Below are 57,671 nucleotides of genomic sequence, written 5' to 3' on the forward strand. Positions count from 1 at the left end.
CGCACTGATACATTGTGCGCCGGCCAAATGTCACTCTGGTTGTCTCGCGAGACCGGCACATCTTCACATAAAACTGGGGGTGTCATGGGTCGTGCGCTGGCGGACCATCGAGGGACGGTTTTCGTCGCCAGCATCGGTTTCAGGGTCTTGAGGTCATCAGGCGACAGCTGCACGAGATTGTCGTGGAGGTTCGAGATCAGCTCGGACACCGTGCGGGCGTTGTACTGAGCCGGATCGAGCGTGCGGATACCTGTCAGATTCGTCCCGATTAACAGCATGCTGGCGGCGATGCCGCCAGGCTCGGCTGCGCCGCCATCAGCGCGCCTGTCATTGCGATCGTCGTCAGTAGCTGTTTCAGCATCTCAAGACCTCCCAATCCTGTTGCTTGCGGGAATGATGTTTTGAATTAGCCGGCCGTCTTCACGTCCTGCCGGTCCGTTTGGATATCGCCCTCGGTCTCCCAGCCTCGAAGCAGCCGATGCAGCTCGTCGCGATCCTGCGCGTCGAGCCGCGGCAATCCTGGCACGCGTACCGGGCCGACATCGAGGCCGGAATAGGTGACGGCCTCTTTGACGACGGTGACGTTCGCGCCGTTGCGGAACTTGGTGCGCATCCGCTCGAAGGGTTCGAGCTTGTTGACGATTGCTCTCGCCGCGGCGAAGTCGCCTTTCTCAAGCGCTTCATGGACGGCGAGCGACAGCTTCGGCGCGACGTTGACGAGGCCCGAGGTGAAGCCGCGCGCGCCGGCCGCGGTGAATGTCGGCGCCCAGCTCTCCGCCAGGCCGCACACGAACAACGCGCCTTTGGGATCGGCGGCGGGGATCGCCCGCGCCAGCAGCATCAGATCTGTCGTGGCGAACTTGATGCCGGCAATATTGCCGTGATTGGCGAGGCGGACGATCTCGGCGACGCTGAAACCCTCGGCCCTGACGTAAGCGACGAGCGGCAGAGTGGATGCATCGGCGAGATTGCAGAAATAATCGATCTGGGCCGACGGCGCCGCGAAGGGATCGACCGGCTGATGCGACATGACCGCGGAGGCGCCGATCGCGGCCGCATCCCTGGCCATGCCGGTCGCTTCGCGCAGCGACCGGCCGATCGCCGCCGTCACCGGCGCCCGGCTATCCACACCCGATACCGCCGCCTCGTGGACGATCCGGATCTCTTGCGGCGTCAGGGCATAAAATTCTCCGGTATTGCCGGCCGCGACGATGTTGTGAATGCCGGCCGCGGCCACCCGCGCATAGACCTTCGCGGTAATCCGGGGCTCGACTTCGCCCCCGGCATCATAAGCCGTGACGGGAACGCCCGACACGCCCCTAAGCGCCTTGCGCATGATCGCGATGCTCATTTTTCTCCCCCGTTGGCTCTTCTTCCAGTGATCGTCAGCCGAACCGGAAGGGCGGCAGCCCCTCCGCATCGACATCGAAGGCAATGACCGTCCCCGCCTCGAGACGTCCGGTGCGGTCGCTCGACAGGCTCGTGACGTAGAGGGTGCTGAGATCAGGGCCTCCGAAACACGGCATTGTCGGTGCTGCGACCGGCAGAATGTAGATTTCAACGATTTCGCCGTCGGCCGATATTCTGTTCAGGCGGCCGGCGGAGACGCCGGCGCTCCAGTAGAAACCGTCGCGATCGGTGGTCGCTCCGTCCGGCCGGCCTTGTTCTTCGGTGAAACTGCGAAGGCGGCGTCCCCCGCCGAGTTCGCCCGTCTCGGGATTGAAATCGAAGGCTTGCAGAAAACACTGCCGGCTGTCGGAGTGATACATCCGCCGGCCGTCCGGCGACCAGGCAAGGCCGTTGGAACTCGTCAGCCCCGTTGCGACGGTCCGCGTGCTGCCGTCGGCGCCGACGCGGAAGAGCGCGGCGTCATTCATCTGCGGCTTGGCCTCGCTGATCGAGCCGACCCAGAAATGCCCATCGGGGCCGACCTTGCCGTCGTTGAGGCGGCCGATCATCTCTCGTCCCACGGGATCGCACAAAAATTCAAGCTGGCGGGAGACGGGATCGAAGAGGTGCACGCCCGTCTGGAGTCCGACAACGATCCTGCCGTCGCGGCATAGTCCGAGGCAACCGGTCGCGGAAGGCATGTCGAAGCGGTCGGCTTTGCCTTCGGCCGAGAGCCGGACGAGCGCCGGCGCCAGGATATCGACGAGCCAGAGCGCGCCGGTCTCCTCGTCCCATACCGGCGATTCACCGACCGTCAGCGGTTGCTGCAGGACAGGACGGATCTTCGGCTCAACGATGCGGGGTGCCGTCACGAGACTGTCTCCGGATCTTTGACGAGGCCTTCGGCATCGCGCATGCGGATGCTGCCATCGTGATTGTATTCGCAGAAGCCGCCGCCCTGGAATGCGCGGGCGACCCGTCCCTCCGCTGCGTCCTCGATATGGGCGTGATCACGCGGCCGGTCCTGCGGCTGGTAACCAAGCCGCGTCGCCAGATCGTTGTCCCACCATTTCGTGTCGGTATCGGAAACGCCATAAACGACTGTCGCGGCGATCTGCGGATGGGTGAGGCCGATCCGCACCAATTGCGCCAGATCCCGGGCGCTGATCCAGATTGCGATCGTGCGTTCGCTGTTGGGATAGGTGCCGGCATTGCCGATGCGGATGGATAGGGAGCGAATGCCCGACGTATCGTAATAGAGTCCCGCCACCAGTTCGCCCCAACATTTGGAAAGCCCGTAGGGGCTGTCCGGTCGCATGGGATCGAGCGGTGAAATGACCTCGCCGCGGGGATAAAAGCCGGTCGCATGGTTACTGGAAGCGTAGACCATCCTCTCGACCTTGTTGATCCGGGCGGCCTCATAGAGATTGTAGGTGCCGAGGACATTAGCCTGCAAAATAGCGTTCATATCGACGCCGCTGGCGATGCCGGCGAGATGAACGACGCCGTCGACGCCGCGCAAAGCGGCCGTTACCTCTTCGAGCTTCGACAGATCGGCGCGGACGAAGCTTTCATTTCCGGCCAGGTCCACAGGCTCGCGAATATCGATCAAGCGGACATGCTCCGCATGCTGCCGGAGGAACGGGCGCAACAGCGTCCCGACACGTCCGGCGGCACCCGTTATGGCGATCCGTCTCATCGTCCTTCCTCCCATTGTCGCTCAAACCCCCTGGAACATGCGGGCGCGCGCATTCAGTATGTGTCTCTTCATCGCGTCGTGCGCTTCGATTTCCCGACGTGCGAAGATCGCCTCTACGATGACCGCATGCTCGTCCTGAACGCTGCGGATCTGCTCCGGAGTCCGTTTCAGGCTCAGGCTTCGCGTTACGGAATGGCCGATGGCGAAATGCGGCTTGAACCATTCACGCACGGTGATGTGAAACTGATTTCCCGTCGCCATCGCGATCGCGTCGTGCAGGGCCTGGTCTTCGTCGGCGCCGAGTTCGCCGTTCCTCAAACATTGTTCGATTGCAAGAAGCGCCTCAGTGATCCGCTCCTTGTCGGCCGGCTGCCAGTTTCGCGCGGCAAGCTCCGCAGCTTCGGCCTCGAGGCCGGCGCGGAATTCGAAGAACCGCTGGACATCGGCAAGCGAGCCGACCGGGACCATTTTCAGCATCGACGAATCCGGCCGCTGCCGGACATAGGAGCCAGAGCCCTTGCGGGAAACGACGAGGCCATCGGCTCTCAGGCGTTCGAGCGCTTCGCGCACGACGGGTCTCGATGCGCCGAAATCGGCTGCAAGCCTGGTCTCCGACGGCAGCCGCTCGTTGACAGGGAAATTGCCGTCCGCGATCATCCCCACGATCTTCTCGTAGATGATGTCGCTGAAGCGCGTTGCGCCCCGGTTCGAAACGGCATCAAGTGCAAACGTCATTATCGCTCTTTTCTCCCCCGCCAAGTGGCAAATTCGCCCCGTCGGCTCTTCGCCCGGCGAGCAGAAGCCGGATATGCCTTCTCGACCATGCGCCGGGATGGCGCCGCGCCGTCACCGGCCGCGATGCGGCCTGTATACAGCTTCTGACAGATCTGTCTTCTTTCTCTATCCAACGCAGGATTGCCAACGGCTTGGCGTTGTGTCTGATACGGCATGTGCTATCGAATCTGTAATTATCTGTCAACTCTTGTAATCATTTGAGAACGTGTCTATGGTTTCGTTCCAGCGCCGAGGAGGGCGCAAAACGGCAGGTCGGGAGCCCGCCGCACCAGCCGGGACAAGCCTGTGCCGGCATAAAAGGGGAGGAATCGATGCCCAATGAAATTCTGTCTCGCGGTGTCACCCGCCGCGCCGTTCTCGGCGGCATGGCTGGTGCTGCAGCACTGTCCATCGCCGGTCGCGCCTTCGCCGCCGGCGGCGAAGCGCCTGCGCTGGCGCAACTGGTCAAGGACGGCAAATTGCCGCCGCTGGCCGAGCGCCTGCCGAAGAAGCCGATGGTGGTAACGCCGTTCGAGAAGGTCGGCACCTATGGCGGCACGTTGCGCCGCGGCCTGCGCGGTTCATCCGACCATAACGGCATCCTGCGCATGGTCGGCAACCAGAGCCTCGTGCGCTGGAATCTGGAATTCACCGCCGTGCAGCCGAACCTTGCCGAGCGCTGGGAAGTCAGCGACGACGCAACGCAATTCACCTTCCATCTGATCGAAGGCGTGCGCTGGTCAGACGGTCATCCCTTTACCGCCGACGACGTCGTTTTCGCGATCGAAGACTGCGTCAAGAACACCGAACTCTACAGTTCGACACCGGCGCAGCTTGCTGTCGCCGGCAAGCCGGTCACCGTCGAGAAGATCGACGATTATACGGTGAAGTTCACCTTTGCGGCGGCGAACGCGCTTTACCTCGAAAATCTCGCCACGCCGCTCGGCCAGCATCCGACGCTCTTCCCGAAGCATTACTGCAGCCAGTTCCTGCCGAAATACAATCCCAATATCGAGGCCGATGCGAAGAAGGCGGGCGTCACCAGCTGGACGGAGCTCTTCCGCAGCCGCTGCGGTGACATCGAGATCCCGACACGCTGGGGCAATGTCGACAAGCCGACCCTCGATCCCTGGGTCGTCAGTGAGCCTTATGTCGGCGGCGCCACGCGCGTCGTCATGGCCCGGAACCCCTATTTCTGGCAGGTCGATACGGCAGGCAACCAGCTTCCCTACATCGATGAGATCAATTTCGGCATTTCCCAGGACGTCGAATCGCTGATGCTGAACGTCATCTCGGGCAAGATCGATATTCAGGAACGTCACATCAGCGTGCTGGCCAACAAGCCGACGCTTTCCCAGAACATGCAGAAGGGCGATTATCGCCTGCTGACGCTCGTGCCTTCGGCCTCGCAGCAGTGCCAGATCTACTTCAACATCACCCACAAAGATCCTGCCATGCGCAAGATGTTTGCGGACAAGTCATTCCGGCAGGCGCTCTCGATCGGCATCAATCGCCCGGAGCTTATCGATATCGTCTATTTCGGGCAGAGCGAGCCCTACCAGGCCGGGCCGCGTCCGACCCATCCGTGGTATCATGAGAAATATGCGCGCCAATTCACCGAATATGATCCTGAAAAGGCAGGCGCGATGCTTGATCAGGCCGGTTATAAGAAGGGGCCGGACGGATTTCGCGTTCGGCCCGACGGTCAGAAGGTGTTCTTCGCGGTCGACGTCATTCCGACGCTTTATCCCGATCTCGTCGATGCCCTGGAGCTGGTCAAGACGCATTGGTCGCAGATCGGCATCGACATGAAGGTCAATACGATCGAGCGGGCCCTCTATTATACCCGCGGCGACGATAATGCCCATGATGCGCAGGTGTGGCCGGGGCCGGGTGGTCTCGATCCGATGCTTGACCCGCGCGATTTCTTCGCTTTCCATCCGCAGGGTTCGCGTTACGCCATTCCGTGGACGCTCTGGTATACGTCTAACGGCGCGCGCGGCGAGGAGCCGCCGGAAAGCCAGAAGAAGCGCATGAAGCTGTTCGACGAAGCGCGTTCGACGGCCGATCTCGACAAACGCGGCGCGATCATGAAGCAGATCTTCGACATCGCCGCGGAGGAATTCGAGACCGTCGGACTTTGCCTCGCCGTTGGCGGCTTCGGCATCATCCGCAATAATCTGCGCAATGTTCCCGAGAAGCAGCCGGATAGCTGGTCCTGGCCCAATCCGGGACCTGCGATGCCGCAGCAGTTCACCTTCACGAGCTGATTTTGATCGAGCGCCGTACCGACGGTACGGCGCTTTCTTCGGTTCGCCTTCCGATGCCTTGCCGGCGATGAGAGCCGGTTAGCCCCGAGGGCGGTACTCAATGCAAGAGGCGCCCATGCTGGTCTTTATCGCCAAACGTTTGCTGTGGATGATTCCATCGCTCTTTGCCGTCAGCTTCCTCGCTTTCGTGCTGATCCAGCTGCCGCCGGGCGATTACGTCACGACCTATATTGCGACGCTGGCGGCTTCCAACGAGATCGTCGATCAGAACACCGCGGCACAATTGCGTGAACGCTTCGGACTCGATGACCCGATGCTCATCCAATATTTCAAATGGATCTGGGGCATCCTCTCGCGCGGCGATTTCGGCATTTCCTTCGAATGGCAGCAGCCGGTGTCGGATCTGATCTGGGAGCGCATGGCGCTGACCCTGGTTCTCGCTCTTTCGACATTGATCGCCACCTGGGCGATTGCTCTTCCGATCGGCGTCTTTTCCGCGGTGCGCAAATACTCGATCGGCGACTATTTCTTCACCGCCTTCACCTTCTTCGGTCTGGCCGTTCCGTCCTTCCTCCTGGCGCTGGTGCTGATGTATATCGCAGCGGTCGAATTCGGCCAGGACGTCGGTGGATTGTTTTCGCCACAATATGAGAATGCGCCCTGGAGCTTTGCCAAGATGGGCGATCTCTTCTCGCATCTCTGGCTTCCCGTCGTCATCCTTGCCGTCTCCTCGACGGCGAGCCTCATCCGCGTCATGCGCGCAAACATGCTCGACGAGCTGCCGAAGCCTTACGTGACGACGGCACGGGCAAAGGGGCTCTCGGAATTCCGCCTGCTGATGAAATATCCGATGATGATCGCGCTCAATCCGTTCATCTCGACGATTGCCTGGCTACTGCCCAATCTCATCTCCGGCTCGGTCGTCGTCGCCATCGTCCTCAACCTGCCGACGGCCGCCCCCTTGCTGCTGCAGGCACTGATGGCCCAGGACATGTATCTGGCCGGCGCCTTCGTTCTGCTGATTTGCGCGCTGACGCTGATAGGCTCTCTGATCAGCGACATCCTGCTTGCGCTGGTCGATCCCCGCATCCGGTTGGAATAGGAGCCTGATATGGCCGACATCGCCGTTACAAACATTCAGCCGGATCGCGCCGCCGTCGCATCGCAGTGGCAGCTGATCTGGTGGGCTTTTCGCCGCCACAAACTGGCCATGGTGGCGCTCGTCGTCACCGTGATGATGTACATCGTTGCCCTGGTTCCGGGCTTCTTCACCATCAACGATCCGAACCTGCAAAATGCGCGGGCGACCTTCCACCCGCCGCAGAAATTGCATCTGATCGATACCGAGAACGGATTTTCCTTCGGTCCGCACTATTATCCGATGAAGCTGAGCCGCGATCCGGAAACGCTCGCCGCCATCTTCAAGGAAGACACGACGAAGCGCGTCGACGTCCAGTTCTTCGGGCGCGGCTATGAATATTCCGTGTTTGGCCTGTTCAAGACCAACATCCATCTGATCGCCTCGCCCGACAAGACGACGCCGTTGCTTCTCTTCGGCGCCGACCGGCTGGGGCGCGATGTTTTCAGCCGGACGGTTCAGGGTTCGCAGGTCTCGCTGTCGATCGGCCTCGTCGGCGTCTTCCTGTCATTGATGCTCGGTATCGTGATCGGCGGCATCTCGGGATATTACGGCGGCCGCATCGATTTCTTCATGCAGCGTGTAATCGACTTCGTGCTGTCGCTGCCGACGATACCGATCTGGCTCGCCATGGCTGCCGCCCTGCCGCAGGATTGGCCGGCGACGCTGCAATATATGATGATCACGATCATCCTGTCGCTGACCGGCTGGGCCCAGCTTGCCCGCGTCGTTCGCGGCCGCTTCCTATCCCTGCGAACCGAGGAATTCGTCGCGGCCGCCAGACTGGATGGCGTTCGTGAAGGCCGCATCATCTTTCGCCACATGCTGCCGAGCTTTGCGAGCCATATCATTGCTTCGATCACCCTCGCAGTGCCGGCGATGATCCTGGCTGAAACCTCTCTGTCCTTCCTCGGGCTCGGGCTGCAGCCGCCGACCATTTCCTGGGGCGTGCTGCTGCGCGAGGCCCAGAACATTCGCTCGATCGCCACGGCGCCCTGGCTCTTCCTGCCGGGCTGCGCGGTCGTGGTCGCCGTCATGGCGCTCAATCTCCTCGGCGACGGTCTGCGCGACGCGGCCGATCCCTACAACAAATGAGGCCGGCATGACCGACATCGTTCCCATTGCCGGCAGGCCGCTGCTCGAGGTGAAAAACCTCACCGTCGAGTTCCCCCTGCGCACCGGCGTCTTTCGCGCCGTCAGCGACCTGTCCTTTACAATCGAGCCGGGCAAGACGCTCTGCGTGGTGGGTGAAAGCGGATCCGGAAAGTCGGTGACGGCGCGCTCGATCCTGCAGATTGTCGACGCGCCCGGCCGGATCGCCGGCGGTTCGATCACATTGAACCACCCGAAGGGCGGCTCCATAGATCTGACCAGCCTCAATCCGCGCGGGCGCCAGATCCGGGCGATCCGCGGCCGCGATATCGCGATGATCTTCCAGGAGCCGATGTCGTCGCTGTCGCCCATCCACACCGTCGGCAACCAGATCATCGAGGCGCTTCGCCTTCACACCAGGATGAGCAAGGCCGAAGCGCGAGCGGAAGCCATATCGCTGCTCAAACAGGTTGAAATTCCTGCCCCTGAGAAAGCGCTGGATCGATATGCCTTCCAATATTCCGGCGGCATGCGCCAGCGCGCGATGATAGCCATGGCGCTCGCTTGCAAGCCGCAGCTGCTGATCGCCGACGAGCCGACCACGGCCCTCGACGTGACGACGCAGGCCGAGATTCTCGACCTGATCGCCCGGCTGCAGAAGGCCAACGGAATGGCCGTTCTGTTCATCACGCATGATATGGGCGTCGTGGCGCAGATCGCCGACGATGTGCTTGTGATGCACAATGGCGTTGCCAAGGAATATGCACCGGTCGAGCAGATCTTTCACGCCCCGAAAGACGACTATACCCGCATGTTGATCGGCTCCGTGCTGAAGCTTGAGCAGAAGGCCGAGATTCGCCTGGCGCGGGCGCCGCTCGATCGGACGGCGGCGCCGATCCTGCAATTGCGTAATCTTTCGATGGATTTCGGCGAGGTAAAAGCACTCGACGACGTCTCCATTTCGCTGCTGCCGGGCGAAACCCTTGGCATTGTCGGGGAGAGCGGATCCGGTAAGACGACCATGGGTCGCTCGATTATGCGGCTGCTCGATCCAACCGCCGGGGAAATCCTCTATCGCCGCGCCGATGGCGGCATCATCGACCTGGCAACGGCAAAAGGGCAGACGCTTGCTGCCGCGCGCCGCGAATTGCGCATGGTGTTCCAGGATCCCTTCGGCTCCCTCAATCCACGCATGACCGTCTCCCAGATCATCGGCGAACCCTTGCTCGTCAACGGCATCGCCAAGGGGAGGGCGCTCGACGAGCGCGTCTGCCACCTGATGGAGCAGGTCGGCCTCGATCCGAGGGCGCGCGAACGCTACCCGCATGCCTTCTCCGGCGGCCAGCGCCAGCGCATCGGCATCGCCCGCGCCATCACCCTCAATCCGCGGGTCATCGTTGCCGATGAGGCGACCTCGGCGCTTGACGTCTCCGTGCGCTCGCAGGTGCTCGATCTCCTGATGCGCCTGCAGGACGAACTCGGCCTCGCCTATATCTTCATCAGCCATGATATCGGCGTGATCCGCTATATGTGCGACCGCGTCGGCGTCATGTATAAGGGTCAGCTCGTCGAAATCGGTGAGGCGGAGAAGGTCTGCCGCACGCCCGAGCATGCTTACACGCAAGCGCTGATATCGGCCATTCCGCGCCCCGATCCACGTGACCGCGACCGTTCGCGGCGCTTCCGCTATATCGCTCCCGACACTCTCAAGAACGGGAGCGCTCAGCGATGAGGATCACCGGCATAAGAACATTTCTCATGCACGCCGGTCAGCCAGACCCTTCGAAATGGGCCTCGGATGAGCGGTCGGGAGACGGTGCATCCACGCAGCTGCGGGGCACGAGAAATTGGCTGTTTTTGAAGATCGACACCGATGAAGGCATCACCGGCATCGGCGAATGCTCCGGCTGGCCGAGGGTGATCGAGACGGCGATCCATGATCTGGCGCCTCTCCTGATCGGCGAAGATCCCGCCCATATCGAACGTCTGTGGCAGAAGTTGCATATCGCAATGATGGGTCACGGCATGCTCGGCACCGTCGGAGGCGGCGCGATGACCGGCATCGACATGGCGCTCTGGGACATCAAGGGCAAGGCGCTCGGCGTGCCGGTCTGGATGTTGCTCGGCGGCAAGGTGCGCGACAAGATCCCGATCTATTCGCATGCCAATACGCCCGAACGCGCGCTTGCGGTCAAACAGCGCGGCATAAAGGCGATCAAGTGCGGTGGCGTGGCCGATCCGGTTCGCAAGGTCGCAGCACTGCGCGAGGCGGTCGGCGACGATATGGACGTCGCCATCGACCTGCACGGGCCGCCATGGCTGACCCCTGCGGACGCCTGCCGCCTGGTGCGGGCGCTCGAACCCTATGAGCTGATGTGGGTGGAAGATCCGATCGCGCCCGACAATCTCGAAGGCTACCAGCGCATTCGCGACGCCGCTCATGTGCCGCTTGCCGCCGGCGAACGTTCGGCGACCATCTTTGGCGAGCGCGAGCTCATCGAAAGAGAGCTGGTCGACGTAATTCAGCCCGATACCGGCCGAGCCGGCGGCATCACCCAGATGAAGAAGATCGCGGCCATGGCCGAAGCCCATCATATCCAGATGGCACCGCATTCAGGCTCGCTCGGACCGGTGGCGGAATATGCAGCCTTGCATCTGTTGGCCGCCATTCCGAACGCGCTCATCCTCGAGCGGCTCGACGATGACTGGGACGGCCGCCGCCAGACGATCGTGCCGCATCCAAAGCAGGTGGACGGGATGATCACCGTTCCCGACGCCCCCGGGCTTGGCTGCGATATCGACGAGGAATTCGTCGCCCGCTTTCCGAGCGGCGGCAACGTCTCCGTTCCCGTGCCGGAGGCCGCCGGTTCCTACAATCCCGGAACCTACGACGAGCATCTCTACGTGCAGACGCGCGTGGCGCGCCGCAGTTATTTCAATCGCTAGAAGGACAGAATGATGAAGATCGACCGCATGCGGGTGTTCATGACCCGCGACAAGGACCGACCCCGCGTGATCGTCGCGCTCGATACCGACGACGGCCTGACGGGCTGGGGCGAATGCTACAATCACGGCCCCGATAAGGCGCTGCCGCCGCTGCTCGATTATCTCTACGGCTTTCTCTCCGGCCAGGACCCGACACGCGTCGATTATCTCGTCAACCTGCTGATCCAGCAAAGCCGCTTCCCGCCGGGTGCACTCGGCCTTGCCGCGATTTCCGCGCTCGACCATTGCCTGTGGGATTTGGCGGCCAAGGCCGCGAATGTCCCGGTCTACAAGCTGCTGGGGGGCGAGGTCCGCGACCGCATCAAGGTCTATGCCGGGGTCTATACCGCCCCCGACGCGCCCGCCGCCCGCGACGAGTTCGATCGCCTCAAGGAGGAATGGGGCTTCACCGCCTTCAAACTCAGCCCCTGGCGTATCGACATGCATGCCCATCGCTGGGGCAATGTCGTAAAAGCCTCGGCCGACTATTTCCGCTCGCTTCGCGAGACGGTCAATGACGAATACGAGATTGCCTTCGATGCTCATGCCAAGATTTTCGAACCGATCGCCGCAAGGCAACTCGGCAATGCGCTGGCGCCCTATGATCCGCTGTTCTACGAAGAGCCGCTGCGTCCAGAGAACATCGAGGCCTGGGGCGACCTGAAACAGGGGCTCAACTGCGTCCTGGCCACCGGCGAGTCGCTCTATAACAGGAACGAATTCCTGCGGCTGCTGCAGGTCAAGGGCGCCGACCTGATCCAGCCCGACATTTGCGTCGTTGGCGGCATCAGCGAAATGCGCCGCATCGCCACGCTTGCCGAAGCCTATTTCGTCGGCATTGCTCCACACAACCCGATGGGGCCGCTGGCAACGGCGGTCAATGTGCATTTTTCGGCCGCGGCCCAGAATTTCCGCATCCTCGAATACCGGCTGCCAAAAGGCCAGGCCTATGTCTATGGCGGCCTCGACATCGAGAAGCGGCAGGGGGAAACCCGCTATGTCGTCGACCCCTATCTGCCGAGGGATGGCCATCTCGAACTGCGCCCCGACCGGCCGGGCTGGGGCGTCGAAATGGACGAGAAGGCAATGCAGGAGGAAGGCTATATCCATTGGCAACGGCGCGTGCCGAAGCGGCCGGACGGCTCTTATGCCTTCGCCTGAGGGCTTCACACACTAATCGGAGCTGGCCGCCGGATGACGCGGCCGCTCCTGCGCGGCGACGTTTGCAGGCATTGCAGGAACATCGCCATCCCATTCCAAGCGCCTCTAGGCGTCTTTCGGCAACACTGAGCGAACCCTCGCGATGAAGACGTGGAAGTCCTGCATGAACGTTCGAAGGAAATCGGCGGTGCTGGCGTTCGTGACCTCGCCGTCATCAGTAATCAGCCCCGGCGTGAATTGGATGTAGGCTTCTGGAGCATTCATCTGCGGAGAGTTGCAGAAACTGAGCACGCTGCGCAAATTCTGCTGGGCGACGGCTGTGCCTATAGCGCCCGGCGACGTGCCGATCACCGCCGACGGCTTGCGTGTGAACGAGTTGGTCCCGTAAGGGCGGCTCGCCCAGTCGATTGCGTTTTTCAGCCCGCCGGGGATGGATCGATTATATTCGGGCGTCACGAACAGTACTGCGTCGACGGCCGCGATTGCCGCCTTGAATGCTCTGCCGGCCGGAGGGTAGTCGGCGTCGTAATCGTAGCTATAGAGTGGCAGGTCCTTGAAGGAGATCTCTGACATTTCAAGTTCCGGCGGGGCGACGCGCACCAACGCCTTGGCGAGCTTGCGGTTGATCGAGCCCTTGGCGAGGCTGCCGATAAGATAGCCTACTTTATGCGTGGTCATGGCGTTCTCCAGTATCCCGCATGATAAGGGACCATCATACGCGGAATTCTCGACGGGGTCTCTGTCCTTTGAGTGCAAGCAACTATTCGTCGATGAACGTGACCGTTTCGGCCAGCGGGGCGCGGCCCGTACGGGCGTAACCGCAGGGTCTTCGTAGCCGATCGACATGCCGCAGAAGAGGATCAGCCCATCGGGCGGCGACAGGACCTCGGCGACCGTCTCGCGCACCTGCGACCACGCCATCTGCGGGCAACTGTGCAGTCCTTCGGCGCGGAGCAGCAACATGACCGTCTGCAGATACATGCCGACGTCGGCCTCATTGGGGCAGACCCAGGTCACGGTCGATTTAGCAGGACAGGGCGACGGGCGCGCCGAAGCAATTCCAGTTGGCGATTGCTGCCCGCTGGCGCGCCTCCCAGTCCTCGCGCAATGCCGAGCGCGCTGTAGCGCTCCTTGCCGAAGGCGGAGCGGCGCTCGTCGTAGGGGGGCTTCAGCACCGACGGATACATCTCATACTGCCGCTTGTCCCAGGCGTCGCCATGGGCAACGCGCTCGACGGCTGACGTCTTGAGTTCGGCCAGCGGCGCACCGGTCATCACGTAGGTATTCCACGGCTGGATGTTCGATCCTGACGGCGACCAGGCAGCGGCGGCCAGCACGCGCTCAAGTATCTCCATCGCCACAGGCTGGTCCCTGAATCCGCGCACCGACCGTCGGCTTGTGACTGCCTCATATACGTCCATGATCGCCTCCGTGCGCCGGGCCGTTCGTTCCGTTTCTGATGTGGTTCATTATCTCCATTCGCAATGGAGGCGTAATCACACCGTGGTCTAGGAGGCGTACATCAAACGAACATCAAACGTACATCAGCGATCGACGGGTCGAGGCGCATGTCAGCAGAATTGAAGACCAATCATGAGCGGCAAGGTCAGCGTTCCGCCATTGGAGTTAGGCGCCGACGGCTCGAGCACGTTCTGCCGCCGTACGGCGATGCGATCCGAAGATGTCCGCGAGCGTATCGAGCATTGCCCTGACCCCTTCAGATTGAAGTGAATAGTAGATCGTCTGCGCAGCCCTTCGCGTCTGCACGAGTTCCTGGTCTCGAAGAATTGCCAGATGCTGAGACGTCGAAGATTGGCTCAATCCCACTTCGTCAGCCAGGACGGTTACGGACATTTCTCCTTCGCTCAACAGATGCAGAATGTGAAGCCGTTTGGAATTCCCGATAGCCGACAGGAAGTTTGCTTCGGTGTCGAAGGCATTGGTTTTAGGGGAAGGCGCGACTGACGATTGATTGTTCAAGGCGAGATCTCCTTTGGGGAACCAAAGCCGGGCACGATGTCATATCCCCGAACTTTAATTTAGAGATAACGCAAGCGTGCGGGGTCGGAACCCATTGCCGGCGCCGCATCGTCTTTTTTGGCGTGAATCGGATACGGCGTGCATCAAATGGACAGCCGGCGTTCTTGGCTCCTTGATTAAAAGCTAACGCGCCCCAGCCTGACGCATCTGCGCCGGCAATGTTTCCCAGGCCCGGATCAGTTCGCCGATTGAGGCGGCCTCCATCTTGTGCATGACATTGCTGCGATGCAGCTTGACCGTCACCTCGCTGATGCCGAGATCGAAGGCGATCTGCTTGTTGAGGCGTCCGCGTGCCACTTCGTGCAGAACCTCGCGCTCGCGCTGCGTCAGCGTCTCCAGCCGTTCGATATTGCGATTGGCGATCGCCGCTTCCGCCCGTCGTTCGCCGTCCATTGAAATAGCGGCGGTCACGGCATCAAGCAGCGTCTGATCCCGCGCCGGCTTGGTGAGGAAATCCACGGCGCCGGCTTTCATCGCCTGGACGGTCATCGGGATATCGCCATGGCCGGTCAGGAAGATGATCGGCTTGGCAATGCCGTTCTCAGCCAGATGGCTCTGCAGGTGGAGACCGCTTGCCCCCGGCATGCGCACATCGAGGATCAGGCAGCCGGGTCTGTCCAAAACATCCGCATCGAGCAGTTCGCGGGTAGAAGCAAAGCTAATCGGCTGAAAACCGGCCGACAGGATCAGCTCCGACAGCGCCTCGCGAATGGATGCGTCGTCGTCCACGATCATGACGAGCGGCTGATCCTCTTCACATTCACGCTGCGCTGAAAAAGGCGCCGATCTACGAACGAACGGCTGGTCAACCCTCATGTCACCCTCCATCTCTCGATTTGTGTAAGGCATGGGCGATGGCCGCGATCAGGGCCTGGGCATCGAATGGCTTGCGGAAGAATCCGCCGGCGCCTTGAGCGCGGCCCTGATCCGCGATCTCGTGGCGGCCCGTGATCAGGAAAACCGGCAGCTCCGGACGTGATTTCCTGACGAGATCACGAAGCTCGAAGCCGTCTATGCCGGGCATTCCGATGTCGGTGATGAGCAGATCCAGGTCCGACAGCCCATTGACGAGCAGCGAGCCTGCCGACGAGAAGCCGCGGGCGACATAGCCCGCCGATTCCAGAAGGTCACTCATCGATTCGAGGAGTCTTGGATCGTCATCGACAATTGCCACGACATGTCTTGTCTTGTTCATGTTCAATTCCCTCCCACCCGGCGCGAGTGGGTTATCGGTATTTCCAGTTTCTCCGCGATGCGCACGAGATCGGCGAGCGATGCAGCCGCCATCTTCTGCATCACGTTTCTTCTGTGAATCTGCAGAGTGACTTCGCTGATCCCCAGCTCTGCCGCTGCCTGCTTGTTGAGGAGGCCGCTGACGACGAGCGGCAACACCTCGCGTTCGCGCGGCGTCAGTTCGAGATAGTGTTGCCTCAGCATTCCGAGTTCTGCGCGGCCGGCTCTCTTTTCCCGATCCTCGGCGATCGCTGCCTGGATTGCCGCCATGAGGTCCTCATCGCTGAACGGCTTGGTGAGAAAATCCACCGCGCCGCGCTTGATGGCGCGCACGGAGGAGGGGATGTCCCCATGTCCGGTGATGAAGACGATCGGCGGATGATCGCCGTCGGCGATCTGCCTCTGCAGGTCGAGGCCGTTGATATCGGGCAGTTCGATATCGAGGATGAGGCAGGCGGGAACATCCGGCTTGTTCGCTTGCACATAGTCGCAGGCAGACTCGAAGGCGATGGCGCGTATGCCATGCGAGTCCAGCAGCTCGCCGAGAGCCTCCCGGATGCGTTCATCGTCATCCACGATGAAGACGATATGGTCATCGGTCGTCATGACGCTGCCTTCGTTTCGATGGGTAATGTGAAGATCAACGTCGCTCCGTGCGGTTGGTTCTTCTCCGCCCACAATCGTCCGCCATGCAGCTCGACGATCGAGCGGCAGATCGCCAGCCCCATCCCCATGCCGTTTTCCTTCGTGCTGAAAAAAGGCTCGAACATCTTTTCGGGAAACTCGATGCCCCGCCCCAGATCGCGGATCTCGGTCTGGACGGCATTGCCGACCTGGTGCGAGCGTATCTCGACCAGCCTGTCGCTTGTCGTGGCGTCCAGGGCCTCGATCCCGTTGCGGATGAGATTGATCAGAACCTGCTGGATCTGAATGCGGTCGAGCGCGATGGACGGCAAGCTGTCGTCAACATCGACGTCGATGCGGACGCGCCGCCGCCAGGCTTCGTCGGCCATCAGGCTGCGCACCTCCTCGATGACGCTGGAAAGAGTCGTCTGAACTCTCCTGTCGGCGGATTGTTTGAACAAGGCGCGAATGCGGCCGACGACCTCAGCCGCCGAATTGGCGTCGCGGATGATGCGCTCGACCGTTCTCTGCGCCCGCTCCATATTCGGCGGGTCGGCCATCAGCCAGCGCTGACAGGCGTGGGAATTCGCCACCACGGCCGCCAGGGGCTGGTTCACCTCGTGCGCGATCGAGGCGGAAAGCTCGGCGAGGCTCGCTGCCTGGCCCGCCCGGGCAAGCCCCTCTTGCGTCCGGCGCAGCTCTTCCTGCGCCTGAACCTCACCGTCGATATCGAGGCATATGACATTCCACTGCACGATCGCGCCCTCGCCGTCGCGCATCGGCGCGGCCCGCGTCTCCACCCAGCGATAATCGCCATCGAACCGCCGCAGCCGATGCCGGCGCGCATAGGGTTCGCCGGTGGCGAGCGAATGGGCATATTTCTCCTTGACATCGGCCAGGTCGTCGGGATGAACGCCGGCATCGAGTGTGCCGGCCAGCCGTGACTTGCCGGTTCCGTCAAGGTCTTCGAGCCTGTATCCGAGAAAATCCCGAAGCTGCGGATTGCGATAGACCGGCTCTCCGTCGGGAGCCGCGCAGTCGATCATCACAGGCAGCGTTTCGACGATCTGCCAGAGCGACCGTTCCCTCTCGCGCAGCGCCTTCTCGACGCGCAGCTGGTCGTCGATATCATGCGACAGACCGTACCACTGGACGATCTGCCCGTTTTCGTCACGCAGCGGCTCGGCGCTGCCCTTCACCCAGCGATAGACGCCGTCAGAGCGCCGGAGGCGAAATTGTTGCGAGAAGCGTTCGCCGGTGACCAGGGAATGGTTGAACGCCTCGGAGAGTTTCTCAGCATCTTCGGGATGGACGGCGACTTCGATGAGGGCCGCGAGCCGGCCGATGCCCGGTTTCTCCATCTCGGCGACGTCGAGACCGAGAAAATCGATCAGGCGCTTGTTGAAAAAGGTTGGACTGCCTTGCGGATTGAGCCGCCAGAGCAGACTCGGGACCATGTCCACCAGTTGGGAGAGCTCCCGCTCCCGATTGCGCAGCGCCTCCTGCGCGCGCATCTCGTCGTCGATGTCGACCGATATCACGTACCATTGCACGATCTCACCGTTCTGACCCCGCAGCGGCTCGGCGCGGCAGTCGACCCAACGATAGGCACCGTCGAAACGACGCATGCGGTATTTGATCGAGAAGGGATCGCCGCTGGCGAGGGAACGGTGGACTGTCTCAAGCAGCCTGGGCGCATCATCTGGATGGACGAGAGTGTGAATGTTTGAGGAAAGGCGGCTCATGCCCGGCCGATCCATATCTCCGACGTCGACACCGAAAAAGTCGATCAGGCGCTTGTTGAAGAAGACCGGCTCGCCTTCAGGCGTCAGGCGCCTGATCTGGACCGGGACCATGTCCACGAGCTGCGAGAGCTCGCGCTCGCGATCGCGCAAGGCTTCCAGCGCCCGCACCTCGTCATCGATGTCGAGGGACACGCCGTACCATTGCACGACCTTCCCCTCGTCGTCGCGCCGCGGCTCCACCCTGCATTCGGCCCAGCGATAGACGCCGTCTTTTTCAAGCCAGCGGAACCGCATCGCGGTGCCGCCGTCGCTTTCGAAGCAATTGCGCAGCATGCGCCGCACAGCGGGCGCCTCGTGGGGATGCACCAGCTGGTTCAGCAGCTCGTCGATGCGCGGCTCGGCCAGGGCATCGAAATCGGCGATGACCGATCGGAAGTGATCCTGGTAGCGTTTGTTGAAGTAGATCGACCCGCCCGCCGGCTCCACACTCCAGATGCGGACGGGAACGGCGTCGATCATCTGCTGCAGCTGCTGCTCGCTCCGGCGCAGGGCCTCTTCGGCATGGACCTGATCATCGATATCGTGGCAAAGACCGTACCATTGGACGATTTTTTCAGCCTGATCGCGCATGGGCACGGCGCGGCTCGACATCCACCGATAGACGCCGTCGGCGCGGCGCAGCCGATAGCGCATGGCGAAGACTTCGCCGGTGACGAGGCAATGGCTGAGCGACTCTCTGAACGCCGCCATATCATTGGGATGAACGATGGCTTGAAGGACTGCCTCCAGCCGGCTCACATCAGGCCGGTCTGAATCCGCAACGTCGATGCCGAGGAAGTCGATCATGCGTTTGTTGAAGAAGGTCGGCTCGCCGTCCGGTCTCAGGCGCCAGACATGGCTCGGCACCATGTCTACGAGCTGCGATAATTCCCGTTCCCTTTCGCCGAGCGCTTCCACGCTCTGACGCAACGAAAACACCGCCAGCTGATGCTGACGCGATATGGCGGCGACGATCATCGCTGAGAATGCTGAGATCGCCAGGAAAAGCTGCAGCATGACCTGGTTGTATTTCTGGGACGCCGGATCGCCGGCAAACTGGCTGGCGCCCGTCATCGTGAAGACGGCGGTGATCAGGGCTAGGAGAGCGAGCGACACTGCCGCCCCCTTGAATTCGAAGCGGACCGCGGCCCAGAGAAGAGGCGGCATGATGATATAGGCGAAGGGGAGATAGCCACTCAGCGAAAGAGCGGCGACGCCGAGAAAGATCAGCGCCAGGACGGCAGCTTCCACCCATTGCCCTGCCGAGAGTTGGGTCTTGCCGGGCCAGCTGTGGAACAGAACCAGTGCAAGCGGTGCCACGATCAGGACACCGGTCGCGTCTCCGATCCACCATAAGGGCCAGGCCGTCAGGAAGGATTGCGACTGGATGCTGAACCAGGCAAGCGTGGCGCTTCCGATGGTCGCGCTGACGGTTGGCGCAATTCCGGCGCTGATGATAACAAATGCAATCACTTCCTGCAGGGTTTCGAGCCGAACCGGGAGCTTCAAAGTCCGGTTGACGAGCCATGCCGCGACCATCGCTTCGAGAGCGTTGCCGACATAGATCAGGAAGGCCGCAGCTTGCGGACTATGGAACCATAGGACATTACTGAACATCTCTCCCAGGCAGCCGGCCAGTATCCACCATGGCCAGCTGGGTCGGGAGGCGAGGATCAGGGTCGCGATGAACAGCCCGGCCGGAGGCCAGATGGAAATACCGGTTTCCGGCACCACCGCGAGCGACTGGGCGAAGCCGCACGCGAGCACATAGGCGAGGAAGAAAAGCGCCAGACGCAGGAATGGCGGGCGGTGCGACCAGACGCTTTCCATCCATCGTTCCGGCTGGACAGGCGAAGCCAGGGAATTGTCAGCATGTCCTGCAGCAGTTGTTTTCCATTTCGGGGCCGGCGCGCTCATATTGGAACCGTAATCCTGGCGCACCACAACCGCAACTCATGGAAACCCATGCATTGCGCGGGAATGTAGGCGGATTTCTCCACCGCCGGCTGACCTTCCATCTTTCCGATCCGGCATCCTAGACTTTGGGCTGGCTCCGCTATGTCCTGCGTCTCGGACATCCGACCCTCAAGCATGATGGAAGGCGTTCGGCGTCCCGGTCATTCTCCGTCCGCGCGGGCATATAGACGATGCAACAGAGGATGCCGAGATGAAAATCATGATAGCGGGAGCAAGCGGTCTGATCGGAACGCAACTGGCGGCGGAGCTGCGGCGTTTGGGCCACGACGTCACGGCCGCATCTCTGTCGCTCGGAGTCGATACGGTGATCGGCAAGGGCCTCGATGCGGCGATGACGGGAGCGGACGTCGTCATCGATGTAACCAATGCCGCGTCCTTTGGCGACAGTTCGGCGCTCGATTTCTTCAAGGCATCGACGAAGAACCTGCTCGCGGCGGCGGCGGAAGCCCGCGTCCGGCACTATCTCGCGCTCTCCGTCGTCGGCACGCCGCGCCTCGTCGAAAGCGATTATTTTCGCGCGAAAGCGGTTCAAGAAAATCTCATCAGGGCCTCGACTCGCCCCTACACGATCCTCCGCTCGACGCAGTTCTACGAATTCATCAACGGCGTGATCGACATCGGTGCCGAAGGCAACGTCGTTCGTTTGCCTCCGGCCCCCATCAGGCCGGTCTGGGCTCGGGAAGTCGCGGCATTCCTGGCGGAATTGTCAGCCGGAGATCCCTTGGGCAATATCGTCGAGATCGGCGGCCCCGAACAGTTCGGCATCGACGAAATCGCCCGCATCTATCTGTCCGCGAACGAGGACCCGCGACAGGTGATAACCGATCCTTCCACCTCGTATTTCGGCGTCGAACTGAGCGGTGATGCGTTGCTGCCTCATGTCGGCGCGCGCGTGGGGAGCCAGACGCTCTCCGAGTGGCTCTATAGGTCGATGGCGGCTTAGCGGCCATCTTGAATTTTGCCGAACGAAGTAATACCTTCTTCTTGGAGAGTATTACAGAAGGCGTTCGCTATGACCACCACCGTTACTGCGAAAGGGCAGGTGACCATTCCGAAGCCTGTACGGGACATGCTTGGCATCGTTCCTGGCAGCCAGGTCGATTTTCATCGTGCTGCCGACGGCAGTGTGGTTCTGACGCGCGCCGACAAGAAACGGCCGGCGAGCCGCTTCGAGAAGCTGCGCGGCCATGCCGGCAAGGGCCTGGATACCGACGCTATCATGGCTTTAACGCGCGGCGAAACGTGACCCTGGTTGATACCAATGTGCTCCTGGACCTCGTAACCGACGACCCGGAATGGTCCGACTGGTCTATTGCGCAACTCGAAGCCGCGAGTATCGAGGGTCCCCTGCTCATTAATGATGTAGTCTTTGCCGAACTTGCGGTTCGATACGAGAGGATCGAGGACCTGGAGGCCTTTGTGGAACAGGCCGCCCTCGAGATGATACCGATGCCGAAACCCGCCCTGTTTCTTGCCGGCAAGGTTTTCACGCAATATCGCAAAGCAGGCGGTACGCGCACCGGCGTACTTCCCGATTTCTTCATCGGCGCTCATGCCGCCGTGCAGGAGCTGCCGCTCCTGACGCGAGATGTCGGCCGCTATCGCCGCTATTTCCCCTCGTTGAAATTGATAGCGCCCGGTTCCTGAGGCGAAGACCCGCGTTATGGCAGATTCCAATAAATCTCCCTGCAGCCGGGGCTCAAGCTTTTGCGCGGCCCCAACACTATCGACCGGTTTGGCCTTCGCGTCAAAGGGTGAATCCTGTTCTATTGAACAACCAGAGAATGATGCCGACCGAAACGGGGATCATGCTCCAGCGGTGCAGTGCCCCGCCGGCTCGACCTCCAGTCTATCGCGGCCCATGCGCCCCATCGAAGATATGCCGCGCCTTGGCCCTCGGCGCAGCGACGGAATGACGATTGACCAGTGAGCATTCGAGCTTCGTAATTGGATAGCGCTTGCCGGGCATGGTCTGAAGGTTGAGATGTTCAATCGCCCACTGACCCATGGCGAGGTGCGGAAGGACCGAAGTGGTCAGTGCCGGCACCAGATGTCTTGAAATTTCCTCATCGTCGTAGCCGACCACCGACATATCCTGGGGAATGCGAAGCCCGGCATCTTTGAGCGCTTCGTAGCATCCCACTGCAGTGCGATCGTTCTGGCAGAAAATGGCGGTGGGGGGGTCCTGCAAAGCAAGCAATTGCATCGTAGCGGCGTAGCCGGCACCGGCCGACCAGTCGCCTTCAACGACTAATTCTGGATCGAAGGGTATATCGGCGGTCGCCAGTGCACGGCGGTATCCCGTCAGCCGGTCTTGTGCAGCCTGCATCCAGATTTCACCAGTGATCGTCCCTATGCGATGGTGACCGTGCGCGATTAGATGCCGGGTGGAGCTCTGGCCTCCGGCGATTTCACTTGGCACCACGGCTGGAAAGGCATGATCCGCCGTGTAGCAGTTCAACAATACCGTCGGGATCTTGAGTTCGTAGACATAAGAAGGGAGTTGGACCTCTCTGGTATAGATTGTCATGTATATGAGCGCGGAAATGCCCCCGTTCGTCAGCGCCCTGATCGCTTTTGGCTCCATGACAGGATCACCCAGCGTTTGGGTGACCAACAGCACGTTGCCCGTGTTCCACGACGCTTGGCGGGCGCCCTCGATTGCGACGATCGCTTCCGGGCTGGTAGCGAGCTGATCCACTGCGAAACCGATCACGTTGTCCAGGCCCGAATAAGTGGCCTTCATGGTATAGCTTGTCCCCATGTAGCCGAGGGCGCGCGCCGCCTCCAATACGCGGTCGCGAGTCTGCTGTGAGATGCGGGTACCGGGCGTGTCGTTGAGCACGAAGGAAACAGCAGCCTGCGAGCAGCCGGCCGCCGCGGCGATGTCCATCATGGTCACGCGGGCGGGCTTATCCATTTCAGGATTCTTTTGGGTCTTAGGCTTTCGCATGCGGGGGAATGATCTCCGGATCTTGGAAGGAGTTGCGTTTTAGGTAATTAATATTAGCATTTATCCGAAAGTGCTGGCAATCGCGCGATCACCTGCATTGCTTGGCGATCATCACTTCAAAACTTGATTCTAGTTATCCCGCGATGAAATGTTTTGATGTGCATTGATAATACTATTTACTAATTAAGATTCTTGTATACCGTCAGAGGGCGATCGGAACCTATGCCACTCGTCGCTTTTGCGGCGGCCCTTAGGAGGGGGCGCGCATTCGGCCGGCCGTAAATCGCAAACGGGCCCATGCGACTGCGGCCCCTCGGGAGGTATATTATGAAACAGCTGAAACGGAATGCAGCCTTGTTCCTTGCCGGGCTGGTACTGAGCGCGGCGCCGATTGCAGTATCCGATGCCGCCGACAAACCAACTCTTGCTTTCGTCGTCAACGGCGCGTCTGACTTCTGGAAAGCCGCGGAAGCGGGCGTGAAGAAGGCCCAGGCCGAATTGCCGGATTACCAACTGGAACTGAAGTACCCTGAGCAGGCATCGGTAGCCATCCAGCAGCGCCTGATGGAAGACCTCGTCAGTGCTGGCGTCAAGGGGATCATGGTTTCCGCAGTCGATCCCAAGACGCAGACCGAGGGCTTGAACAAGATCGGCTCACAAACAGCCCTCTTCACGACCGACAGCGACGCGCCGCAGACCAACCGCGTCGCTTATATTGGCTCGTCCAATATCGACGCCGGTCTGCAGGCGGCTGAAATCGCGAAGAAGGCAATGCCGGATGGCGGCAAATGCATCGGTTTTGTCGGGCTCCTCGGAGCCGATAATGCCAAGGAACGCATTCAGGGCATGAAGGATGGGCTTAAGGGGACGAAGATCGAGCTGACAGATGTGCGCGGTGACGATATCGACCAGACACGCGCAAAAAAGAATGTCGAGGATGCACTGGTTGCCAGCCCGGACGTGACCTGCATGGTCGGCTTCTACTCATATAACACGCCACGCATCTATGAGGCGCTGCGCGACGCCGGAAAGCTTGGTCAGATCACTGTCGTCGGCTTTGACGACGATCCGATCACGCTCGGCGGCGTCAAGGAAGGCACGGTCGCGGCAACCGTCGTGCAGCAGCCATTCGAATGGGCTTATCAGGGGATGAAGCTGATGGCTGCCTACCTCAAGGGCGACAAGTCCGGTGTTCCCAGCAACGGCTTGATCATCATTCCGACAGTGATCATCGGCAAGGATGACGTCGATAAATATGCCGCCAACTTGAAGGCCATGGCTGGAAAGTAATTCTCTTTCGCGGCGGGGGTACTCCCCGCCGCGAAAGACGTTTCATGCCGCAGCACCCGCAGTCATGGACAGGCAATGAATCATAGCTCAGACATCCCGTCACCGAACGCGCCTGCAACGCCGTTCCTTTCGCTTTCCGGCGTTGGCAAGACTTTTCCAGGCGTCGTAGCGCTTGACGGGTTGTCGCTCGACATCGTGCCGGGAGAGGTCATCGGCTTGGTCGGCGAGAACGGGGCCGGCAAATCGACGCTGATGAATATTCTTGGCGGCGTGATCGCTCCGGATCGGGGCACGATCCTGCTCGATGGCGCAGAGCTTCGCCACCTTACTGTGGAGACGAGCATCGCATCCGGCATCGCTTTTGTGCATCAAGAACTCAACCTTTTTGACAATCTCGACGTCGCCGCCAATATCTTCCTGGGCCGTGAGCCGTTGAAAGCGGGACCTTTCAAGTTTGTCGATCGTGCTCGGCTTCGAGAGATGGTGACCCCGCTCTTGAAGCGCGTGGGAGCACATTTTTCCGCCGACACACCCGTTGCGTTGCTTTCTCTTGCCGAGCAGCAGATGGTGGAAATCGCCAAGGCGCTGTCGATCAAGGCTCGGCTTGTCATCTTCGACGAACCCACTTCCAGCCTGCCGCTGGCCGAAACCGAGCGGCTGCTGAACATCATCACATCGCTGAAAGCGGATGGAATCAGTGTGATCTTCATCTCGCACCGTCTCCACGAGGTTGAGCGCGTAGCAGATCGGGTGGTCGTATTACGCGATGGCACGCTCGTCGGTACGCTCGCCAAGAAGGACATTGGCCATGATCAGATGGTCAAGCTGATGATCGGCCGGTTGCTCGCGGCCCGGACGGCAAAGCCGCAGCGTTCGCCAGGGCCGGTCGCATTGAAGGTAAACGGCGTGCGCACCGAGGCCTATCCCAGCCGCCCCGTTGACCTGGAAATAAGGTACGGAGAAATCCTGGGGCTTGCAGGCCTCGTCGGGTCTGGCCGCACCGAGCTTGCAAGGGTACTCTTCGGCATCGACCGGAGTTACGGCGGAGCCATTCTGCAGGACGGACGCCAAATTGCGATCGGTTCTGCTCGGGACGCTGTCGCCGGGGGCATCTTTCTGGTGCCGGAGGATCGCAAGCGCAATGGCATTCTTCTTGATCTTCCGATCGCCCAGAACATCACCCTTGCCGATCTTCCCAGGATTTCTAGCCGCTTCATGGTCTCCGCTGAACGGGAGATCGAGGCCGCTGAAAAGCAGCGTGTTCGTCTCGGGATCAAGGCGCCCTCCGTTTCGACGCGAACCGGCACTCTGTCCGGCGGCAACCAGCAAAAGGTGGTTCTAGCCAAATGGTTGTCGATGAGCCCGAGGGTAATGATCTTCGATGAGCCGACACGCGGCATCGATATCGGCGCGAAGAACGAAATCTACGGCCTGATGCGAGCGCTTGCTGATGCCGGTGTCGCGATCCTGATGATCTCCAGCGACATGGAAGAGGTGATCGGCGTTTCTGACCGCATCGCCGTCATGCACGAGGGCCAGATCGCCGGCATTCTCGAAGAGGACGAATTCAGCCAGGAAAGCGTCCTTTTGCTTGCTGTCGGCAAAAGCGTAAAATAGCGGCCGCAGCCATTATGAACGGGTATCGGAGATGGGTCTCGAATGATCAAGAAAGATCTTGGACTGCTGCTTTTGATCGTCGTTGTCGGCGTCGTCGTCGCCATCATCAACCCGCGCTTCTTGCTGCCGATCAACCTCGCGAACACCGCCAACCTGATTGGTCTGTTCGGCATCCTGTCGATGGGTCAGGCCTTTGTCATCATTACGGGCGGTATCGAGCTTTCGGTGGGCTCGCTCGTAGCGCTTCTTGGCGTACTGTTCGTCGATTTCATAGCGGTACAAGATATGCCCTGGACGCTGGCACTGCCGCTCATTCTCCTGCTCGGCGCCGTCATAGGCGCCGTCCACGGTTGGCTCATCACCCGGCTCAACTTGCAGCCCTTCGTCGTCACCCTTTGCGGCCTCCTGATCTATCGCGGGGCAGCGCGCTTCTATACGGCCGACGGAACGGCGGGATTTGCTTTCGGCCAGAATTTCCCGGAGCTTGAGTTTCTGACCGCCGGGCGGTTCTATGGCATTCCGAGCACCTTCATTGCTATGGTCGTCATTTCCGTGGCCATGTGGCTGGTGCTTCATCGCTCTGTCTTCGGACGTTATCTTTACGCGGTTGGAAAAAACGAAGAGGCTGCTCGCTATTCAGGTATCCGGACTGACCGCTTGGTTATGACAGCCTATGTCATCTGCGGACTGCTTACGGCGCTTTCGGCGATCTATTTCGCCATGTACACGCGCTCGATCTCGCCGGCGAGCCATGGCCAGTTCTACGAGCTCTACGCGATCGCCGCCGCCGTGCTCGGCGGCTTTTCACTCCGTGGCGGTGAGGGATCGATCGTCGGGGTCGTGCTGGGCACAGTCCTACTGCAAGAGTTGCAAAACCTTGTAAACCTGCTCGGCATTCCTTCGTCGCTGAACTTCGCCGTCATGGGTGGCGTGATCCTCATCGGCGTCCTGATCGACCAACAATGGCATTCTATCCGCGCAAAGCGACGCCTCGTCTCCGCCGCACGGCAGACTGAATCCCGTCGTCCAAACGAAGGAACCTTGCCGGTGGTTGCTAACCGGGAATAGATGCGGCCACACTCGGCGAAGAGTTGATCGCCTGCTCGTTTCTGGAGCTCATGTCATGACCATTGAAGCCATGACCAACATTGGTCAACCGTGAACGCGGAACATCTTTTCACGTGTACCTTCCTTCCAAGGAGGGGTGCGGCTTGAGAGATATCCATACGAAATCGATTGCGCAAACGTTTCGATGACGTTAGCGTGATCATATTCGCGGATCCCGGGAAAGCCTGTTCGAGCTGGAGTTCCGCTTGGGAGGATAATTTGAGCAGCTTCCTTGTAGTGCTGCTGGCGAAAGCCGGAGGGCACGCATGACCACTATTTCCGCGGTCGCAAGGGCGGCCGGCGTTTCTGTCTCCACGGTTTCGCACGTTCTTAACAAGACCCGCTACGTGTCGCCCGAAAAGGCGAAGCTCGTCATGGAGGCTGTGGACGCGATTGGCTACATTCCAAACGCCGTTGCGCGCTCGCTCAAACTCTCCTCGACAGGTACAGTCGGCTTGGCGATTTCCGCGATTTCGAACCCTTATTTCAGCGACATCATTTGCGCGATCGAAGCCGAGTGTTCCAAGAGAGGCTTGATCGCATTTTTGTGTGACACTCAGGACGATCCAGATCGAGAACTGGAGCTCGTCCGGCATTTGCATCGGCGCCGCGTCGATGGGATTATTCTTGCCCCTTCGGGCGATCCAAAAAGATCGTTGGACTACCTTATCGACTGCAATCTTCCCTGCGTGCTCGTCGACAGGCTCTCCGATGATCGTTTCGATCAGGTCGGGACCGATAACACGGCGGCTATTCGCATGCTGGTCGATCATCTCGTTGCACTCCATCACGAACGGATCGGAATCATCCTGGGTCAGCCCGGATTTGCGACGACCGTGGAGCGCACGAAGGCTTTCCGGGCTGCCATGGCGGAGAAGGGGATAGAGGTGCCGCCTGCGTTCATCAGCAATGGCAATAGCAGCACCGCAGACGCCACGGCTTCGACGCACCGGTTGCTGGAGCTGAAGGAGCCACCCACAGCAATCCTGGCCTCAAATAATCTTGCGATGATCGGCACCATGAGAGCCATTCGGGAACGCGGTCTACGCGTTCCCGTGGACATATCCGTGCTCGGAATCGATGATTTCGAATGGGCGGATTATTTCGAACCGCGCCTGACGCTCATGGCCCAGCCTTGTGACGAGATTGGTTACAAAGCAGCGGATCTCCTGATCCAACGGATCGGCGATAAACATCTACCTCGGCAGACCGTGCGCCTGTCGCCAGTCCTGCGTATCCGTCAATCGTGTGGAGAAGCAGCATGAATAATCAGGTTGTTCTTTCGGCGAAAGGGGTCACCAAGCATTTCGGCGGTGTTCAAGCGCTACGTGGCGTGGATTTCGATCTCAAAGTTGGAGAGATCCATGCCCTGCTTGGGGAGAACGGCGCGGGCAAATCAACATTGATGAACCTGATGTCGGGGGTGCATACGCCGGATCGGGGAGAGATCTTCATCAACGGAAACCCCGCGCGATTTTACACCCCCCGCGATGCACAAGCCGCAGGAATCGCGACGATCTTCCAGGAATTGGATCTCGTTTCGAGTTTGAGCGTCGCGGCCAATCTCTTTCTTGGTCGCGAGTTGGTCCATCGACACGGCATGCTGGACGGAAAGGCGATGTTGCGCGAAGCCCGCAACAGACTGGAAGCGATTGACCGTTCAATTGATCCGGCTCAGCTCGTAAGCGAACTTTCAATCGGCCAGCGCCAGGTTGTCGCTATTGTCAAGGCGCTGTCTTATGCGTCGCGTGCTCTGATTATGGACGAGCCAACAGCTGCCTTGACCGCTGGGGAAGTCGATCGCTTGTTCGAAATCATGCGCGGACTCGCATCATCAGGCGTAGGTATCGTCTATATTTCGCATCGGCTTGAGGAAGTCCCGCAGATTGCCGATCGAGTGACGGTGATGCGCGACGGTAGAGTAGCTGGCGTTACCGAACCGAACGCGCCGCAGGCCAAGTTGGTACAGCTTCTCGTCGGCCGTCCATTGAGCGAGCTTTACCCGCCTCGCTCCGGTCATGTCGGAGATGTGCTTCTGCGGATGCGGCAGGCCTCCTTCCGTCCGCATCGGCCGTCACCCGGGTGGCGGGCCCCATCTAAAATTGATCTGGATGTTCACCGCGGTGAAATTGTCGGTTTGGCTGGTGTGATGGGCGCGGGCCGGACGGAGCTTCTGAGCGCTCTGTACGGGACGGGCGTGCCGGGAAGATGGCAGGGCGAGGTTACAATTGACGGCAAACCGGCAAGGCTCAGATCCATCGCCGCTGCGCGCAGAGTTGGTCTCGCATTCGTAACCGATGATCGGCGCGGTGCCGGACTTATGTTGCGTATGTCTGTTGGCCTCAATCTGGTGATGTCGATCATTCGGCGGATATCGCCGAATGGCTTGTTGTCTGCGCGTCGACAGGACGATGCGATTAAGAACTCGTTCGGGAATTTCGACATTCGTCCGAAGAACCCCCGGATCGCGGTGGGTGCTCTTTCTGGCGGCAATCAACAGAAGGTCGTCCTTGCGAAGGAGGTATTGGGCAATCCCAGCTTGTTGCTTCTCGACGAGCCGACCCGTGGTGTTGACGTCGGAGCGAAGGGGGAGATTTACACTCGCCTGCGCAAATTTGCCTCGGACGGATTGGGCATTCTTGTCGCTTCAAGCGAAATGCCGGAGCTGATCGGCTTATGCGACCGAATAGTGGTTCTCCGCGACGGCTGCAGCGTTGCCGAATTTTCCGGCGGCGTGGGCGAGCATGAGGTTCTGGCCGCTGCCAACGGGAGGGAGGGATGATGTCCGAACAGCAGATCACGTCCAATCCAGCGATACAGCCTGCTAAGCGTATTGATCCGCTTGCTGTGATAGTGCGCTTCCAAAGCCTGATCGGCCTTGTGCTGGTCTTTGCCGGCGGCATCATATTCTCTCCCCGCCGGCACGGCGTTATCCTGTTTCTCCAGCCCGACAACATCGCCAACATCGTCCGCGCGGTATCCGAAACCGGCATCATCGCGATCGGGATGACGTTTGTGATCATCACCGCCGGGATCGATCTATCGGTCGGGGCGACCCTTGGTCTTGCGAGCGTTGTTACTGCAACGTTGATGGTCTCTGGTGGCTTCGGGCTAATTACGACGGTTGTGGCGGTGCTCCTGATGGGAACTTGTTTCGGGTTGGTCCAAGGAGCAATCTCAAGCAAGTTTCGGCTCGAAGCATTCATCGTGACCCTTGCGGGGCTGCAGGCTGCTCGAGGCCTGGCACTCGTGGTCTCGGGAAATCAATACATCAATATATCGTATGGCGAGGGGCCAGGCCTTGCTCCGCCGATCTTCGCAATCCTGGGCGGCCGTCTGTTCGGCAACGTCGTTCCGGTAGCCACCATCGTCTTTCTGATTTTCGCCTTCATCGCCACGATCCTTCTCAATACAACGCGGTTCGGCCGTTACGTCTATGCGGTTGGCGGAAATGAGCGTGCCGCCCGCATATCGGGCGTTCCTGTCTCGGCGATCAAGATCGCCGTCTATGCCATAACAGGCTTTGCATCCGCGCTAGCCGGCATTGTCCACGCCGGCCAATTCAACTTCGGTAGCGCCAATGATGGCACCGGATACGAATTGACTGCCATCGCCGCCGTGGTGATTGGAGGAACCAGTCTGTTTGGCGGCGCGGGTTCCATGGTCGGAACGATCGCCGGCACGATCATGCTGGGTGCCTTAGCCAATATTCTGCAGCTCAACAACATCACGCCAGCCATGCAATTGCTTGCCACGGCGGCAATCATTGTCTTGGCGGCAGTCCTTCAATCCCTCGTTCGTCGCCGCGAAGGGTTGGGCAGGTAATGTGGCGGCACCTCCCGGAAGGTGGATCCGGGATCAATGTGGAGGAGAAAGCAATGATACGGACTACATTTCAGTCATCAAATACCTGGCGAATCCTGCTACTGGCCTGCTCTTGCGTCGGTTCTGTGAGCGTGGCCCAAGCTGCCGATTCGCTCGTGAAGGCTTGCGCCAAAGACGGCGAATTCGTCATCGGCTTCTCGCAAGCCAACAACGCTGAGCCATACCGCCAGCATGTCAACGATGAGCTGGAGGCGGCCGCCAAGGCGGTCCCTCAGTTTACGCTGCAGATTGCCGACGGGGCCGGCAATGTGAACACTCAGACATCACAGGTCGACAATTTCATAACGCAAAAGGTTGACCTCCTGTTGATATCGCCTTTCGAAGCGGCTCCGCTTACCCCTGCCGTCAAGCGGGCAATGGACGCGGGTATCCCGGTCATCGAACTCGATCGTAAGACGAACGGTGAAGCCGGCAAGGACTACACAGCTTTCATCGGTGGCGATAATTACAAGATTGCTTTGGCAGCCGGCGAATATACGAGCAAGACGCTTCTTCCAGATGGCGGCGAGGCTGCCGTGCTGGAGGGGCTGCCGAGTTCGACACCGGCCGTCGAACGGCTGAACGGCTTCAAAGATGGTGTGAAGGCCAATCCTAAGATTCAGATCGTTGCAGAACAGGCAGCTGACTGGCTGCCGGACAAAGCGCAAACGGCTTTCGCGGCTATGTTGCAGGCTCATCCCGATATCAAGATGGTCTATGCCAGCAACGACATGATGGCGGCCGGTGCGCTGCTTGCTGCAAAAGGCGCCGGCAAGAGCGTGAAGATCATCGGCACCGACGGCTTGCCTGGCCCTGCCGGCGGGATTGAAGCGGTCGCGAAGGGTGATTGGTCCGCGACCTTTACCTATCCCACGGGCGCGAAGGAAGCGATCGACATGGCAAAGTCGATATTACTCGATTGCGCCTCGTCGGTGCCGGCAACCGTAACAGTCGACACCACCGCGATTACGCCTGATAACGCCAAGCAGATGATGGGTAAATAAAACCCGACACTCCCCCGGCCGGCCGCGTCCGATCGGCCGGGTGGAGCCGAATCGGTTGGCTGGAGCGCGGAAATTCATATGCATGCTGAGCATGCAGGCCATGCCTGTCGGCATCTCGGGCGGTGCGAATCACCGCCATCCAAGCTGCCAAACCTGCGTTTTTCGGAGCCTGTTTTGCCGGCTCTGATGCGCGTTTTGGTTAAGCATTTGTAATTCGGTCACGAATCGCGGCATATAGTAACTGCGCAACTGAAGCGCTTTCGTTCAAAATTGCGCAGTTACGCAGGAAAGAGATCATGCAACCGAGTCTTGCTCTTCAAGATGATCAAGAGCACCTTCCGTCGCTTCTGGCAACGGATGCGAAGGAGTTATCCTATCAACTTCAGCAGCATCAGGCCAAAATCTTTCCCCCTCTGTCGCAAAAGACGATCAGGACATTTTCTCCGGCGGAGGCTGCGGCCTTCATCGGCATAGGCGAAGGTTATCTCCGGCAGGTGGCCGCTGACGGCCATGGACCGGATCCGCTGGCAAACGGACGCCGGCTCTATAGCGCAACCGACATGGACCGGATCCGCCGGGTCCTCGACGAGCGGAACGGGACGCCGAAATACGTGCCGGCCCGCAGGCCGGGCGAAAAACTCCAGATCGTTTCCGTGATGAATTTCAAGGGCGGCTCGGGCAAGACCACGACCGCCGCCCACTTCGCGCAGTTCATGGCGCTCCGGGGCTACCGCGTACTCGCCGTCGACCTCGACCCGCAGGCCTCCCTGTCTGCTTTGTTTGGCCATCAGCCGGAGTTCGACGTCGGCGAGGGCGAAACGATCTACGGTGCGATCCGCTATGACGATCCGCGCTCGATCGCCGACATCGTGCGCGCCACCTATACGCCGAACCTGCATCTCATTCCCGGAAATCTCGAACTCATGGAGTTCGAGCACGAGACGCCGAAGGCCATGGCATCGGGCACGGCGGAGACGATGTTCTTCGCCCGCATCGGCGAGGTGCTGACCAATATCGAAAGCCTTTATGACATCGTCGTCGTCGACTGCCCGCCGCAGCTCGGCTTCCTGACGATGTCGGCGCTCTGCGCCGCGACCTCGGTGCTGATTACGGTTCACCCGCAGATGCTCGACGTCATGTCGATGTCGCAGTTCCTGACGATGACGAGTGAATTGATGTCGGTCGTCGAGAAGGCCGGCGGGCGCACCAGCTATGACTGGATGCGCTATCTCGTGACGCGGTTCGAGCCGAATGACGGGCCGCAAAGCCAGATGACCGGCTTCATGCGGGCGATCTTCGGCAATCGCATGCTCCACAACGCCATGGTGAAATCGACGGCCGTTTCCGATGCCGGCGTCACCAAGCAGACACTCTACGAAGTCGAGCGTTCGCAGTTCACACGCGGAACCTATGATCGCGCGCTGGAGTCGCTAAACCTCGTGAATGGTGAGATCGAAGCGCATATTCGCTCCACCTGGGGAAGGAGATAGGATGGCGCGCAAGAACCTCATCGAAATTTCCGCGCCGAGTCCGGCAAGGGTGGAAGCGGTCGCGCCGCGCGACAATCGTCCGATTGCCGGCTTCGTGCCGCAGGAGCGCAGCGGCGGGCCGGTCGGCGGCATCACCAAGACGCTCGGCAACATTACCGAGAAGATGGAGCGGGCGAGCGAGCTGGAACGGCAGCTTGCGGCCGGCCAGATGATCGTCGAGCTCGATCCCGGGCTCATCGACGGCTCCTTCGTCAGCGACCGCCTGGCGATCGATGCGGCTGAACTCGCCGAGCTGGTCGAGCAGATCCGCGAGCATGGGCAGCAGGTTCCGATCCTCGTGCGTCCGCATCCTGAAGCCAGGGGCCGCTATCAGGTCGCCTATGGCCATCGCCGCCTGGCGGCCACGAGAGAGATCGGCATCAGGGTGCGCGCGGTCGTCCGCGACCTGACCGACGGCCAGCTGGTCGTCAGCCAGGGGCAGGAAAACAGCGCCCGCACCAATCTCTCCTATATCGAGCGTGCGCTTTTCGCGTCGCGGCTCGAGGAACGCGGCTTTGCCCGCGACGTCATCATGGCGGCGCTGAGCGTCGACAAGGCGGCGCTGTCGAGAATGCTGATCGTGATACGGCAGGTGCCCCTGGCGCTCATCAACGCCATCGGGGCTGCGCCTGATATTGGCCGCCGACGCTGGCTGGAACTCGGCGAGCGGCTGGAAAATGCCGATGTCGATAAGATCATCGCGGAGTTGTCCGCGGACGACGCGCGCGGAATTTCGAGTGACGAGCGGTTTCACCGGGCATTCGTTCTGGCAACGAAGAAGGCTGCGGCACCGAAGCCGGCGGCGAGTAAATCAGAAATCAGCGGCGTGCCGGTAATGGTCAAAAAGACAGGGTCCGGCGCCACTTTCGTCTTTGACGGCAAGACCGCGCCCGGTTTCGACCAATTCGTCCAGGAGCGGCTGCAAGGCCTGTTCCAGGAGTTCAAAAAGTACAGAGGAGCGTAGCGCGCAAAAGAAAAAGGCCCCCAACGACGCCGTCGTGGAAGCCCTTCTCAGATCTTAAGCACATCGAGAATCGCATTTCCACGAATCACAGTCAAGCGTCTTAGGCACCAAAGTGGTGGACTGTTTTCTTTTGCCTGAACGAAGGTGAAGGCAAATGGAGAGTGGATATGTGACGACGCCCTTTGGGCGGCGGCCGATGTCGCTCGGCATGCTGGCAAGCCAGCAACTGGCCGAGACGATCGAGCCGGGGATGAAACGCAGCAAGTGGAAACTGTTCAGGGCGATCTGCGAGGCGCGGCCGGCGCTTGGCGTGACCGATCGGGCGCTGACGGTGCTCGATGCGCTGCTGACCTTCTATCCCGATGACGAGATTTCCGAGGAGAAGGGCCTGATCGTCTTTCCCTCGAATGCGCAGCTTTCGCTTCGTGCCCGGGGTATGACGCCGGCGACGCTGCGGCGGCATCTTGCCGTGCTGGTCGAGGCCGGCCTGATCCTGCGCAAGGACAGCCCGAACGGAAAGCGTTATGCGCGCCGCGACAGGGAAGGGGAGATCGGTGAGGCCTTCGGCTTCAGCGTCGCGCCACTGCTGGCGCGCGCGGCAGAGATCGAAACCCTGGCCGCCGAGGTGGTTGCTGACCGAGAACTTATCCGGGTGACCAGGGAGCGCCTCACCGTATGCCGGCGCGATATTTCCAAGCTGATCGCAGCAGCGCTCGATGAGGCTGTGCCCGGCGACTGGGAGCAGATGTCGTTGACGTTTCGCGATCTCGTGTGCAGGATTCCGCGCGTGGCGGGTCGCGAGGAATTGGCTTCCTTGCTCGACGAGATGGGCCTGTTGCGCGATGAAGCCGTCAACTTGCTGGAAAGACATATAAAATCACAAAAAATAGACGCCAATGAGTCTCAAACTGAGCGCCACAAACAGAATTCAAACCCCTATTCCACATCTGAACTTGAACCAAGCTTCGAAACGAAGCAGGGCGCGAAGCTGACGACCGATATTAACCGGGTCGCCGGGCCGCAGGACGAGCAAAGATTGAGACATCCGGCATCGGCGGGAGCAATGAGCGGCAGGAGATCCGGCGCGGCTGAACCGGCGGCGGGACATACGCTGAAATCCTTCCCGCTTGGTCTGGTTCTTCAGGCCTGCCCGCAAATTCTCGATTATGGGCCGGGTGGAACGATCGGCAATTGGCGCGACCTGATGTCGGCTGCCGTCGTCGTCCGCTCGATGCTCGGCGTCAGCCCCTCGGCCTATGAAGAAGCCTGCGCCGGCATGGGGCCGGAAAACGCCGCGACGGTGATCGCCTGCATTCTGGAAAGGGGCGGACACATCAATTCGCCCGGCGGTTATCTCCGCGATCTCACCCGGAGGACCGAGAGAGGCGAATTTGCGATCGGCCCGATGCTGATGGCCCTGGTGCGGGCAAATGGTGGAGTGCGGCGCGATGCCGGCTGACGGACTTCGGCTGCTAGGCCGCGCGTGCATCGGAAGTTGGTCGGTCAACGCGGCGGCGCGGTACTTTCCCGCAGGATCAGCTCGACCGGCCACAATTCGTGGATCTCGTCCGCGGCGCGCCCGGCGATAAGCTGTAGCGTCAGCTCGGCGCAACGTGTGCCCGCGGCACGCATGGAGGATCGTGTGGTCGAGAGCGACGGGACCATATTTTCAGCCGTCAGATAGGGAAAGACGTCGTCATGGGCGATGACGGAAACATCCTGCCCCACCGTCATTCCAAGCGAACGGACGGCGCGGTAGACACCAAGCGCCGTCATCGTGGAACCGGCAACGATGGCGGTCGGGGCATTGGCGCTCTCCAGAAAAGAGCGGGCATGGCGAAAGCCGCTCTCGTCGGAGAATTTGTCGCAGACCATGAGGTTGGGATCTGCGGTGAGCCCACGCTCCTGATGGGCGATCCGAAAACCCTGTTCTCGATGAATCGAATAGGTCTTGCCCCGCAGCCCATTGATCATCGCAATGCGGCGGTGCCCGAGATCGAGCAGGTGTTCGGTCACTCTGCGCACGGCATTTTCATTGTCGATATCGAGCCACGCATGAACGTGATCGGTCTCCGAGCGGCCGTGGACCAGAAACGGCACGCCCAAGCTGTTCAGCATCTCGATCCGAGGGTCCCTGGGGCGGGGCGAATGAATGATCACGGCGTCCACCCGGCGGCTTTCGACCAGGCGCCGGTAGGCCTGTATCTCGTCCTCGTCATTATGCGCGGTAATCGGTGTGATGAGAATATCCGTATCGGTCGTTTCCAGGCGTTGCGCCATGCCTGACACGAATTCTGCGAAATGAATTTCTCCCGAACGCCCCATCATGACGCCGATCGCTCCGGCTCGCCCGGTCTTCAGGCGCACGGCATTGATATCGGGGCGATAGCCAAGCCGCATTGCTTCGCTTGCAACCCGGGCGCGCGTGGCTTCGCTCACCTCCGGATAGCCGCTGAGTGCACGGCTGACCGTTGTCGGAGAAAGCCCAAGCTGCTTTGCAAATTCGCGAAGTTTCATCGTTGTCTTCTTTGTCTGGGAAATCAATGGACGATGCGTTGATGATGCGCAACGGGCAAGTGCCGTTTCAGTTCATATTGAAACCGATTTCAATTGTTTGGCGTTGCTGTTTCGGCTGCAAATGCCGAATTTACGCCCTTTTCCGCGCAGTATGGCCATTATTATCATACAAATACAACCAGCAGAAGCTGGTTTTGGTGTCTTGACGTCATCAAAGCCTTCTGCAATGTTTCGTTTGCCAAATCGATTTCAATTTCTGGGAGGAGATTATGAAACAGTTTGCTCTGGCCTTGTCCGCGCTTGGCCTCGCTATCGCGGCCGGCCCCATCCACGCCGCAGAAATTTCGTTTGCCGCGAACACCACCGGGAAAAACGTCGAATTCCTGAACAAGCAGCTTGCGATTTTTGAGAAGGAGACCGGCAATCAGGTGAAGCTCGTCACCATGCCGTCATCGAGCAGCGAGCAGTTCTCGCAATATCGCTTGTGGCTTGCCGCAGGCAACAAGGATATCGACGTCTATCAGACCGATGTCATCTGGGCGCCGCAGCTTGCCGATCAGTTCATTGATCTGAAGGAGGCCACCAAAGACGTGGCCGGCCAGTTCTTCTCGTCGATCATCGCCTCGCAGACTGTGAACGGCCGGCTCGTGGCGCTGCCGTTATTTACCGATGCTCCGGCGCTGTTTTATCGAAAGGACCTGCTCGAGAAATATGACAAGCAGCCGCCGAAGACCTGGGACGAGATGGCCGCAACCGCCAAGGAGATTCAGGACAAGGAACGCCAAGCGGGCCAGAAGGACCTCTGGGGCTATGTCTTCCAGGGCAACTCCTACGAGGGCCTGACCTGCAACGCGCTGGAATGGGTGAAGTCGTCGGGGGGCGGCCAGATCGTTGAGCCGGACGGGACGATCTCGATCAACAACGACAAGGCGGCAGCAGCGCTCGAACGCGCCAAGGGGTGGATCGGCACGATCTCGCCGCCCGGCGTGCTCGCCTATCAGGAAGAAGAATCGCGCGGCGTCTGGCAGACCGGCAACGCCGTCTTCATGCGCAACTGGCCCTATGCTTATTCCCTCGGCAACGGAGCCGATAGTGCCGTCAAGGGCCAGTTCGACGTGATGACGCTGCCGGTTGCGGCCGCCGGCGACAAGCCATCCTCGACACTCGGCGGCTGGAACCTGGCGGTGTCGAAATATTCCGAAAAACAGGAAGCGGCCATCGCGCTCGTGAAATTCCTGGCGTCGAAGGATGTGCAAAAGGCTCGCGCCATCGAGCTGTCCAATCTGCCGACACTGAGCGACCTTTATGACGACAAGGATGTCGCCACCGCACAGCCCTTCATGCCGAACTGGAAACCCATTTTCCAGGATGCGGTGCCGCGTCCTTCGGCGACAGCCAAGGTAAAGTACAACGAAGTGTCCTCGAAGTTCTGGACGGCCGTGCACAACACGCTGTCCGGCAGCGGCTCGGCTGCCGAGAACCTCGAGCTCCTCGAAGCCGACCTGACGACCCTCAAGGGCGATGCCTGGTGAGTAGCGGGACCGGCGGCCGAGAGGTCGTCGGTCCAGTCTCCGCAGCGCTAAACGGGAAGGCGTTTCATGACTGAAATCGTAGCTCCACAAGCAGTCGAACAAAGGGTTTCCAACCTCAGAGCCTCTACGGAACTGCGATCCGAGCGCATTCGATCGGCCTGGGTGTTTCTGGCGCCGACGCTGTTGATCCTGGCAATCGTCGCCGGCTGGCCACTCTTCAGAACCATCTATTTCAGCTTTACCAATGCGTCACTCAACGACCTCGGCAATGCGCAATTCGTCGGCTTTACCAATTATCTGTCGTGGGTGACGTTGAAGAGCGGAAGGACCGTCTATCGTGGGCTGCTGGCCGATCCGGTCTGGTGGAATGCCGTCTGGAACACGGCCAAATTCACCCTCCTTTCCGTCGCGATCGAGACTATGCTCGGGCTGATCGTCGCACTGGTGCTGAACGCACAGTTCGTTGGGCGTGGAATCGTTCGGGCCGCAATCCTCATTCCGTGGGCGATCCCGACCATCGTTTCGGCCAAGATGTGGGCCTGGATGCTCAACGACCAGTTCGGCATTCTCAATGATGTTCTGCTCGGTTTCGGCCTGATCAGCGAGAAGATCGCCTGGACCGCCAATCCCGAAACGGCGATGATCGCCGTGTTGATCGTCGACGTCTGGAAGACGACACCGTTCATGGCGCTTCTGATCCTTGCCGGGCTGCAGATGGTGCCGGGAGACATCTATGAGGCCGCCAAGATCGACGGCGTCAATCCAGTCAAGGTTTTCTGGCGTCTGACGCTGCCGCTGATCCGGCCTGCCATCATGGTTGCCGTGATTTTTCGGATGCTGGATGCGATGCGCATCTTCGACCTGATCTATGTTCTGACGCCCAACAATGCGCAGACGAAGACGATGTCGGTCATGGCGCGCGAGAACCTGTTCGACTTCGATAAGTTCGCCTATGGCGCCACCGCCTCGACGGTGCTCTTCCTCATCATCGCGTCCGTCACCGTCTTCTATATCTGGCTCGGCCGCGTCAAGCTCGGCGGGGAGGAACGCTGATGCTGCTTTCGATCACCAAGAACACACTCTTCTACCTGCTCGTGACGATCATCGTCATCATTGCGGTTTTCCCGTTCTACTATGCGATCCTCACCAGCCTGAAGACCGGCACGGCCCTTTTCCAAGTTGATTATTGGCCGACCTCGATCTCCTTCGGCAACTATGCTTCCGTGATGGGCCAAGGTAGCTTCGTCCGCAGTCTTGCAAATTCCGCGATGATCGCCTGCGTCGTGGTGTCAGCATCGCTGTTGCTTTCGATCACCGCTTCGTTCGCTTTGGCCCGGGTGAATTTTCGCGGACGGGCACTGTTGATGCTGACTATCCTTTCGGTGTCGATGTTTCCGCAGATTGCTGTTCTTGCCGGCCTCTTCGAACTCATCCGATGGATCGGCATTTTCAACACGCCCTTCGCGCTGATCTTTTCTTACGTGATCTTCACGCTGCCCTTCACCGTCTGGGTGCTGACGACCTTCATGCGGGAATTGCCGATCGAGATCGAGGAGGCGGCGATCGTCGACGGCGCCTCGCCATGGGTCATCGTCACCCAGGTGTTCATGCCGCTGATGTGGCCGGCGCTGGTGACGACCGGTCTGCTCGCTTTCATCGCCGCCTGGAACGAGTTTCTTTTCGCGCTGACGTTCACATCCTCGGATACGCAGCGGACCGTGCCGGTCGCCATCGCTCTGCTGTCGGGCAACAGCGAATTCGAAATTCCCTGGGGCAACATCATGGCGGCTTCGGTGATCGTCACCGTGCCGGTTGTCGTGCTTGTTTTGATATTCCAGCGCCGGATCATTTCGGGGCTGACCGCCGGCGGCGTCAAGGGTTGAGGGAGTAGGACATGGCAGAAATCCGATTGGAAAATATCCGCAAGAGCTTCGGCGCTTTCGAGGTGATCAAGGGTGTGACGATGGAGATCCGCAGGGGCGAGTTCATGGTGTTCGTGGGGCCGTCTGGATGTGGCAAGTCCACGCTGCTGCGGCTCATCTCCGGGCTCGAGGACATCACCTCGGGAACCCTCGCTTTCGACGGTGAGACGGTAAACCGGCACGCGCCGTCGAAGAGAGGGATCGCCATGGTGTTCCAGTCCTACGCGCTCTACCCGCATATGACGGTCTTCGACAACATGGCTTTCGGCATGAAGCTTTCCGGGAGCAACAGAGACGAATGCCGCCGGCGCGTTGAGCAGGCGGCCGGTATGCTGCAGCTCTCGTCCTTCCTGGACCGCTTGCCGCGACAGCTTTCCGGCGGACAGCGTCAGCGCGTCGCCATCGGCCGGGCGATCGTGCGCGATCCCAAGGTTTTCCTCTTCGACGAGCCGCTGTCCAACCTCGATGCGGCGCTTCGCGTCGCGACGAGGCTCGAGATCGCCAAGCTTCATCGCAGCATGCACGGCACGACGATGATCTATGTAACGCATGATCAGGTCGAGGCCATGACGCTGGCCGATCGGATCTGCGTGTTGAGGGACGGCGTCGTCGAGCAGATCGGCACGCCGCTGGAACTTTACGAAAGCCCGAATTCGGTCTTCGTCGCCGGTTTCATCGGTTCGCCGAAAATGAACTTCCTGTCGGGCGGGCAGGCGCAGCCCTATCACAGCCATACGATCGGTGTGCGCGCAGAGCATGTGCGCGTCACGGCGGAGTCGCCGGTTTGGAGTGGCACGGTCATCCATTCCGAAATCCTCGGTTCCGATAGCTTCGTTTACTTGGATATCGGGGCCGATGAACCGCTTGTCGTGCGGGAGGCCGGCGTCTCTCGACATGAGCCGGGCCAAACGCTTGGCCTCGCGCCACTTGCCGGTCACATCCACCGTTTCGACCGGTCGGGCCGGGCGCTCGAACGTGAATCCATGCGGGCTGCCTGATCTTTCAGGCTCGATGTCCTTCCCAGGCTCGATCCGCTTCAGCTACAAGGAGAAAGACGTGACTATACGCACCGTTGTGTGGGGTGAAAACATCCACGAGAATACCAATGCGATCGTCCGGGGCATCTACCCTGAAGGCATGCATACGACGATCGCCAATGCGCTGAATACCGATGCCGGCATCTCGGCGAGCACGGCGACGCTGCAGGAGCCGGAACACGGGCTGAGCGAGGCCCGGCTTGCCGAAACCGATGTCTTGACCTGGTGGGGCCACAAGGATCACGGTGCGGTGTCAGACGTCGTCGTCGAACGTGTCGCCAGGCGCGTCTGGGAGGGCATGGGCCTTCTCGTGCTGCATTCCGGCCATTTCTCCAAGATCTTCAAGCGGCTGATGGGTACCCCCTGCGCGCTGAAATGGCGCGAGGCGGGCGAGCGCGAGCGGCTGTGGACGATCAACCCGCGCCATCCGATCGCCGCCGGCATCGGCGAGCATTTCGAGCTCGAGAACGAGGAAATGTATGGCGAGCAATTCTCGGTGCCGGAGCCGCTTGAAACGGTGTTCATCTCCTGGTTCCAGGGCGGGGAAGTGTTCCGCTCGGGCCTGACCTGGCGCCGCGGCGCCGGCAACATCTTCTATTTCCGCCCGGGCCACGAGACCTATCCGACCTATCACGACGCCACGGTGCAGAAGGTGCTGATCAACGGCGTCAAGTGGGCCTACAACCCTGAAGGCGCGTTGACTGGCATTACCGACGCTCCAAATGTGCCCGTGGAAAAGGCATTGGAGCCGATCGTCGAACGCGGCCCGAAACTGCACCAAGCCGGCGAAGCCGGTTACCGCTGAATTTGATAAACGACTATGAGGACACAAATGCGCTTGATCATTCTCGGAACGGGAGGATGGGCAAACACCCATGCCATGAATTTCTCGGAAATCGCCGGCGTCAAGATTGTTGCTGCCGTTGATACCGACGAGGTCCGACTTCGGGCCTTCGCGCTCAGGCATGGCATCCCGCTTACCTTCACATCGCTCGATGACGCCCTTGCGTGGGGGGAGTTTGACGCCGTGACCAATGTGACGCCGGATCGCGCGCATTATTCCACGACAATGAAGATACTCGGCGCCGGCAAACATGTGCTCTGCGAGAAGCCCCTGGCCGTCAACTACCGCGAGGCCAAGGAGATGGCCGACGCCGCGGCGGCGTCCGGCAAGGTCGCGATGGTAAACCTTACCTATCGTAACGTGGCGCCGCTGCAGGCGGCGCGAAAGATGGTACTGGATGGCCGCCTCGGCGCGATCCGCCACTTCGAAGCCTCGTATCTGCAGAGCTGGTTGGTCTCCAAGGCCTGGGGCGACTGGACCAAAGAATCCCAATGGCTTTGGCGGCTCTCGACAAAGCACGGCTCCAATGGCGTGCTGGGCGATGTCGGTATCCACATTCTCGACTTCGCGGTTTTTGCCGCCGGAAGCGACGTCAAGGCGGCGGCGTCGCATCTCAAGGTTTTCGACAAGAGTCCTGGGAACCGGATCGGAGAATACGAACTCGATGCAAATGACAGCTTCCTGATGATGGCCGAACTCGAAAACGGGGCGGCCGGTGTCATTCATGCGACGCGCTGGGCGACAGGCCATCTGAACGAATTGCGCCTGCGCTTGCATGGAGACAAGGGGGCGCTGGAGGTGGTGCATACGCCTGAAGGCTCCACCCTCAGGGCCTGTGAAGGCGCCGATGCCGACAAGGCGATCTGGCGCAAGATCGAGGTCGAGCCGGTCATCACCAATTTCCAGAGATTTGCGAACGCCGTGCAAAAAGGGGAGAGGGATGAGCCGGGTTTCGGCCATGCCGCCAAGCTGCAATTTGTTCTTGATCACGCAGTCAAGACGGCCGGCGCCCTGACGGAGCTTTAGGCAGGCTCTTCGGAGGGCGGTCGAACTCGTCAAATGCGCTGGTTCAGCTCGTCTTCGCTGATGCCGAAATGCTCGAGGATGATCCCGACGTTCCGGCGGTGCGACTTGAAATAGACGTCAAAGAGATCGCCGATCAGCGGAACCGTGCCGCAGGCGGCGTCGACGCCGAGATTGACCGCCATGCGGGCGAGCTTATGCGCGGGAAGGCCGAGGCGCCTTGCTTCGTCGATGATGAAAAGACCGATAAGCGACCCGGCAACGTCACCGACGGCCGGGATGAGGCCGAGAACCGAGTCTGCACCGATCCGTACGCCCAAAGGCAACCTGACTGCGGTGTCCATGAGCCGAGCGATCGCGGCGGCGCGGCGAATTCTGCCGAGTTCGGCGGCGGTGGGATATCTCATGGCCTGGGAAACTGGCATCAGCGACTCCGCCGAGCGACGGATCGCTGCGCCTCCATCACGAAGGCAGGGACGCCGTCCATCGTCCGAAGCTGCGTGTACCCGGTGCGATCGAAAGCGTTTTCCATGGCGGTGGAACGCCGCAGACCCGATAAGGTTCGTGCGGTGCGACGGAGATCATCTCGCGTCGGGAACGACGACCAGTTTGCCTACAAAGTTTTTCGCCATGAATTCGGTCTGCGCCCGGTGGAAGTCCGACAGCGGATAGACGCCGCCGACGAGGGGCCGGATTTTGCGGCCTTCGATATAGTCGACGAGCCTGCGGAAATCGGCGCGACTCCCCTGGCTCGATCCGTGCAGCTCGAGCTGCTTCAGATATATCGTCCGCAGATCGAGCTGCACGACCGGGCCGGCGATGGCGCCGGCCGTCGTGTAGCGGCCTTCCGGACGCAGGATCTTCAAGAGATCGTTGAACAGCGGTCCGCCGACCAGATCTGCGACGACGTCGATCGGCTGGCCACCACTTGCGGAATGGACGGCCTCGACAAGATCGCCCTTGCTGCGGGTCACTACCGCTTCGGCGCCGATGTCGATCATCGCCGCCTCCTTGCCGGGGCCTGCGACCGCGATCGGGATGGCGCCGCGGGCGCGGGCGAGCTGGATGATCGCTGAACCGACGCCGCCCGAAGCGCCGGTGACGAGAACGCGCTCGCCGGCGACAAGCCTTGCCCGTTCCAGCATACGTTCGCCGGTCAGATAGGCGCAGCAGAAGGTAGCAAGCTCGACATCGGTCAGATCGGTCGCGACGACATGGGCGTTCTCGGCCGGAAGCGCCATATATTCGGCGTAGCCGCCATCCCGCCCGTGGCCCATGTAATCGATGTCGGCAAGACTGTCGTCATCGCGATTATAGATCGAGAAGTCGACCATGACGCGTTCGCCGATGCGTCTCGGATCAACGCCCGCGCCGACGCCGACGATATGGCCGACGGTATCGGTGCCCTGGATGCGTGGAAATGTCAGAGTATTGCCCTGCCTGCGCCAGGTGGAGACGGCGGAGGGATCATCTTCTGTGCCGTAGGCGCCTTGGCGCACCCAGACGTCGGTATTGTTCATGCCGCAGGCAGTGACTCGGATCAACACCTCACCCTCCGCCGGTGTTGGGACAGGAACGTCCCTGTCGTAGACGAGCTTTTCCAAGCCACCATGGCCGGTGAGCAACACCGCCGCCATCTTTTCCGGGATCGTCATGCGGCTCTTCTCCTCAGATGGTTTTGAAAACACTCTCGATCGCGTCCGCAGCCGCCTTGACGACGACGTCTGCTTCTTCCCGGCTGAGGCAGAGCGGTGGAGCGAAGCCGAGAATGTCGCCCTGCGGCATGGCGCGGCCGATGACGCCGCGTTCGAGAAGGGCGGATGCGACCTGCGGACCGATCTTGCGGGCGGGATCGAAGAACCGGCGATCGTCCCTATCCTCGACGAATTCGATTGCCGCCATCAGACCGTCGCCGCGGACCTCGCCGACATTCCGATGGCTGCCAACCGCCTCCTGCAATTGCGACCGGAAATAGCTGCCGGTCGTGCCGGCATTATCGACGATGCCGAGTTCGTCGATCAATTCCAGATTGGCGATGCCTGCGGCAGCGCAGATCGGATGGGCGGAATAGGTCCAGCCATGGCCGATTGCGCCGAGCTGATCGGAGCCCTGCACCAGCACCTGCCAAATCTTGGTCGAAACGATCGAGCCGGAAAGCGGAGCATAGGCCGAGGTAAGGCCCTTGGCGATGGTGATCAGGTCCGGCTTCATGCCATAGTGATCCGAGCCGAACATGGTGCCGAGACGGCCGAAGCCGGTGACGACTTCGTCGGCAACAAGCAGGATGTCGTATTTGTCGAGCACGGCCTGGATCTTCTGCCAGTAGCCCCGCGGCGGCGGCACGATGCCGCCGGTGCCGAGGATCGGTTCGCCGATGAACGCGGCGACGGTATCGGGGCCTTCGGCGAGGATCATCTCCTCCAGTCTGTCGGCGCAATATTGCGAGAACTGGTCCTCGTCCATCGAACGGTCGGGGCGGCGGAAATAATAGGGCGCCTCGGTGTGAAGGATGGGCGTACGCGGCAGGTCGAAGGCATTGTGGAAAAGCGCAAGACCGGTGAGGCTACCGGTCATGACGCCGGAGCCGTGATAGCCGCGCCAGCGCGAGATGATCTTCTTCTTTTCCGGCCGGCCGAGAATGTTGTTGTAATACCAGATCAGCTTGATGTTGGTCTCGTTGGCATCCGAGCCGGAAAGGCCGAAATAGACGCGGCTCATGCCCGCGGGCGCGCGGTCGATAATCATTTTCGCAAGCGTAATCGACGCTTCCGTACCATGGCCGACATAGGCGTGGTAGTAGGCGAGGGTCTTCGCCTGTTCGGCGATGGCGTCGGCGATCTCCTGGCGGCCGTAGCCGACATTGACGCAATAAAGCCCGGCAAAGGCATCGAGGCTTTTGCGGCCGCTGGTGTCGGTGATGTAGACACCTTCGCCCCCGGTGACGACCCGCGTCGGCGTCTCGCCGCGCGCATGCATGCCCATATGGGTCGAGGGATGAAAGAAGTGGTCGCGGTCCCAGGCGGTGAGTTCGTTGCTTTTCTCGAGCATATCCTATCCTCTCTTGAAATGGGCGCTCAGGCGGCGGTGTCGATGCAGAGATACTTGAGCTCGGTGAAAGCCTCGAGCCCGTGGCGGGAGCCTTCCCGGCCGAGGCCGGACTGCTTCCACCCGCCGAAGGGGACGGGGCCGCCGGTGATCTTCACGCGATTGATCGCCACCATGCCGTATTCCAGCGCGCGGCCGAGGCGCATCTGGCGGGCGCCATTCTCGGTGACGACATAGGCGACCAGGCCATATTCGGTGTCGTTGGCACGGGCGACGACCTCTTCCTCCGTATCGAAAATGGCAAGTGCTGCCACAGGCCCGAAAGTCTCCTCGCGCATGATCAGCGCATCCGCCGGCACATCCGTCAAAAGCGTCGGCTGATAAAAGAGTGGGCCGGCTCTATGGCGGCTGCCGCCTGCAACGAGCCGCGCGCCACGCGCCAAGGCGTCGGCAACCTGGTCCTCGACCTTGACGACAGCGCGTTCATGCATCAGCGGCCCGATTTCGCTTTCAGCTTCGATGCCTGCGCCGACCTTCAGCGCGCCGATGCGCGCGGTAAAAGCCGTGGCGAAGACATCGGCGATGCGCCGCTGGACAAAAATGCGATTGGCGGCAAGGCAATCCTGGCCTGACGTGGCAAACTTGGCACCGACGGCGATCTCGACGGCTTTCGCGACATCGGCATCGTCGAAGACAATCAGCGGCGCGTGCCCGCCGAGTTCCATTACCAGCCGCTTCATGGTCGGCGCGCACTGGCCGGCGATCAGGCGTCCAACTTCGGTCGAACCCGTGAAGCTCATGGCGCGCAGGCGGCTATCGCTGCACATCCGTCCGACGATCGTTGCAGCATGGCCGGTGACCACGTTAAAGACGCCGGCGGGAATACCGGCCCGTTCGCCGAGTTCGGCAAGCGCCAGGGCAGAAAGCGGCGTTTCCGAGGAGGGGTGGGCGACGACCGTGCAGCCGGCGGCAAGTGCTGCGGCCGCCTTACGGGTGAGCATGGCGGAAGGGAAATTCCAAGGCGTGACGATGCCGACGACCCCAAGCGCCTCGCGCCGGACAATCATTTCCGCTCCGGCTAGATGGCTGGTGACGCTTTCGGCGTTCAGCCGCTTGCCTTCTTCGGCATACCACTCGATGAAGGAGGCGGCGTAGTCGATCTCACCGCGCGCTTCGGCAAGCGGCTTGCCCTGTTCGAGCGTCATGATCAGCGCCAGATCTTCCCTGGCGGCGAGCATCAACGCGTGCCATTTCTGCAGGATCGCCGCGCGGTGCTGCGGCAGCATCGCGCGCCAAGCGGCAAAGGCCTGCGACGCCGCATCGATCGCCATCGCCGTCTCCTCAGCATCGAGGCTCGCAACCCATGCCAGCGTTGCCGAAGAGGCCGGATCCGCAACAGCGAAGCTTTTGCCTGTGGCCCCTGCGATCCACCGGCCGCCGACATAGGCGAGATCGCGCAGGAGATGACGGTCGGCAAGCCGTGACAGCGCATCATGAAAGTCGGGGCGGGCAAACACGGCGGTCATGTCCAATCTCCTCGTTGCGGTTGACGCAAGTCTTCCACAAGAGCCGACGAGAGATTGTCCTTTACCGAAGGCGGAAAGAGACAGACGGTCTAAAGGACGGCCGCCTGCTAGAGAGATTGTCTAGGAGGCGCTCTGTTCTTCCCCGGAGACGGCGAAGGAAGAGACCGGAAGGACTGTATCCTCCTTCACCGTCTTGGTGACGATGTAGGTGAAGTAGCGGTCGATGCCGAGTTGGCGGTCGAGAAGGCCGTCGACCAGCCGCTGATAGGCGTCGATATCGGCCGCCATGATTTTCAGGATATAGTCGACGCCGCCGCCGACCGACCAGCAGGCGACGATCTCGGGAGTTGCGGCAACGGCGCGCTCGAAGCGCTCGAAATCGGCCTGGCGATGATTGGCGAGCGTCACTTCCATCATCACGCTGGCCACCGGCGCAATGCGCCGCGGGGCGATCCGGGCGTGGTAGCCGGTAATGATCCCCGCCTTTTCGAGCTTGCGCAGCCGCATCCAGCACGGCGTCGGCGACAGCCCTGCCTTTTCGGCCAGCGCCAGCTTGGTAATGCGGCCGTCGTGCTGGACGGCGTCGAGGATGCGCAAGTCGATGGCGTCGAGCTTCATGGCGCTTTCTTTAGAAAGAAATCATTTCAAACGCGGTGAAAAGACAATGGAAGCGCATTTTGGCATTGTCAATTGAACTGATTTTCAGCAGTGTTAAAATCATGACAAATTGGCGTCCCGATCCCTCGCAACTCCGCCGCCCTGCCTATCTCTCGCTCGCCGAGCAGATCGCCAATGCGATCACCGACGGCAAGCTCTCCGACGGCACGCAATTGCCGCCGCATCGCAAGCTGGCGGATGATCTGCATCTTTCCGTGCAGACGGTGAGCCGCGCTTATGACGAGCTGAGCCGCCGCGGACTGATATCGGGCGAGATCGGACGCGGCAGCTTCGTGCAGACGCGGCCGCCCGAGCCGGAGCCGCCTTACCTGCCGGAACGGCTGGGGGAGGTGATCGATCTTTCGATCCTGAAACCGGTCTGCGAGCAGATCCATCTGGAAAGGCTACGCCAGGCCTTCGGCTGGCTCTCCGAGAATCTGCCTTCCAGCTCGGCCCTGTCGTTCCGGCCGAATATGGTTTTTCCCCGCCATCGTGCCGTTGCTGCCGAATGGCTGGAGCGCTGCGGGCTCGACGTATCGCCGCTGAACATCAGCGTGACGAATGGCGCGACTTCGGGCATGACGGTGGCGCTGATGAGCGTCGCCCCGCCCGGTTCGACCGTTGCCACCGAGACGATCAGCCATCATACGCTGGTGCCGCTCTCCAGCTATCTCGGCCTGCATCTCGAGGGGCTGGCGATCGACGAGGAGGGGATGATACCCGAAGCGCTTGATGAAGCCTGCCGGACGGGGCCGGTCCGGGCGATCTTCCTGCAGCCGTCGGTGATCAATCCGATGGCGGCGCTGATGAGCGCCAAGCGCCGGCAAGCTCTGGCAGCCGTTGCCGCCAAACACGACATAGCAATCATCGAAAATGACATTCTCGGCCCGATGGTCGAGGACCGCGCGCCACCGATGGCCGCCTTCGCGCCGGAACGCACGCTCTACGTCACGAGCTTCACGAAGATCACCGTTCCCGGCCTCAGGATCGGTTATCTCGTTGCCCCTGACCGCTATGTCGCCGCCGTTGCCAACCGGCATCTGGTCTCCAGTTGGATGGCGACACCGGCGATGGCCGAAATCGCCACCCGCTGGGTCAGCGACGGAACGGCGATGGAACTCGTCAACTGGCAGCGCCGCGCCCTTGTCGGGCGCCATGCGATCGCCGCGGATATGCTGGCCGGCCTGTTCTATCGAACGCATCCGCAAAGCCTGCATGTATGGCTGCCGCTTTCCGGCAACCATACGGAAGATGGTTTCGTGTCGCAGGCAAGGCTGCGGGGCGTGGCGATCGCGCCGGGCAAATCCTTCCGCACCGCCGATCACGGCTGGACGCCGGCGGTGCGCATCTCGCTCGGCTCGACGACGGAAGGCGAGCTGCGGACGGGACTGGGGATCGTTGCCTCACTGGCGCAGGGAAATCCCGAAGAGCTGCTGCTCGCAATTTGAGGCCGGCGCCTCATTTGCCGGCAGACGCAGAATAATTGTCATGATATTATTTTACGAATTGACATGATTTTCGAGCGCCGTCATCGTTAGGCCATTGCTTGTCTCAACAGGGAGAGACATGAATGCCTGCGCCCATCATCCGCATCGACAACATCGTCAAGAGATACGGCCCGCTGACCGTGCTCGACGGCCTGTCGATGAATGTCATGCCGGGCGAGAAACTGGCGCTGATCGGGCCGTCCGGCTCCGGCAAGACGACGATCCTGCGCATCCTGATGACGCTCGAAACGATCAGCGGCGGCCATATCGAGGTCGATGGCGAGCAGCTCTATCACATGCCGAATGGCAACGGGCTGGTGGCGGCCGATGAACGGCATCTGCATCGCATGCGCGAGAAGATCGGCATGGTCTTTCAGCACTTCAATCTATTCCCGCACAAATGCGTGCTCGACAATGTGACGCTGGCGCCGATGCTGACCAAGGGCATCAAGCGGCCCCAAGCCGAAAAGCGGGCAATGGAGCTTCTCGACATGGTCGGTCTCGCCGATAAGGCTAGAAGCGTGCCGGCGCAGCTTTCCGGCGGGCAGAAGCAGCGCGTCGCCATCGCCCGGGCGCTGGCGCTGTCACCGAAGATCATGCTGTTCGACGAGGTGACCTCGGCGCTCGACCCGGAGCTGGTCGAGGAGGTGCTGAACGTCATGCGCCGTCTCGCCTCCGAGACCGACATGACGATGCTGCTCGTCACCCACGAGATGGGCTTTGCCCACGACTTTGCCGACCGCGTGCTGTTCTTCGATCGCGGCAGGATCGTTGAGGAAGGCAAACCCGGCGACATTTTTCGCAATCCGACGCAGGAGAGGACGCAGATCTTCTTGCGCAAGATCATCGCGGCAGGGCACCGCGTCTGAGATCCGACATTGCCCGCAAAAACAAAGCGCAAGGAAAGCCAGAGGAGTTGGGAACGATGAAAGCAGGATATATTTTGAACGCCATCGGCCTGTCGGCGCTGCTGATGACAGCAGCCGGCCAGGCTTGCGCCGGCGATGACAAGCTCGAACAGCTGAAGGAGCAGGGCTTTGCCCGTATCGCCATCGCCAACGAGCCGCCGTTCACGGCGGTCGGCGCCGACGGCAAGGTCTCGGGTGCCGCGCCCGATGTGGCGCGGGTGATCTTCGAAAAGCTCGGCGTCAAGGAAGTCGTTGCCTCGATCTCCGAGTACGGCGCGATGATTCCCGGCCTGCAGGCCGGCCGACACGACGCAATTACGGCGGGCCTCTTCATGAAGCCGGAACGTTGCAATGCCGTCGCCTATTCCGAACCGATCCTCTGCGACGCTGAGGCCTTTGCTCTCAAGAAGGGCAACCCGCTGAAGCTGACGAGCTACAAGGATATCGCCGATAACCCGAACGCCAAGATCGGCGCGCCGGGCGGCGGCACGGAAGAGAAGCTGGCGCTGGAAGCCGGCGTGCCGCGTGACCGCGTGATCGTGGTTCCGGACGGGCAGAGCGGCATTAAGATGCTGCAGGACGGCCGCATCGACGTCTATTCGCTGCCGGTCCTGTCGATCCACGATCTGTTGACCAAAGCGAACGATCCGAACCTCGAAACCGTCGCCCCCGTCGTCAACGCGCCGGTCTATTGCGACGGCGCCGCCTTCCGCAAGCAGGACGTCGCGCTTCGCGATGCCTTCGACGTCGAGCTGAAGAAACTGAAGGAATCGGGCGAATTCGCCAAGATCATCGAACCCTACGGCTTCTCGGCCAAGGCGGCGATGTCGACGAGCCGCGAAAAGCTCTGCGCCGCAGCCAAGTGATCTGATGTAAGCAGCCGGCCATGCTCCCGCCATGGCCGATTGCCCTTCGCACCATCTCCAGAGAAGTGAGCTGCCGATGTCGGTGTGGTCCGGCTATCTGACACTGATCCTTCAAGGCGCCCTGGTGACGCTCGAGCTGACGATCATGGGCTCGGCGCTGGCGCTCGTCATGGCCTTCCTGGCCGGCCTCGGCCGCCTGTCGCGCTTCTTTGCCCTCCGGGCTCTGGCGACTGCCTATATCGAATTCTTTCGCGGCACCTCGATCTTCGTCCAGCTCTTCTGGGTCTATTTCGTCCTGCCCTTCGCGGGATTGACGTTGACGCCGCTGCAGGCGGGCGTGCTGGCGCTCGGTCTGAATGTCGGCGCCTATGGCGCGGAGGTGGTGCGCGGCGCCGTCAAGGCCGTCGGGCGCGAACAATCGGAAGCCTGCATCGCGCTCAATCTGTCGCGATACCAGCGCATGCGCCACGTCATACTGCCGCAGGCGTTGCCGCTGATGCTGCCGACCTTCTGCAACAATGCGATCGAGCTTTTGAAGGGCACTGCCGTCGTGTCGCTGATCTCGCTGACCGACATGACCTTTCAGGCGCAAGTGGTGCGGGCGCAGACCGGCAATACGCTGGTGCCTTTCGCAGCGATCCTCATCCTCTATTTCCTCATGGCCTCCGCCATCTCGGCGGCGATGCGCCTCTTGGAGCGACGGATGACACGCGGCCTCGATGGCATGAGGACCTGATCATATGGAATGGGATTGGGACTTCGTCTGGCAGATCATGCCGACCCTTCTCGAAGGGTTCAAGATCACCATTCTCGCGACTATCCTCGGCGCTGCTGTCGCCATGGTCGCAGGCCTCGCGCTTGCCATCGCGCGGCGGTCACCGGTCGCCGTCATTTCCAGAACGGTCGGCTTCGTCTCTGAATTCATCCGCGGTACGCCGCTGCTGGTGCAGCTCTACTTCATCTTCTACGTCCTGCCGGATATCGGCATCCGGCTGTCGCCGCTCACCGCCGGCGTCATCGGCATGGGCATTCATTATGCGACCTATACGGCCGAGGTCTATCGCGCCGGCATCGAGAACGTTTCGCGCGGACAATGGGAGGCGGCCAGGGCCACCAATCTGACGACGCGCCAAGCCTGGATCCACGTGATCTTGCCGCAGGCGATCCCGCCGATGATCCCGGCGCTCGCCAATTATTTCATCGCCATGTTCAAGGAAACGCCGCTGCTGTCGGCGATCACCGTGCTGGAATTGATGAACCAGGCCAAAAGCATCGCCAATAGCAACTATCGCTATATTGAACCCATGACGCTCGTCGGCGTCTTCTTCCTCGTCATCAGCTTGATTTCGGTTGTCGGATTGCGCTGGCTCGAGGAGCGCTATGCCAGGGTGGATGACTGACATGACGGCATCGATCGAGATCATTCCCGCCGGCCGACTGCCACGGCTGGACGACCGGCCGCTGGAAAAGCGCATCGGCCTCGTCATCCTGGCGACCGACCACACGACGGAAGTCGACTTCCGGCGGATGGTCGCCAGCGACCGTATCGGCGTCTATGTCAGCCGCATCCACTACGCCAATCCGGTGACACCGGAGAATCTCCTAAAGATGCAGCCGTCGCTGACCCAAGGCGCAGGGCTCATTCTGCCGGATGAGACGCTGGATGCCGTCATGTATTCCTGCACCTCCGCCTCTGTTGTCATCGGCGACCGCAAGATCGAGAAAGCGATCCATGCGGCCAAACCCGGCGTTCCCGTTGTGATGCCAACGGCGGCGGCTGTGAAAGCCCTGAAGGCGTTCGGCGCCAGGCGGATTTCCGTGCTGACGCCTTATACAGTCGAAACCAGCCGGCCGATGGCGGATTATTTCACCCGTCTTGGTTTTGCGATCGATCTCTTTACCTGCCTCGGTCTGAGCGACGACCGCGAGATGGCACGGATTGCGCCGGATGACATTGCAGCCTTCGCCCGCCAGGCGCTGGCGCCGCAATCCGATGCACTGTTCATTTCCTGCACTGCAGTGCGCGCCGCACAGGTCGCCGCCCGCATCGAAGCCGAGACCGGCAAGCCGGTGGTGACCAGCAATCTCGCCACCGCCTGGGCCTGCCTGCGGCTCTGTGGCGATGATCAGGCGCGGCCCGAACTCGGTCGGTTGATGACCAGACCCTATGGGGAAGGCTGAGCGCATGAAGGGTCTCCTGCCAGTTTCGATGGAGGATATCCGTGCGGCGGCGCACCGGATCGCCGGCCGTGTTGTGGAAACGCCGATCGTGTCGTCGGCATCGCTCGGCGAGATCGCGGGCGTTCCGGTCTGGCTGAAGCTCGAACATCATCAGACGACGGGCAGCTTCAAGCTTCGCGGGGCGACCAATGCGGTAGCGTCATTGTCGCCGGCGGAACGCGTGCGTGGCGTCGTCGCCGCCTCGACGGGAAATCACGGCCGGGCGCTTGCCCATGCGGCGAAGGCACAAGGCATGGTCGCGACGATCTGCATGTCGCGGCTGGTGCCGGCGAACAAGGTTTCAGAAATCCGCCGTCTGGGTGCCGATGTGCGCATCGTCGGTCGATCACAGGACGAGGCGCAGGAGGAGGTGGACCGGTTGGTGCGAGAGCAAGGGCTGGTGATGGTTCCGCCTTTTGACCATCCGGCTGTCGTAGCCGGGCAGGGAACGCTGGGGCTCGAGATCGTCGATGCATTGCCGCAGACAGCCACGGTTCTGGTGCCGCTCTCGGGCGGTGGCCTTGCCGCGGGCGTTGCCGCCGCGATCAAGGGCGTCAATCCGAAAACGAGAGTGATCGGCCTGACGATGGAACACGGCGCCGCGATGAAAGCGAGCCTCGATGCCGGACGGCCGGTGCAGGTCGAGGAAGTGAGAAGCCTTGCGGATTCGCTCGGCGGCGGCATCGGCCTCGACAATCGCGTGACTTTCACCATGTGCCAGGCGCTTCTCGACGAGGTCGTCCTGCTGACGGAGGCGGAGATCGCCGCAGGCATGCGTCATGCCTATGCCTGCGAGCGCGAGATCATCGAGGGGGCGGGAGCGGTCGGAATAGCAGCGCTGCTGGCGGGCAAGATCAGCTCCGGCGGCCCGGTCGTTGCGATCCTTTCCGGGCGAAATGTCGACATGGAACAGCACCGCCGGGTGATCAACGGCGAGGGTACGGCATTCACGGAGGGTGGCCCATGAACCGCATGATCATTCTGACGGAAGCGGAATTGCGCAAGATCGCGGTGCTCGATCGCGATGCGGTCGCCTGCATCGAGCAGGCTTTCGCGGCGCTTGCCACGAAGGCAGTCGCCATGCCGCCAATTCTGCGGCTCGACATTCCGGAATATCGGGGTGAGGTCGATGTGAAGACCGCCTATGTTCCGGGCATTGAAGGTTTCGCCATCAAGATCAGCCCCGGTTTCTTCGACAATCCAAAGATCGGACTGCCGAGCACCAATGGCATGATGGTGCTGCTGTCCAGCCGAACCGGCCTGGTGCAGGCGCTGCTTCTGGACAATGGCTATCTCACGGATGTGCGCACCGCGGCAGCCGGAGCCGTCGCTGCGAAATACCTGTCACGGCAAGACTCCAGCGTGGCCGCAATTTTCGGTGCCGGAATGCAGGCTCGGCTGCAACTCGAAGCACTGACGCTGGTGCGGCCTATCGCCGAGGCCAGGATCTGGGCCCGTGATGCCGCCAGGGCGCAGAAGGCAGCGGCCGAATTGAGCGGGAAACTTGGATTTCCCGTCAGTGCCGCCTCGGATCCGAGAGATGCAATCTCCGGCGCCGATATTATCGTGACCACCACGCCTGCGGAAAAACCGATCGTCGAAGCCGAGTGGCTCGAACCCGGGCAGCATCTGACAGCCATGGGGTCGGATGCGGAGCACAAGAACGAAATCGATCCGGCGGCCATCGTCCGGGCCGGTCTTTATGTCGCCGACAATCTGAAACAGACGCGCCGCCTCGGCGAATTGCACCACGCAATCGAAGCCGGTCTGGTCGCGGCCGATGCCGATCTTGCCGAGCTCGGCCGGATCGTTTCCGGTCGGACGGCGGGCAGAACGAGCAGCGACCAGATCACCATTGCCGACCTCACCGGCACCGGCATCCAGGACACTGCTATCGCCACCCTTGCCTTCGCCCGCGCCGGCGCGATGAAGGCGGGGACCACATTCGAAAGCTGACCGGCGCGGCGCCGGAAAAGAAGGGAAGAAACATGACCCAGCCCAATCTGAAGTTTTCGCTCGGCGAATATGCCGCGCGGCTGGAAAAAACACGGCGTGCCATGGAAGCGAAGGGTGTGGACCTGCTTGTTGTCAGCGATCCCTCGAACATGGCCTGGTTGACCGGCTATGACGGTTGGTCCTTCTACGTGCACCAGGCGGTGATCGTGCCGCCGCAGGGTGAGCCGATCTGGTTCGGCCGCGGCCAGGACGCCAATGGTGCCAAGCTCACCGCCTATCTCACGCACGACAATATCGTCGGCTATCCCGATCACTACGTGCAATCCACCGAGCGTCATCCAATGGATTACCTCTCCGGCATCCTGACGGAGCGCGGCTTTGCCAAGCTGACGATCGGCGTCGAGATGGACAATTACTGGTTTTCGGCCGCCGCCTTCGCCGCGCTGCAGAGGCATCTGCCGAATGCGCGCTTCGTCGACGCGACCGCGCTGGTCAACTGGCAGCGCGCGGTCAAGAGCGAGACCGAAATCAAGTACATGCGCAATGCGGCCCGGATCGTGGAAGCCATGCACGCCCGCATCTTCGACAAGATCGAAGTCGGCATGCGCAAGTGCGATCTGGTGGCGGAAATCTATGATGCCGGCACGCGCGGCGTCGACGGCATCGGCGGCGACTATCCGGCCATCGTGCCGCTGCTCCCGTCCGGCGTCGAAGCATCCGCACCGCATCTGACCTGGGATGATCGGCCGTTGAAGAAGGGGGAGGGCACCTTCTTCGAGATTGCCGGCTGCTACAACCGCTATCATTTGCCGCTGTCGCGCACCGTCTTCCTCGGCAAGCCGACGCAGGCCTTTCTCGACGCCGAAAAAGCGACCCTGGAAGGCATGGAAGCCGGTCTTGCGGTCGCCAGACCCGGCAATCGCTGCGAGGATATCGCCAATGCCTTCTTCACGGTGCTGAAGAAATACGGGATCGTCAAGGACAACCGCACGGGTTACCCGATCGGGCTTTCCTATCCGCCGGACTGGGGCGAGCGCACCATGAGCCTGCGGCCGGGCGACCGGACGGAGTTGAAGCCCGGCATGACCTTCCATTTCATGACCGGCCTCTGGCTCGAGGACATGGGTTTCGAGACGACGGAGAGCATCCTCATCACCGAGAGCGGTGTCGAATGCCTCGCCAGCGTTCCGCGCAAGCTGATGGTCAAGGATTGAGGCTGTCATGACAGAGACTGGCTTGCGGCCGTCGCCGATCAGCGCGACGGTGGATTTCGCCGCCGAGGGCGTCCAGCACGGTTTCCTGAGGCTGCCCTACAGTCGCGACGATTCCGCTTGGGGCTCGGTGATGGTTCCGATAACGGTCATCAGGAACGGCAAGGGACCGACGGCGCTCCTGACCGGCGGCAATCACGGCGACGAGTACGAGGGGCCGATCGCGCTCTTCGATCTCGCCCGTTCGCTGCAGGCAGAGGAGGTGAGCGGCGCTGTCATCATCGTGCCGGCAATGAATTACCCGGCATTCCTTGCGGGAACCCGGACCTCGCCGATCGACAGAGGCAACATGAACCGCAGCTTCCCGGGTCGTCCGGACGGTACGGTGACCGAAAAGATCGCCGATTATTTCCAGCGTGTGCTTCT

Annotated in this window: 52 protein-coding genes and 2 pseudogenes (1 of these 54 only partly in view); 35 read left to right on the forward strand and 19 right to left on the reverse strand. The window is 61.0% G+C overall.

From position 1 onward, the window contains the following. Positions 1–92: 92 nt before the first annotated feature. The 5 genes and pseudogenes from J7U39_RS21845 to J7U39_RS21865 form a co-directional block, all read right to left on the reverse strand. Positions 93–361 (reverse strand): annotated as a pseudogene (locus J7U39_RS21845) (ABC transporter substrate-binding protein); the annotation flags it as partial. Positions 362–406: 45 nt separating this feature from the next. After that, a complete protein-coding gene (locus J7U39_RS21850; RefSeq protein WP_210631874.1) occupies positions 407–1,351 on the reverse strand; it encodes a dihydrodipicolinate synthase family protein in 945 nt (314 codons plus the stop codon). A gap of 34 nt (positions 1,352–1,385) precedes the next feature. Further along, on the reverse strand, positions 1,386–2,261 hold the full coding sequence (locus J7U39_RS21855) for an SMP-30/gluconolactonase/LRE family protein (protein ID WP_210631875.1): 876 nt from the start codon (positions 2,259–2,261) through the stop codon (positions 1,386–1,388). After that, complete coding sequence (locus J7U39_RS21860; RefSeq protein ID WP_210631876.1) at positions 2,258–3,088, reverse strand: NAD(P)-dependent oxidoreductase; 831 nt, start codon at positions 3,086–3,088, stop codon at positions 2,258–2,260. Before J7U39_RS21860 ends, J7U39_RS21855 begins: the two co-directional genes overlap by 4 nt. A gap of 21 nt (positions 3,089–3,109) precedes the next feature. Continuing rightward, on the reverse strand, positions 3,110–3,823 hold the full coding sequence (locus J7U39_RS21865) for a FadR/GntR family transcriptional regulator (protein WP_210631877.1): 714 nt from the start codon (positions 3,821–3,823) through the stop codon (positions 3,110–3,112). A 371-nt stretch (positions 3,824–4,194) separates the two neighbouring features. Here J7U39_RS21865 and J7U39_RS21870 point away from each other — a divergent pair, with 371 nt between their 5' ends. The 6 genes from J7U39_RS21870 to J7U39_RS21895 all read left to right on the forward strand — a co-directional run bounded on the left by J7U39_RS21870 (position 4,195) and on the right by J7U39_RS21895 (position 12,508). Beyond that, a complete protein-coding gene (locus tag J7U39_RS21870) occupies positions 4,195–6,132 on the forward strand; it encodes an ABC transporter substrate-binding protein (RefSeq protein WP_210631878.1) in 1,938 nt (645 codons plus the stop codon). A gap of 115 nt (positions 6,133–6,247) precedes the next feature. Further along, positions 6,248–7,234 (forward strand): ABC transporter permease, encoded by a 987-nt coding sequence (locus tag J7U39_RS21875; protein ID WP_210631879.1) that lies wholly within the window; start codon positions 6,248–6,250, stop codon positions 7,232–7,234. Positions 7,235–7,243: 9 nt separating this feature from the next. Further along, positions 7,244–8,365 (forward strand): ABC transporter permease, encoded by a 1,122-nt coding sequence (locus tag J7U39_RS21880; protein WP_210631880.1) that lies wholly within the window; start codon positions 7,244–7,246, stop codon positions 8,363–8,365. Between the two features lie 7 nt (positions 8,366–8,372). Continuing rightward, positions 8,373–10,094 (forward strand): ABC transporter ATP-binding protein, encoded by a 1,722-nt coding sequence (locus tag J7U39_RS21885; protein WP_210631881.1) that lies wholly within the window; start codon positions 8,373–8,375, stop codon positions 10,092–10,094. Continuing rightward, entirely contained in the window at positions 10,091–11,308 is a 1,218-nt protein-coding gene (locus tag J7U39_RS21890; protein ID WP_210631882.1) for a mandelate racemase/muconate lactonizing enzyme family protein, read from the forward strand. Before J7U39_RS21885 ends, J7U39_RS21890 begins: the two co-directional genes overlap by 4 nt. A 12-nt stretch (positions 11,309–11,320) precedes the next feature. Then, positions 11,321–12,508 (forward strand): mandelate racemase/muconate lactonizing enzyme family protein, encoded by a 1,188-nt coding sequence (locus J7U39_RS21895; RefSeq protein WP_210632204.1) that lies wholly within the window; start codon positions 11,321–11,323, stop codon positions 12,506–12,508. Between the two features lie 105 nt (positions 12,509–12,613). Here J7U39_RS21895 and J7U39_RS21900 read toward each other — a convergent pair whose 3' ends face one another. The 7 genes and pseudogenes from J7U39_RS21900 to J7U39_RS21930 form a co-directional block, all read right to left on the reverse strand. Next, positions 12,614–13,186, reverse strand: coding sequence for an NADPH-dependent FMN reductase (locus tag J7U39_RS21900; RefSeq protein WP_210631883.1), 573 nt, complete (start codon positions 13,184–13,186; stop codon positions 12,614–12,616). An 82-nt stretch (positions 13,187–13,268) separates the two neighbouring features. After that, a pseudogene (locus tag J7U39_RS21905) lies at positions 13,269–13,929 on the reverse strand (nitroreductase). 205 nt (positions 13,930–14,134) lie between these two features. Continuing rightward, a complete protein-coding gene (locus tag J7U39_RS21910) occupies positions 14,135–14,488 on the reverse strand; it encodes a metalloregulator ArsR/SmtB family transcription factor (RefSeq protein WP_210631884.1) in 354 nt (117 codons plus the stop codon). Positions 14,489–14,671: 183 nt separating this feature from the next. Further along, positions 14,672–15,364 carry a response regulator transcription factor gene (locus J7U39_RS21915; RefSeq protein ID WP_210631885.1) on the reverse strand — a complete coding sequence of 231 codons (693 nt, stop codon included), beginning with the start codon at positions 15,362–15,364 and terminating at the stop codon, positions 14,672–14,674. 1 nt (position 15,365) lies between these two features. Next, positions 15,366–15,743, reverse strand: a complete 378-nt coding sequence (locus J7U39_RS21920) for a response regulator (RefSeq protein WP_210631886.1) — start codon at positions 15,741–15,743, stop codon at positions 15,366–15,368. A gap of 2 nt (positions 15,744–15,745) precedes the next feature. Beyond that, positions 15,746–16,387 carry a response regulator gene (locus J7U39_RS21925; RefSeq protein ID WP_210631887.1) on the reverse strand — a complete coding sequence of 214 codons (642 nt, stop codon included), beginning with the start codon at positions 16,385–16,387 and terminating at the stop codon, positions 15,746–15,748. Beyond that, a complete protein-coding gene (locus J7U39_RS21930) occupies positions 16,384–20,019 on the reverse strand; it encodes a PAS domain-containing protein (protein ID WP_210631888.1) in 3,636 nt (1,211 codons plus the stop codon). The genes J7U39_RS21925 and J7U39_RS21930 overlap by 4 nt, the downstream gene beginning before the upstream one ends. A 337-nt stretch (positions 20,020–20,356) precedes the next feature. Here J7U39_RS21930 and J7U39_RS21935 point away from each other — a divergent pair, with 337 nt between their 5' ends. From J7U39_RS21935 to J7U39_RS21945, 3 genes are all read left to right on the forward strand, one after another. Next, positions 20,357–21,109, forward strand: coding sequence for an NAD(P)H-binding protein (locus J7U39_RS21935; protein ID WP_210631889.1), 753 nt, complete (start codon positions 20,357–20,359; stop codon positions 21,107–21,109). A gap of 69 nt (positions 21,110–21,178) precedes the next feature. Then, positions 21,179–21,412: an AbrB/MazE/SpoVT family DNA-binding domain-containing protein gene (locus J7U39_RS21940; protein WP_064693019.1), complete on the forward strand. Its 234-nt coding sequence runs from the start codon at positions 21,179–21,181 to the stop codon at positions 21,410–21,412. Then, positions 21,409–21,813, forward strand: coding sequence for a type II toxin-antitoxin system VapC family toxin (locus tag J7U39_RS21945; RefSeq protein ID WP_210631890.1), 405 nt, complete (start codon positions 21,409–21,411; stop codon positions 21,811–21,813). Before J7U39_RS21940 ends, J7U39_RS21945 begins: the two co-directional genes overlap by 4 nt. Before the next feature lie 202 nt (positions 21,814–22,015). Here the strand turns inward: J7U39_RS21945 and J7U39_RS21950 are convergent, their stop codons facing one another. Next, entirely contained in the window at positions 22,016–23,119 is a 1,104-nt protein-coding gene (locus J7U39_RS21950; RefSeq protein ID WP_210631891.1) for a LacI family DNA-binding transcriptional regulator, read from the reverse strand. Positions 23,120–23,446: 327 nt separating this feature from the next. Between J7U39_RS21950 and J7U39_RS21955 the strand changes: the two genes are divergently transcribed. The 10 genes from J7U39_RS21955 to repC all read left to right on the forward strand — a co-directional run bounded on the left by J7U39_RS21955 (position 23,447) and on the right by repC (position 35,953). Next, positions 23,447–24,409 (forward strand): sugar-binding protein, encoded by a 963-nt coding sequence (locus J7U39_RS21955; RefSeq protein WP_210631892.1) that lies wholly within the window; start codon positions 23,447–23,449, stop codon positions 24,407–24,409. 75 nt (positions 24,410–24,484) lie between these two features. Next, positions 24,485–26,026 carry a sugar ABC transporter ATP-binding protein gene (locus J7U39_RS21960; protein WP_210631893.1) on the forward strand — a complete coding sequence of 514 codons (1,542 nt, stop codon included), beginning with the start codon at positions 24,485–24,487 and terminating at the stop codon, positions 26,024–26,026. A gap of 42 nt (positions 26,027–26,068) precedes the next feature. Beyond that, on the forward strand, positions 26,069–27,094 hold the full coding sequence (locus tag J7U39_RS21965) for an ABC transporter permease (RefSeq protein WP_210631894.1): 1,026 nt from the start codon (positions 26,069–26,071) through the stop codon (positions 27,092–27,094). A gap of 305 nt (positions 27,095–27,399) precedes the next feature. After that, complete coding sequence (locus tag J7U39_RS21970; protein WP_210631895.1) at positions 27,400–28,398, forward strand: LacI family DNA-binding transcriptional regulator; 999 nt, start codon at positions 27,400–27,402, stop codon at positions 28,396–28,398. Next, the gene (locus J7U39_RS21975; RefSeq protein WP_210631896.1) at positions 28,395–29,915 is read left to right on the forward strand and encodes a sugar ABC transporter ATP-binding protein; all 1,521 of its coding nucleotides are present in this window, start codon (positions 28,395–28,397) and stop codon (positions 29,913–29,915) included. Before J7U39_RS21970 ends, J7U39_RS21975 begins: the two co-directional genes overlap by 4 nt. Continuing rightward, a complete protein-coding gene (locus J7U39_RS21980; RefSeq protein WP_210632205.1) occupies positions 29,915–30,958 on the forward strand; it encodes an ABC transporter permease in 1,044 nt (347 codons plus the stop codon). Before J7U39_RS21975 ends, J7U39_RS21980 begins: the two co-directional genes overlap by 1 nt. 53 nt (positions 30,959–31,011) lie before the next feature. After that, positions 31,012–32,001 (forward strand): substrate-binding domain-containing protein, encoded by a 990-nt coding sequence (locus J7U39_RS21985; RefSeq protein WP_210632206.1) that lies wholly within the window; start codon positions 31,012–31,014, stop codon positions 31,999–32,001. 296 nt (positions 32,002–32,297) lie between these two features. Beyond that, positions 32,298–33,491: a plasmid partitioning protein RepA gene (gene repA / locus J7U39_RS21990; protein ID WP_210631897.1), complete on the forward strand. Its 1,194-nt coding sequence runs from the start codon at positions 32,298–32,300 to the stop codon at positions 33,489–33,491. Position 33,492: 1 nt separating this feature from the next. Next, a complete protein-coding gene (gene repB / locus J7U39_RS21995) occupies positions 33,493–34,494 on the forward strand; it encodes a plasmid partitioning protein RepB (protein ID WP_210631898.1) in 1,002 nt (333 codons plus the stop codon). Positions 34,495–34,648: 154 nt separating this feature from the next. Beyond that, entirely contained in the window at positions 34,649–35,953 is a 1,305-nt protein-coding gene (gene repC, locus J7U39_RS22000; RefSeq protein ID WP_210631899.1) for a plasmid replication protein RepC, read from the forward strand. Between the two features lie 44 nt (positions 35,954–35,997). Here the strand turns inward: repC and J7U39_RS22005 are convergent, their stop codons facing one another. After that, positions 35,998–37,011: a substrate-binding domain-containing protein gene (locus J7U39_RS22005; RefSeq protein WP_210631900.1), complete on the reverse strand. Its 1,014-nt coding sequence runs from the start codon at positions 37,009–37,011 to the stop codon at positions 35,998–36,000. A 269-nt stretch (positions 37,012–37,280) separates the two neighbouring features. On the opposite strand from J7U39_RS22005, the gene J7U39_RS22010 reads away from it, so the two are divergent. The 6 genes from J7U39_RS22010 to J7U39_RS22035 all read left to right on the forward strand — a co-directional run bounded on the left by J7U39_RS22010 (position 37,281) and on the right by J7U39_RS22035 (position 43,372). Next, positions 37,281–38,543, forward strand: coding sequence for an ABC transporter substrate-binding protein (locus tag J7U39_RS22010; protein WP_210631901.1), 1,263 nt, complete (start codon positions 37,281–37,283; stop codon positions 38,541–38,543). 66 nt (positions 38,544–38,609) lie between these two features. Then, the gene (locus J7U39_RS22015) at positions 38,610–39,596 is read left to right on the forward strand and encodes a sugar ABC transporter permease (RefSeq protein WP_210631902.1); all 987 of its coding nucleotides are present in this window, start codon (positions 38,610–38,612) and stop codon (positions 39,594–39,596) included. Then, entirely contained in the window at positions 39,596–40,426 is an 831-nt protein-coding gene (locus tag J7U39_RS22020) for a carbohydrate ABC transporter permease (RefSeq protein WP_210631903.1), read from the forward strand. Before J7U39_RS22015 ends, J7U39_RS22020 begins: the two co-directional genes overlap by 1 nt. A gap of 11 nt (positions 40,427–40,437) precedes the next feature. Beyond that, a complete protein-coding gene (locus tag J7U39_RS22025; protein WP_210631904.1) occupies positions 40,438–41,463 on the forward strand; it encodes an ABC transporter ATP-binding protein in 1,026 nt (341 codons plus the stop codon). Positions 41,464–41,521: 58 nt separating this feature from the next. Beyond that, positions 41,522–42,307, forward strand: coding sequence for a ThuA domain-containing protein (locus J7U39_RS22030; protein WP_210631905.1), 786 nt, complete (start codon positions 41,522–41,524; stop codon positions 42,305–42,307). A gap of 27 nt (positions 42,308–42,334) precedes the next feature. Continuing rightward, positions 42,335–43,372: a Gfo/Idh/MocA family oxidoreductase gene (locus J7U39_RS22035; protein WP_210631906.1), complete on the forward strand. Its 1,038-nt coding sequence runs from the start codon at positions 42,335–42,337 to the stop codon at positions 43,370–43,372. Between the two features lie 29 nt (positions 43,373–43,401). Here J7U39_RS22035 and J7U39_RS22040 read toward each other — a convergent pair whose 3' ends face one another. The 5 genes from J7U39_RS22040 to J7U39_RS22060 all read right to left on the reverse strand — a co-directional run bounded on the left by J7U39_RS22040 (position 43,402) and on the right by J7U39_RS22060 (position 48,558). Continuing rightward, on the reverse strand, positions 43,402–43,794 hold the full coding sequence (locus tag J7U39_RS22040; RefSeq protein ID WP_210631907.1) for a DUF4112 domain-containing protein: 393 nt from the start codon (positions 43,792–43,794) through the stop codon (positions 43,402–43,404). Positions 43,795–43,950: 156 nt separating this feature from the next. Continuing rightward, a complete protein-coding gene (locus J7U39_RS22045; protein WP_210631908.1) occupies positions 43,951–45,024 on the reverse strand; it encodes an alcohol dehydrogenase family protein in 1,074 nt (357 codons plus the stop codon). A gap of 13 nt (positions 45,025–45,037) precedes the next feature. Continuing rightward, on the reverse strand, positions 45,038–46,417 hold the full coding sequence (locus tag J7U39_RS22050; protein ID WP_210631909.1) for an aspartate aminotransferase family protein: 1,380 nt from the start codon (positions 46,415–46,417) through the stop codon (positions 45,038–45,040). 26 nt (positions 46,418–46,443) lie between these two features. Beyond that, a complete protein-coding gene (locus J7U39_RS22055; RefSeq protein ID WP_210631910.1) occupies positions 46,444–47,940 on the reverse strand; it encodes an NAD-dependent succinate-semialdehyde dehydrogenase in 1,497 nt (498 codons plus the stop codon). A 120-nt stretch (positions 47,941–48,060) separates the two neighbouring features. Beyond that, positions 48,061–48,558 (reverse strand): Lrp/AsnC family transcriptional regulator, encoded by a 498-nt coding sequence (locus tag J7U39_RS22060; protein WP_210631911.1) that lies wholly within the window; start codon positions 48,556–48,558, stop codon positions 48,061–48,063. Positions 48,559–48,659: 101 nt separating this feature from the next. On the opposite strand from J7U39_RS22060, the gene J7U39_RS22065 reads away from it, so the two are divergent. From J7U39_RS22065 to doeB, 10 genes are all read left to right on the forward strand, one after another. Continuing rightward, the gene (locus J7U39_RS22065) at positions 48,660–50,045 is read left to right on the forward strand and encodes a PLP-dependent aminotransferase family protein (RefSeq protein ID WP_210631912.1); all 1,386 of its coding nucleotides are present in this window, start codon (positions 48,660–48,662) and stop codon (positions 50,043–50,045) included. A gap of 122 nt (positions 50,046–50,167) precedes the next feature. Beyond that, positions 50,168–50,953 carry an ectoine/hydroxyectoine ABC transporter ATP-binding protein EhuA gene (gene ehuA, locus J7U39_RS22070; RefSeq protein WP_210631913.1) on the forward strand — a complete coding sequence of 262 codons (786 nt, stop codon included), beginning with the start codon at positions 50,168–50,170 and terminating at the stop codon, positions 50,951–50,953. A 56-nt stretch (positions 50,954–51,009) separates the two neighbouring features. After that, positions 51,010–51,858 carry an ectoine/hydroxyectoine ABC transporter substrate-binding protein EhuB gene (gene ehuB, locus J7U39_RS22075; RefSeq protein WP_210631914.1) on the forward strand — a complete coding sequence of 283 codons (849 nt, stop codon included), beginning with the start codon at positions 51,010–51,012 and terminating at the stop codon, positions 51,856–51,858. A gap of 76 nt (positions 51,859–51,934) precedes the next feature. Continuing rightward, positions 51,935–52,594, forward strand: coding sequence for an ectoine/hydroxyectoine ABC transporter permease subunit EhuC (gene ehuC, locus J7U39_RS22080; RefSeq protein WP_207603351.1), 660 nt, complete (start codon positions 51,935–51,937; stop codon positions 52,592–52,594). Between the two features lie 4 nt (positions 52,595–52,598). Then, on the forward strand, positions 52,599–53,258 hold the full coding sequence (gene ehuD / locus J7U39_RS22085; RefSeq protein WP_210631915.1) for an ectoine/hydroxyectoine ABC transporter permease subunit EhuD: 660 nt from the start codon (positions 52,599–52,601) through the stop codon (positions 53,256–53,258). Position 53,259: 1 nt separating this feature from the next. Beyond that, positions 53,260–54,039, forward strand: coding sequence for an ectoine utilization protein EutA (gene eutA / locus J7U39_RS22090; RefSeq protein ID WP_210631916.1), 780 nt, complete (start codon positions 53,260–53,262; stop codon positions 54,037–54,039). A gap of 4 nt (positions 54,040–54,043) precedes the next feature. After that, the gene (gene eutB / locus J7U39_RS22095; RefSeq protein ID WP_210631917.1) at positions 54,044–55,045 is read left to right on the forward strand and encodes a hydroxyectoine utilization dehydratase EutB; all 1,002 of its coding nucleotides are present in this window, start codon (positions 54,044–54,046) and stop codon (positions 55,043–55,045) included. Then, positions 55,042–56,034: an ectoine utilization protein EutC gene (gene eutC / locus J7U39_RS22100; protein ID WP_210631918.1), complete on the forward strand. Its 993-nt coding sequence runs from the start codon at positions 55,042–55,044 to the stop codon at positions 56,032–56,034. The genes eutB and eutC overlap by 4 nt, the downstream gene beginning before the upstream one ends. Positions 56,035–56,066: 32 nt before the next feature. Next, entirely contained in the window at positions 56,067–57,248 is a 1,182-nt protein-coding gene (doeA, locus tag J7U39_RS22105; protein ID WP_210631919.1) for an ectoine hydrolase DoeA, read from the forward strand. 7 nt (positions 57,249–57,255) lie between these two features. Further along, positions 57,256–57,671 carry the start of a N(2)-acetyl-L-2,4-diaminobutanoate deacetylase DoeB gene (doeB, locus tag J7U39_RS22110; RefSeq protein ID WP_210631920.1) on the forward strand. It continues 592 nt past the right edge of the window, so 416 of the gene's 1,008 nt are visible here — the first part of the coding sequence; the start codon lies at positions 57,256–57,258; its stop codon lies beyond the right edge, outside the window.

This window comes from Rhizobium sp. NLR16a (genome assembly GCF_017948245.1).
Taxonomy (GTDB): Bacteria; Pseudomonadota; Alphaproteobacteria; order Rhizobiales; family Rhizobiaceae; genus Rhizobium.

Bases quoted from the DNA above. Each gene is read 5' to 3' on its own strand.
- J7U39_RS21850 (WP_210631874.1), bottom strand. From the start codon at position 1,351: ATGAGCATCGCGATCATGCGCAAGGCGCTTAGGGGCGTGTCGGGCGTT.
- J7U39_RS21860 (WP_210631876.1), bottom strand. From the start codon at position 3,088: ATGAGACGGATCGCCATAACGGGTGCCGCCGGACGTGTCGGGACGCTG.
- J7U39_RS21865 (WP_210631877.1), bottom strand. From the start codon at position 3,823: ATGACGTTTGCACTTGATGCCGTTTCGAACCGGGGCGCAACGCGCTTC.
- J7U39_RS21870 (WP_210631878.1), top strand. From the start codon at position 4,195: ATGCCCAATGAAATTCTGTCTCGCGGTGTCACCCGCCGCGCCGTTCTC.
- J7U39_RS21875 (WP_210631879.1), top strand. From the start codon at position 6,248: ATGCTGGTCTTTATCGCCAAACGTTTGCTGTGGATGATTCCATCGCTC.
- J7U39_RS21880 (WP_210631880.1), top strand. From the start codon at position 7,244: ATGGCCGACATCGCCGTTACAAACATTCAGCCGGATCGCGCCGCCGTC.
- J7U39_RS21885 (WP_210631881.1), top strand. From the start codon at position 8,373: ATGACCGACATCGTTCCCATTGCCGGCAGGCCGCTGCTCGAGGTGAAA.
- J7U39_RS21890 (WP_210631882.1), top strand. From the start codon at position 10,091: ATGAGGATCACCGGCATAAGAACATTTCTCATGCACGCCGGTCAGCCA.
- J7U39_RS21895 (WP_210632204.1), top strand. From the start codon at position 11,321: ATGAAGATCGACCGCATGCGGGTGTTCATGACCCGCGACAAGGACCGA.
- J7U39_RS21900 (WP_210631883.1), bottom strand. From the start codon at position 13,186: ATGACCACGCATAAAGTAGGCTATCTTATCGGCAGCCTCGCCAAGGGC.
- J7U39_RS21915 (WP_210631885.1), bottom strand. From the start codon at position 15,364: ATGAGGGTTGACCAGCCGTTCGTTCGTAGATCGGCGCCTTTTTCAGCG.
- J7U39_RS21920 (WP_210631886.1), bottom strand. From the start codon at position 15,743: ATGAACAAGACAAGACATGTCGTGGCAATTGTCGATGACGATCCAAGA.
- J7U39_RS21925 (WP_210631887.1), bottom strand. From the start codon at position 16,387: ATGACGACCGATGACCATATCGTCTTCATCGTGGATGACGATGAACGC.
- J7U39_RS21930 (WP_210631888.1), bottom strand. From the start codon at position 20,019: ATGGAAAGCGTCTGGTCGCACCGCCCGCCATTCCTGCGTCTGGCGCTT.
- J7U39_RS21935 (WP_210631889.1), top strand. From the start codon at position 20,357: ATGAAAATCATGATAGCGGGAGCAAGCGGTCTGATCGGAACGCAACTG.
- J7U39_RS21940 (WP_064693019.1), top strand. From the start codon at position 21,179: ATGACCACCACCGTTACTGCGAAAGGGCAGGTGACCATTCCGAAGCCT.
- J7U39_RS21950 (WP_210631891.1), bottom strand. From the start codon at position 23,119: ATGCGAAAGCCTAAGACCCAAAAGAATCCTGAAATGGATAAGCCCGCC.
- J7U39_RS21955 (WP_210631892.1), top strand. From the start codon at position 23,447: ATGAAACAGCTGAAACGGAATGCAGCCTTGTTCCTTGCCGGGCTGGTA.
- J7U39_RS21960 (WP_210631893.1), top strand. From the start codon at position 24,485: ATGAATCATAGCTCAGACATCCCGTCACCGAACGCGCCTGCAACGCCG.
- J7U39_RS21965 (WP_210631894.1), top strand. From the start codon at position 26,069: ATGATCAAGAAAGATCTTGGACTGCTGCTTTTGATCGTCGTTGTCGGC.
- J7U39_RS21970 (WP_210631895.1), top strand. From the start codon at position 27,400: ATGACCACTATTTCCGCGGTCGCAAGGGCGGCCGGCGTTTCTGTCTCC.
- J7U39_RS21975 (WP_210631896.1), top strand. From the start codon at position 28,395: ATGAATAATCAGGTTGTTCTTTCGGCGAAAGGGGTCACCAAGCATTTC.
- J7U39_RS21980 (WP_210632205.1), top strand. From the start codon at position 29,915: ATGTCCGAACAGCAGATCACGTCCAATCCAGCGATACAGCCTGCTAAG.
- J7U39_RS21985 (WP_210632206.1), top strand. From the start codon at position 31,012: ATGATACGGACTACATTTCAGTCATCAAATACCTGGCGAATCCTGCTA.
- repA (WP_210631897.1), top strand. From the start codon at position 32,298: ATGCAACCGAGTCTTGCTCTTCAAGATGATCAAGAGCACCTTCCGTCG.
- repB (WP_210631898.1), top strand. From the start codon at position 33,493: ATGGCGCGCAAGAACCTCATCGAAATTTCCGCGCCGAGTCCGGCAAGG.
- repC (WP_210631899.1), top strand. From the start codon at position 34,649: ATGGAGAGTGGATATGTGACGACGCCCTTTGGGCGGCGGCCGATGTCG.
- J7U39_RS22005 (WP_210631900.1), bottom strand. From the start codon at position 37,011: ATGAAACTTCGCGAATTTGCAAAGCAGCTTGGGCTTTCTCCGACAACG.
- J7U39_RS22010 (WP_210631901.1), top strand. From the start codon at position 37,281: ATGAAACAGTTTGCTCTGGCCTTGTCCGCGCTTGGCCTCGCTATCGCG.
- J7U39_RS22015 (WP_210631902.1), top strand. From the start codon at position 38,610: ATGACTGAAATCGTAGCTCCACAAGCAGTCGAACAAAGGGTTTCCAAC.
- J7U39_RS22020 (WP_210631903.1), top strand. From the start codon at position 39,596: ATGCTGCTTTCGATCACCAAGAACACACTCTTCTACCTGCTCGTGACG.
- J7U39_RS22025 (WP_210631904.1), top strand. From the start codon at position 40,438: ATGGCAGAAATCCGATTGGAAAATATCCGCAAGAGCTTCGGCGCTTTC.
- J7U39_RS22035 (WP_210631906.1), top strand. From the start codon at position 42,335: ATGCGCTTGATCATTCTCGGAACGGGAGGATGGGCAAACACCCATGCC.
- J7U39_RS22040 (WP_210631907.1), bottom strand. From the start codon at position 43,794: ATGCCAGTTTCCCAGGCCATGAGATATCCCACCGCCGCCGAACTCGGC.
- J7U39_RS22045 (WP_210631908.1), bottom strand. From the start codon at position 45,024: ATGACGATCCCGGAAAAGATGGCGGCGGTGTTGCTCACCGGCCATGGT.
- J7U39_RS22050 (WP_210631909.1), bottom strand. From the start codon at position 46,417: ATGCTCGAGAAAAGCAACGAACTCACCGCCTGGGACCGCGACCACTTC.
- J7U39_RS22055 (WP_210631910.1), bottom strand. From the start codon at position 47,940: ATGACCGCCGTGTTTGCCCGCCCCGACTTTCATGATGCGCTGTCACGG.
- J7U39_RS22060 (WP_210631911.1), bottom strand. From the start codon at position 48,558: ATGAAGCTCGACGCCATCGACTTGCGCATCCTCGACGCCGTCCAGCAC.
- J7U39_RS22065 (WP_210631912.1), top strand. From the start codon at position 48,660: ATGACAAATTGGCGTCCCGATCCCTCGCAACTCCGCCGCCCTGCCTAT.
- ehuA (WP_210631913.1), top strand. From the start codon at position 50,168: ATGCCTGCGCCCATCATCCGCATCGACAACATCGTCAAGAGATACGGC.
- ehuB (WP_210631914.1), top strand. From the start codon at position 51,010: ATGAAAGCAGGATATATTTTGAACGCCATCGGCCTGTCGGCGCTGCTG.
- ehuC (WP_207603351.1), top strand. From the start codon at position 51,935: ATGTCGGTGTGGTCCGGCTATCTGACACTGATCCTTCAAGGCGCCCTG.
- ehuD (WP_210631915.1), top strand. From the start codon at position 52,599: ATGGAATGGGATTGGGACTTCGTCTGGCAGATCATGCCGACCCTTCTC.
- eutA (WP_210631916.1), top strand. From the start codon at position 53,260: ATGACGGCATCGATCGAGATCATTCCCGCCGGCCGACTGCCACGGCTG.
- eutB (WP_210631917.1), top strand. From the start codon at position 54,044: ATGAAGGGTCTCCTGCCAGTTTCGATGGAGGATATCCGTGCGGCGGCG.
- eutC (WP_210631918.1), top strand. From the start codon at position 55,042: ATGAACCGCATGATCATTCTGACGGAAGCGGAATTGCGCAAGATCGCG.
- doeA (WP_210631919.1), top strand. From the start codon at position 56,067: ATGACCCAGCCCAATCTGAAGTTTTCGCTCGGCGAATATGCCGCGCGG.